49 protein-coding genes and 1 riboswitch (1 of these 50 only partly in view) are annotated in these 57671 nt (G+C 39.5%); of the genes, 32 read left to right on the forward strand and 17 right to left on the reverse strand.

The annotated features are described in order from the left end of the window. Positions 1–239 precede the first annotated feature (239 nt). Entirely contained in the window at positions 240–1118 is an 879-nt protein-coding gene (gene bla / locus BLR53_RS00360) for a subclass B3 metallo-beta-lactamase (protein WP_074586093.1), read from the forward strand. 120 nt (positions 1119–1238) lie between these two features. Here bla and BLR53_RS00365 read toward each other — a convergent pair whose 3' ends face one another. Next, a complete protein-coding gene (locus BLR53_RS00365; protein ID WP_037445023.1) occupies positions 1239–2630 on the reverse strand; it encodes an arginine decarboxylase in 1392 nt (463 codons plus the stop codon). Positions 2631–2731: 101 nt separating this feature from the next. On the opposite strand from BLR53_RS00365, the gene rocF reads away from it, so the two are divergent. From rocF to BLR53_RS19875, 4 genes are all read left to right on the forward strand, one after another. Then, positions 2732–3682 (forward strand): arginase, encoded by a 951-nt coding sequence (rocF, locus tag BLR53_RS00370; protein WP_037445017.1) that lies wholly within the window; start codon positions 2732–2734, stop codon positions 3680–3682. A 4-nt stretch (positions 3683–3686) separates the two neighbouring features. Next, positions 3687–5468 (forward strand): arginine--tRNA ligase, encoded by a 1782-nt coding sequence (argS, locus tag BLR53_RS00375; RefSeq protein WP_074586095.1) that lies wholly within the window; start codon positions 3687–3689, stop codon positions 5466–5468. A 99-nt stretch (positions 5469–5567) separates the two neighbouring features. Further along, positions 5568–5858 (forward strand): hypothetical protein, encoded by a 291-nt coding sequence (locus BLR53_RS00380; protein ID WP_074586098.1) that lies wholly within the window; start codon positions 5568–5570, stop codon positions 5856–5858. A gap of 102 nt (positions 5859–5960) precedes the next feature. Continuing rightward, positions 5961–6119, forward strand: coding sequence for a hypothetical protein (locus BLR53_RS19875; protein ID WP_176763493.1), 159 nt, complete (start codon positions 5961–5963; stop codon positions 6117–6119). Between the two features lie 148 nt (positions 6120–6267). Here the strand turns inward: BLR53_RS19875 and BLR53_RS00385 are convergent, their stop codons facing one another. Next, positions 6268–7398: an acyltransferase family protein gene (locus tag BLR53_RS00385; RefSeq protein ID WP_074586100.1), complete on the reverse strand. Its 1131-nt coding sequence runs from the start codon at positions 7396–7398 to the stop codon at positions 6268–6270. Positions 7399–7782: 384 nt separating this feature from the next. Beyond that, complete coding sequence (locus tag BLR53_RS00390; protein WP_074586103.1) at positions 7783–8559, reverse strand: response regulator transcription factor; 777 nt, start codon at positions 8557–8559, stop codon at positions 7783–7785. A 104-nt stretch (positions 8560–8663) separates the two neighbouring features. Here BLR53_RS00390 and BLR53_RS00395 point away from each other — a divergent pair, with 104 nt between their 5' ends. Beyond that, positions 8664–9437 carry a DUF1349 domain-containing protein gene (locus tag BLR53_RS00395; RefSeq protein ID WP_074586105.1) on the forward strand — a complete coding sequence of 258 codons (774 nt, stop codon included), beginning with the start codon at positions 8664–8666 and terminating at the stop codon, positions 9435–9437. Between the two features lie 160 nt (positions 9438–9597). Here BLR53_RS00395 and BLR53_RS00400 read toward each other — a convergent pair whose 3' ends face one another. Further along, entirely contained in the window at positions 9598–10722 is a 1125-nt protein-coding gene (locus BLR53_RS00400; RefSeq protein ID WP_037445001.1) for an AI-2E family transporter, read from the reverse strand. A gap of 98 nt (positions 10723–10820) precedes the next feature. On the opposite strand from BLR53_RS00400, the gene mnmE reads away from it, so the two are divergent. Then, positions 10821–12191, forward strand: coding sequence for a tRNA uridine-5-carboxymethylaminomethyl(34) synthesis GTPase MnmE (mnmE, locus tag BLR53_RS00405; protein WP_074586107.1), 1371 nt, complete (start codon positions 10821–10823; stop codon positions 12189–12191). Between the two features lie 265 nt (positions 12192–12456). On the opposite strand, the gene BLR53_RS00410 is transcribed toward mnmE, so the two are convergent. Continuing rightward, the gene (locus BLR53_RS00410; protein WP_074586110.1) at positions 12457–13218 is read right to left on the reverse strand and encodes a DJ-1/PfpI family protein; all 762 of its coding nucleotides are present in this window, start codon (positions 13216–13218) and stop codon (positions 12457–12459) included. A gap of 689 nt (positions 13219–13907) precedes the next feature. Continuing rightward, positions 13908–15380, reverse strand: a complete 1473-nt coding sequence (locus BLR53_RS00420; RefSeq protein WP_074586114.1) for an aminotransferase-like domain-containing protein — start codon at positions 15378–15380, stop codon at positions 13908–13910. Between the two features lie 259 nt (positions 15381–15639). Here BLR53_RS00420 and BLR53_RS00425 point away from each other — a divergent pair, with 259 nt between their 5' ends. Together BLR53_RS00425 and BLR53_RS00430 are read left to right on the forward strand one after the other, a co-directional pair. Then, entirely contained in the window at positions 15640–16257 is a 618-nt protein-coding gene (locus BLR53_RS00425) for an FMN-dependent NADH-azoreductase (protein ID WP_074586116.1), read from the forward strand. Between the two features lie 7 nt (positions 16258–16264). After that, entirely contained in the window at positions 16265–16723 is a 459-nt protein-coding gene (locus BLR53_RS00430) for a GNAT family N-acetyltransferase (protein WP_074586118.1), read from the forward strand. A gap of 33 nt (positions 16724–16756) precedes the next feature. Here BLR53_RS00430 and BLR53_RS00435 read toward each other — a convergent pair whose 3' ends face one another. After that, the gene (locus BLR53_RS00435) at positions 16757–17209 is read right to left on the reverse strand and encodes a DoxX family membrane protein (protein ID WP_083331952.1); all 453 of its coding nucleotides are present in this window, start codon (positions 17207–17209) and stop codon (positions 16757–16759) included. Between the two features lie 565 nt (positions 17210–17774). Beyond that, on the reverse strand, positions 17775–18377 hold the full coding sequence (locus tag BLR53_RS00440) for a Crp/Fnr family transcriptional regulator (protein ID WP_074586123.1): 603 nt from the start codon (positions 18375–18377) through the stop codon (positions 17775–17777). 144 nt (positions 18378–18521) lie between these two features. On the opposite strand from BLR53_RS00440, the gene BLR53_RS00445 reads away from it, so the two are divergent. The 10 genes from BLR53_RS00445 to BLR53_RS00490 all read left to right on the forward strand — a co-directional run bounded on the left by BLR53_RS00445 (position 18522) and on the right by BLR53_RS00490 (position 31367). Further along, a complete protein-coding gene (locus BLR53_RS00445; protein WP_074586126.1) occupies positions 18522–18971 on the forward strand; it encodes a carboxymuconolactone decarboxylase family protein in 450 nt (149 codons plus the stop codon). Positions 18972–19326: 355 nt separating this feature from the next. Beyond that, complete coding sequence (locus BLR53_RS00450; protein ID WP_074586128.1) at positions 19327–20631, forward strand: NAD(P)/FAD-dependent oxidoreductase; 1305 nt, start codon at positions 19327–19329, stop codon at positions 20629–20631. A gap of 527 nt (positions 20632–21158) precedes the next feature. After that, positions 21159–21665 (forward strand): RrF2 family transcriptional regulator, encoded by a 507-nt coding sequence (locus BLR53_RS00455; protein WP_074586130.1) that lies wholly within the window; start codon positions 21159–21161, stop codon positions 21663–21665. 536 nt (positions 21666–22201) lie between these two features. After that, positions 22202–23335, forward strand: coding sequence for an efflux RND transporter periplasmic adaptor subunit (locus BLR53_RS00460; protein WP_074586133.1), 1134 nt, complete (start codon positions 22202–22204; stop codon positions 23333–23335). Between the two features lie 21 nt (positions 23336–23356). After that, positions 23357–26548: an efflux RND transporter permease subunit gene (locus BLR53_RS00465; RefSeq protein WP_074586135.1), complete on the forward strand. Its 3192-nt coding sequence runs from the start codon at positions 23357–23359 to the stop codon at positions 26546–26548. Between the two features lie 53 nt (positions 26549–26601). Then, positions 26602–28017: an efflux transporter outer membrane subunit gene (locus tag BLR53_RS00470; protein ID WP_074586138.1), complete on the forward strand. Its 1416-nt coding sequence runs from the start codon at positions 26602–26604 to the stop codon at positions 28015–28017. A gap of 143 nt (positions 28018–28160) precedes the next feature. Then, on the forward strand, positions 28161–28727 hold the full coding sequence (locus BLR53_RS00475; protein ID WP_074586141.1) for an NADPH-dependent FMN reductase: 567 nt from the start codon (positions 28161–28163) through the stop codon (positions 28725–28727). Further along, positions 28724–29356 (forward strand): DUF2652 domain-containing protein, encoded by a 633-nt coding sequence (locus BLR53_RS00480; RefSeq protein WP_176763494.1) that lies wholly within the window; start codon positions 28724–28726, stop codon positions 29354–29356. The genes BLR53_RS00475 and BLR53_RS00480 overlap by 4 nt, the downstream gene beginning before the upstream one ends. Positions 29357–29449: 93 nt before the next feature. Further along, entirely contained in the window at positions 29450–30121 is a 672-nt protein-coding gene (locus BLR53_RS00485; protein ID WP_074586146.1) for a succinate dehydrogenase cytochrome b subunit, read from the forward strand. A gap of 241 nt (positions 30122–30362) precedes the next feature. Next, positions 30363–31367 carry a carboxymuconolactone decarboxylase family protein gene (locus BLR53_RS00490; protein ID WP_074586149.1) on the forward strand — a complete coding sequence of 335 codons (1005 nt, stop codon included), beginning with the start codon at positions 30363–30365 and terminating at the stop codon, positions 31365–31367. A 58-nt stretch (positions 31368–31425) separates the two neighbouring features. On the opposite strand, the gene BLR53_RS00495 is transcribed toward BLR53_RS00490, so the two are convergent. Continuing rightward, positions 31426–32709, reverse strand: coding sequence for a PQQ-dependent sugar dehydrogenase (locus tag BLR53_RS00495; protein WP_074586151.1), 1284 nt, complete (start codon positions 32707–32709; stop codon positions 31426–31428). Between the two features lie 346 nt (positions 32710–33055). Here BLR53_RS00495 and BLR53_RS00500 point away from each other — a divergent pair, with 346 nt between their 5' ends. Next, a complete protein-coding gene (locus BLR53_RS00500; RefSeq protein WP_074586153.1) occupies positions 33056–34162 on the forward strand; it encodes a fatty acid desaturase family protein in 1107 nt (368 codons plus the stop codon). Positions 34163–34233: 71 nt separating this feature from the next. Here the strand turns inward: BLR53_RS00500 and BLR53_RS19735 are convergent, their stop codons facing one another. Both BLR53_RS19735 and metE read right to left on the reverse strand, forming a co-directional pair. Beyond that, positions 34234–34458 (reverse strand): hypothetical protein, encoded by a 225-nt coding sequence (locus BLR53_RS19735; RefSeq protein WP_143007789.1) that lies wholly within the window; start codon positions 34456–34458, stop codon positions 34234–34236. A gap of 61 nt (positions 34459–34519) precedes the next feature. Beyond that, positions 34520–36826, reverse strand: coding sequence for a 5-methyltetrahydropteroyltriglutamate--homocysteine S-methyltransferase (gene metE, locus BLR53_RS00505; protein ID WP_074586156.1), 2307 nt, complete (start codon positions 36824–36826; stop codon positions 34520–34522). A 177-nt stretch (positions 36827–37003) separates the two neighbouring features. After that, positions 37004–37189, reverse strand: a riboswitch (cobalamin riboswitch). A gap of 173 nt (positions 37190–37362) precedes the next feature. Here metE and BLR53_RS00510 point away from each other — a divergent pair. The 5 genes from BLR53_RS00510 (at position 37363) to BLR53_RS00530 (ending at position 41214) form a co-directional block, all read left to right on the forward strand. Then, on the forward strand, positions 37363–37824 hold the full coding sequence (locus BLR53_RS00510; protein ID WP_074586158.1) for an Lrp/AsnC family transcriptional regulator: 462 nt from the start codon (positions 37363–37365) through the stop codon (positions 37822–37824). A 76-nt stretch (positions 37825–37900) separates the two neighbouring features. After that, entirely contained in the window at positions 37901–38527 is a 627-nt protein-coding gene (locus tag BLR53_RS00515) for a class I SAM-dependent methyltransferase (RefSeq protein WP_074586160.1), read from the forward strand. Positions 38528–38800: 273 nt separating this feature from the next. Next, entirely contained in the window at positions 38801–39832 is a 1032-nt protein-coding gene (locus tag BLR53_RS00520; RefSeq protein WP_074586162.1) for a helix-turn-helix domain-containing protein, read from the forward strand. Positions 39833–39936: 104 nt separating this feature from the next. Beyond that, a complete protein-coding gene (locus tag BLR53_RS00525) occupies positions 39937–40395 on the forward strand; it encodes a nuclear transport factor 2 family protein (RefSeq protein ID WP_051760303.1) in 459 nt (152 codons plus the stop codon). 48 nt (positions 40396–40443) lie between these two features. Continuing rightward, on the forward strand, positions 40444–41214 hold the full coding sequence (locus BLR53_RS00530; RefSeq protein ID WP_074586164.1) for a type 1 glutamine amidotransferase domain-containing protein: 771 nt from the start codon (positions 40444–40446) through the stop codon (positions 41212–41214). Positions 41215–41273: 59 nt separating this feature from the next. Here the strand turns inward: BLR53_RS00530 and BLR53_RS00535 are convergent, their stop codons facing one another. The 3 genes from BLR53_RS00535 to BLR53_RS00545 form a co-directional block, all read right to left on the reverse strand. Then, positions 41274–42722 (reverse strand): PAS domain-containing sensor histidine kinase, encoded by a 1449-nt coding sequence (locus BLR53_RS00535; protein ID WP_143007790.1) that lies wholly within the window; start codon positions 42720–42722, stop codon positions 41274–41276. A 160-nt stretch (positions 42723–42882) separates the two neighbouring features. Beyond that, on the reverse strand, positions 42883–43344 hold the full coding sequence (locus BLR53_RS00540; protein WP_074586169.1) for a helix-turn-helix domain-containing protein: 462 nt from the start codon (positions 43342–43344) through the stop codon (positions 42883–42885). 40 nt (positions 43345–43384) lie between these two features. Then, positions 43385–43894, reverse strand: a complete 510-nt coding sequence (locus BLR53_RS00545; protein WP_201771436.1) for a CinA family protein — start codon at positions 43892–43894, stop codon at positions 43385–43387. 393 nt (positions 43895–44287) lie between these two features. Between BLR53_RS00545 and BLR53_RS00550 the strand changes: the two genes are divergently transcribed. Both BLR53_RS00550 and gdhA read left to right on the forward strand, forming a co-directional pair. Continuing rightward, positions 44288–45832 carry an FAD-dependent oxidoreductase gene (locus BLR53_RS00550; RefSeq protein ID WP_074587232.1) on the forward strand — a complete coding sequence of 515 codons (1545 nt, stop codon included), beginning with the start codon at positions 44288–44290 and terminating at the stop codon, positions 45830–45832. A 581-nt stretch (positions 45833–46413) separates the two neighbouring features. Beyond that, the gene (gene gdhA, locus BLR53_RS00555) at positions 46414–47754 is read left to right on the forward strand and encodes an NADP-specific glutamate dehydrogenase (protein ID WP_074586171.1); all 1341 of its coding nucleotides are present in this window, start codon (positions 46414–46416) and stop codon (positions 47752–47754) included. Between the two features lie 62 nt (positions 47755–47816). On the opposite strand, the gene BLR53_RS19740 is transcribed toward gdhA, so the two are convergent. Together BLR53_RS19740 and BLR53_RS00560 are read right to left on the reverse strand one after the other, a co-directional pair. Then, positions 47817–47972 (reverse strand): hypothetical protein, encoded by a 156-nt coding sequence (locus BLR53_RS19740; RefSeq protein ID WP_176763495.1) that lies wholly within the window; start codon positions 47970–47972, stop codon positions 47817–47819. Further along, the gene (locus tag BLR53_RS00560) at positions 47969–48607 is read right to left on the reverse strand and encodes a type IV toxin-antitoxin system AbiEi family antitoxin domain-containing protein (RefSeq protein WP_074586173.1); all 639 of its coding nucleotides are present in this window, start codon (positions 48605–48607) and stop codon (positions 47969–47971) included. The genes BLR53_RS19740 and BLR53_RS00560 overlap by 4 nt, the downstream gene beginning before the upstream one ends. Positions 48608–49382: 775 nt before the next feature. Between BLR53_RS00560 and BLR53_RS00565 the strand changes: the two genes are divergently transcribed. The 3 genes from BLR53_RS00565 to BLR53_RS00575 are packed head-to-tail and all read left to right on the forward strand — an operon-like array spanning position 49383 to position 55145. After that, a complete protein-coding gene (locus tag BLR53_RS00565; RefSeq protein WP_083331954.1) occupies positions 49383–52379 on the forward strand; it encodes a SusC/RagA family TonB-linked outer membrane protein in 2997 nt (998 codons plus the stop codon). A gap of 2 nt (positions 52380–52381) precedes the next feature. Then, positions 52382–53827, forward strand: coding sequence for a RagB/SusD family nutrient uptake outer membrane protein (locus BLR53_RS00570; RefSeq protein ID WP_083331955.1), 1446 nt, complete (start codon positions 52382–52384; stop codon positions 53825–53827). 10 nt (positions 53828–53837) lie between these two features. Then, positions 53838–55145 carry a TlpA family protein disulfide reductase gene (locus tag BLR53_RS00575; RefSeq protein WP_176763496.1) on the forward strand — a complete coding sequence of 436 codons (1308 nt, stop codon included), beginning with the start codon at positions 53838–53840 and terminating at the stop codon, positions 55143–55145. 24 nt (positions 55146–55169) lie between these two features. Here BLR53_RS00575 and BLR53_RS00580 read toward each other — a convergent pair whose 3' ends face one another. Further along, positions 55170–55532 (reverse strand): hypothetical protein, encoded by a 363-nt coding sequence (locus tag BLR53_RS00580; protein WP_074586178.1) that lies wholly within the window; start codon positions 55530–55532, stop codon positions 55170–55172. Positions 55533–56142: 610 nt separating this feature from the next. On the opposite strand from BLR53_RS00580, the gene BLR53_RS00590 reads away from it, so the two are divergent. Both BLR53_RS00590 and BLR53_RS00595 read left to right on the forward strand, forming a co-directional pair. After that, positions 56143–57015 (forward strand): helix-turn-helix transcriptional regulator, encoded by an 873-nt coding sequence (locus tag BLR53_RS00590; protein ID WP_074586183.1) that lies wholly within the window; start codon positions 56143–56145, stop codon positions 57013–57015. Positions 57016–57090: 75 nt separating this feature from the next. Continuing rightward, positions 57091–57671 carry the 5' portion of an FAD-dependent monooxygenase gene (locus tag BLR53_RS00595; RefSeq protein WP_074586185.1) on the forward strand. It continues 535 nt past the right edge of the window, so the window shows 581 of its 1116 coding nt (coding positions 1–581); it begins with the start codon at positions 57091–57093; its stop codon lies beyond the right edge, outside the window.

A 57671-nucleotide genomic window follows, 5' to 3' on the forward strand; every position in this document is an offset into this window, starting at 1 on the left:
GGCGTATTGTTTTTTAGCATTTGTTGGAGAGGAGTTAGTTGTTAGCGTTCGTAAGAGCGCTTTTTTTGTTTAGGGTCTTTTTGTGGGCTACGCAATTAAAATGGGTTATGGTTTTTGCCAGTTACCTGTAACCTGTAAGAAACTTCGATTTAGTTTATAGGAATTTATATCTTCAGGTCCGGTTTGGAGATCGTTTGGATCTTCTTTTTCATGATGATGTCCGGATTCAATTTGAAATTATGTTTAAGAAAACGTTTAAGATTGCTGTAGTGGCAATTGCGGTTACGGGGTTTGGTTTGACGGCTGCGGCTCAGAAAGTGCAGGAGCCGTCAAATGTACCGGCGGAGTGGTCGAAGGCTTATCAGCCGTTTAGGATTGCAGGTAATTTGTATTATGTAGGTACTTATGATCTGGCCTGTTATCTGATTACGACTCCGAAGGGCAATATTTTGATCAATACTGGGCTGGCGAGTTCTGCTGCGCAGATTAAGGCGAGTATCGAGAAGCTGGGCTTTAAGTTCGCTGATACGAAGATATTATTGACTACTCAGGCACATTATGATCATATGGGTGCAATGGCGGCGATTAAGAAAGCGACCGGTGCAAAGGTGATGGTAGATAGTGGGGATGCACAGGTAATGGAAGATGGCGGGAAATCAGATTATGCTTTGGGCGGGCATGGAAGTACTTATCAGCCGGTTAAGGCCGATCGTTTTTTGAAGGATTTTGATCAGGTGGTGTTAGGTGGGACAACGCTGAATATGCTGCATCATCCCGGACATACAAAAGGTTCCTGCAGTTTTATCTTTGATACGAAGGACGATAAAGGTTATTACAGGGTGCTGATCGCCAATATGCCGACGATAGTTACCGAGAAAAAGTTTGCTGATGTTAAGGCTTATCCCACGATTGCTAAGGATTATGCGTATACTTTAAAGGCGATGAAAGGTTTGACATTTGATCTATGGGTATCTTCACATGCCAGTCAATTTGGTTTGCATACTAAACATAAGCCCGGCGATGCATATAATCCAGCTGCTTTTAAAGACCAGAAAGGTTATAATCAGCAAATAGATGATTTGCAGCAAGAATTTAATAAAAGAATGGCGGTCCGTTAGAGGTAAGGCCGGACTATAGTGCGATTTTAAAATTCCAATCTAAATTCCAATCTAAATTTCAGACATAAAAAAAGCGGCTTTATTTAATTAAAGCCGCTGGTTTGTGTCTCTTATATTCGCCTAGGTATAACCCAGAATCTTTAGTACCTGTTTACTGTTTTGTTCCTCTCCGAATACCTCAAAGTTGAAAGTCTCGTCGCGGTTTCTTCTGATAATTACGTGCTTAGGGCTCGGCAATAAACAATGATGGATACCACCATAACCGCTCAATACCTCTTGGTATGCTCCGGTATTGAAGAAACCAAGGTATTGCACTTTACGCGTTTTCGGCATAAATACAGAGTTCATATGCGCTTCCTGATTATAATAATCCTGTCCGTCGCAGGTGATTCCACCTAAGTTTACCCGTTCATATTCTGCATCCCAGTTATTGATCGGCAGTAAGATGTATTTCTGGTTTAAAGCCCAAACATCAGGTAAATTAGTGATGAAAGAGCCATCCAGCATCAACCATTTTTCACGGTCATTCTGTTGCTTACGGCCTAATACCTTGTACAAGATACCAGAAGCTTCAGCAACAGTGTATTTTCCGAATTCAGTAATGATATCCGGTTCTACCACATCATGCTCAGCACAGATTTCTTTAATCCTTTTTACGATTTCGTTCACCATGTATTCATAGTCGAAATCAAATACCAGTGAATCTTTGAAAGGCATACCACCACCGATATCCAAAGTGTCCAGTTCAGGATTAATTTTCTTGAATTTGCAATACAGGGTCACATATTTTTCCAGCTCATTCCAATAATATGGAGAGTCAGTGATACCAGAATTGATAAAGAAGTGCAGCAATTTAACCCTGAAATTAGGGTTTGCAGAAATCTTGTTGTTGTAGAAGTCAATCACATCTTCCATACGTACACCTAAACGGGAAGTATAGAATTGTGAATCTGGTTGCTCTTCAGCCGCGATACGGATACCCAGGTTACAAGGCGTGTCCAGTTCTACTTCATCATCAAAAAGATTAAACTCTTCTTTATTATCAAGTACAGGAATGATGTTTTTATAACCATCATGCAACATATCAATGATATACTGTTTATACTGATAGGTTTTGAAACCATTGCAGATTACGGTAATATCTTTCGTGAGGGAGCCTTTTTTCTCCAGGGCCTCAATCATCGGCATATCAAAAGCAGACGATGTTTCCAGGTGGATGCCATTCTTTAAAGCCTCTTCAACGATGTGCCTGAAGTGGGAGCTCTTAGTGCAATAGCAATATTTATAATCTCCACGGTAATTGTTCTTGATGATCGCGGTTTGAAACAACAGCTTAGCCTGTTGAATCTTCTTAGTGATCATCGGAAGATAAGTGAAACGTAGTGGCGTGCCATAAGTCTCAATCATTTCCATTAAATTCAGATCCTGAAAGTATAGTTCGTCATCAATAACGCTATATCCCTCTTGAGGGAAACCTACACTTAGATCAAGAAATTCGGAGTAACTCTGCATTTTTTATATTTTTGAACAATTATTTAAAGGGTTGGCAAATTAAAATGAGTTAATTTTGGTGCCAAAGATAATCACTTTAGAATACACTGGTAATTTTTTTTATGGCGAAGAACTTAAAAATAATAGAAGTTAAGTCTGAGTTAGGTGCAGGTACGCGCGGAGCTAGCCTTGGCGTGGATGCGATTAAAATTGCCGCACTTGATTTCGGGAGCAGATTTTTTAAAAAACATCATTCAGTTGAAATCCCGAATGAGAACCATTTGCTGCTGGAAGGTACCGGAAGTCCTTACGCAAAAAGAATCTCCGGAATCCTGACTATGGTCGAAAGAGTAGCAGATAAAGTTACCGAAACACTAGATAATCAGGAGTTTCCAATTGTACTCGCAGGCGATCATAGTACTGCTGCAGGTACGATAGCCGGTATTAAGAAAGCATTTCCGAAGTCCCGGCTTGGCGTGATTTGGATAGATGCTCATTCCGATCTGCATTCGCCATATACCACACCGTCCGGTAATATGCATGGCATGCCGCTGGCGATGGTTTTAGACGAAGATAATTTAGGCGCGAAAGTCAATGAGCTGGATCAGGAAACGTTAAATTACTGGTACCAATTAAAAAATGTTGGTAATATCGCACCTAAAATAACTTACCGGGACCTCGTGCTCATCTCAGCAAGAGATATGGAAAAGCCGGAAGAGTCGCTGCTCAAAAAGAATAAAGTTAAAATATATACTACAGCCGAACTGCGGAAAAGAGGAGTAGAACGTATAGTAATTGAGACATTACAGTATCTTGATGCCTGCGATTTGCTCTATGTCTCATTTGATGTCGACTCGCTTGATCCAACTACTTCAAGAGGTACAGGTACGCCAGTTGCGCAGGGATTGACAGAAAAAGAAGCAGGAAATCTAATGAGCAGGCTACTGGCCGCTCAAAAAGTATGTTGTTTTGAGATAGTAGAAGTGAACCCGACCCTCGACAGGGAAAATCAAATGGCTGAACACGCCTTTGAAATTTTAGTTAAAGCAACAAATGCTTTAAGAAACGAATAGAATTATGAATATCGAACAACATATCGTCACCAAGACTGTAGAAGCAGTCAAAAGTTTATATAGTCAGGATCTTCCTGAAGCACAAGTGAATTTGCAGGATACCAGAAGTGAATTTGAAGGTCAGATTACTTTAGTTGTTTTTCCGGTTGTCCGCTTTTCAAAAAAATCACCAGAAGTTACTGCTACTGAATTGGGTGAATATCTGCAGGCCAATGTCGATGAAATCACTGGTTTCAACGTCGTAAAAGGCTTCCTGAACTTGAGCGTTGCTAATGCGCATTGGGTAGATTTATTTAATACAACCATTCTGAGACCCGATTTTGGAACGATCCCGGCAAACGGTAAAAAAGTGATGGTAGAATATTCTTCTCCAAATACCAATAAACCCCTGCACTTAGGACACGTTAGAAATAACTTACTCGGCTATTCTGTTTCAGAACTTTTAAAAGCAAGCGGTTCAGAAGTATATAAAGTTAACCTGGTCAATGATAGGGGCATCCATATCTGCAAATCTATGCTGGCATGGCAGAAATGGGGTAATGGTGAAACGCCGGAAAGCGCAGGTATCAAAGGCGACCATTTAGTTGGCAAATACTATGTGATTTTCGATAAAGAGTATAAAAAAGAGATCGAAGCACTGAAACAGGAAGGTCAGACTGAGGAAGAAGCGAAAAAGAATGCCCCGCTTATCAAAGCTGCGCAAGCTATGCTTTTAGCCTGGGAAGCCGGAGATGACGAGGTAATATCCCTTTGGAAAACTATGAACACCTGGGTTTATAACGGCTTTGAAGTCACTTATAAAAACCTAGGGGTAGATTTTGATAAGTTTTATTATGAAAGCAATACCTATCTGTTAGGTAAAGATACTGTCGAGGAAGGCCTGGCGAGCGGAGTTTTCTACAAAAAAGAAGACGGTTCTGTATGGATCGACCTCACTGCAGACGGACTTGATCAGAAACTGGTTCTCCGTGCCGATGGTACTTCGGTATATATCACCCAGGATTTAGGTACAGCACAAATGAAACAAGATGATTTTGAGCTGGATGAATCTATCTATGTGGTAGGTAATGAGCAGGATTATCACTTTAAAGTGCTTTTCCTGATCCTGGAAAAACTAGGGAAGAGCTGGGCTAAAGGGCTGTACCACTTATCTTATGGAATGGTAGACTTACCTAGCGGCAAAATGAAATCCCGTGAAGGTACTGTAGTAGATGCAGATGATCTGATCGCTGAGATGGTTGCCACTGCAAAAGAAAAAACAGAAGCTTTAGGGAAGGTAGATCGTTTCTCCGAAGAAGAGAAAGAGCAACTATACTTTAATATCGGTATGGGAGCTTTAAAATACTTCCTGCTAAAAGTTGAACCTAAAAAGCGCTTATTATTTGATCCTGCTGAATCAATAGATTTTCAGGGTAATACAGGGCCGTTTATTCAATATACACATGCACGTATCAAATCCTTGCTGTTGAAAGCAGATTTCAGAGAAGATCAACGTGTAGATAATCAGATCCCTTTATCAGCTACCGAACTGGAAATGATCATTTTATTAGCTAAATATCCGGCTGAGATTGCCAGTGCAGCTAAATCATTCAGTCCGGCCAGCTTAGCGAATTATATTTATGAAGTGGCGAAGATGTTTAATAAATTCTATCATGAAGTTCCACCGATCGTGAAAGAGGAAGATCAGCAATTGAAACAATTACGTCTGAATCTGAGCTGGGTAACGGCAAATATCCTGAAATCCGGTACACGTATTTTAGGCATTGAAGTTCCGGAAAGAATGTAGTATAGTAAAATAATAAATTAGAGTTCTTGCTAAACTGAAGCCCGTATCATATCTTGATACGGGCTTTTTTGTCTACTTTCATTTAATTTATATCTATCTATGGTTAAAGATACGCTCAATTCGGTACTTGAAAATTTTAAAGAAAGAACTAAAAATCCATTTCTGGGGACGCTAGTGGTTGTATGGATCGTGCACAACTGGAGATTGGTATATAGCTTGTTTTACTTCGACAGTAAGCTTGCACTCGACAAAAGACTAAGTTATATTGAACAATATTTTAGTGAAATACCCTTCTATCTGAATCTACTTCACGTGTTCTTATTTACCATATTGATCCTGAGTGTTACCTACCTATTCCTTGGGGTGTCGAGATTTATAAGTGATTTCTAAAATAAAGTTGTCGTAGCTGAAATTGTCGGGTTCATAGATAAAAGTGCTGTAGTATTACGAAGTAAATATCTGGAACAACAAGAAATCATCAAAAATTTAGAGTTGAAATTGGAAACGGAAAGATTGGCTAAAGTTACTGCTCAAAAGGAGCGGGACACCTCGGATGAGAAGCTATCGGCATTTATAACTAAAAGACTTGATAATGATGAATCTGGTACTGTTCAAAAACAGGAAAATCTAAATATAGATACTGCCTTTTAAGGATGCCCCACAACCGAGAATTATTCCCGGGAGCAGTACACTATTTCGCGAAATTCATTGACGTCCCAATGCCGTTGAATGACAGCCCCTTTTTTAAGGATTGAGCGGCTAGTTACCGTTGTGCAGAAGGAGGTTAATACCTGTGTTATTATACTTTGATAAAGATCTTTTTTCGGTAGAGGATATACATTAATACCCAAATCAGCAATACAAACCATATTGCGAATAGTAAAGAAGCATTGTAGGGAGAAAAGTAAGGCTTGAAAACACTATCGTAAATTAGTTTCATACCTCCAATTTTAGTACCCTCGTGGTGCACACTTATCCAGTTGAGCATGCCTGGTACTATCTCTGATACTACATAAGCGCTTATCGCATTGGCCCCAAAAACTACAAATACCCAGGTATACTTTTTATAGCCTTTCACATCTATCAGCCAGTAAGCTGCAGTTAGTCCTACTGTGCATAAGCCTGCTGCGTAAAGCACGTAAGAACTTGTCCACAGCTGTTTGTTAATCGGGAAAATTAAACCGACCAGTAATCCAAGGATAATGCCGACCACGCCGGTTAAAGCTAAATTACCGCATATTTTATTCGCACTTATATCCGTCCTTTTTAAGAATTCACCGATCCTGATCCCAAAAAGTGTCGTAACTATCGCAGGTATTGTACTCAATAAGCCCTCTGGATCCCAAAGTTTAGTATGGGCATAAATATGGTCAGTGGTAAAAATGGCCCGGTCCACCCATGCCGCAAGGTTAGATTCGGGGTCTAAATTCGGAGCCTTTCCGTCTGGTACAGGTACATAGGTAAGCACCACATAATACAATACTAAAATTATCCCGGCTAACCAGTCGCGCGTTCTCTGCCTGGTCTTCAAATAAATCAGGGTGCATAAAAAATAGACTATTCCAATACGCTGCAATACTCCCGGAAAACGGAGGTGCTGAAAGTCGAAACGATAAAATAAAGCTATAAATAAACCCAATCCAATTAAGATGAGCATCCGGCGCAAGGCTCCTGAAATGATGTTTTTATGGTTATCAAAATCTGCTTTTTTGCTTTCCAGTGCGTATACAATGGATACGCCTACTATAAACAGAAAAAACGGAAATACCAGATCCGTGGGGGTACAGCCATTCCATTTTGAATGTTGTAATGGTGCGTACACATACTTACCATCACCAGCTGTATTCACTAAAATCATTGCAGCAATGGTTAATCCTCTGAAGACATCTAGCGAAAGGATCCGCTTTTTTCCGGTCGTGGTTTCTATCATTTTAAAATATCATAAATACTTCTTATCCACCATGGTTATGAGTATCTGCGATTTGGTAATTAAGGTACCGGAAAATTAGTTCTCATCAAAATAAAACGTCATTTGATCCTCGATAGAAGAGATGATTTATCTATTTCGGGGCAAAAGGCGCTGTGGCTCGGGTTTGACTAGTTTACGGTCATGTGTTTTCGATTTTATTTAACCATAGGTTAAGGTAGTCATGCTTTGGTTTCTTCAACATTTGCTGCACACTTTGTTCGGAGTTCGTTCGGACTTCCTTCGCTTTTCCTTCGTTCGAGATTGAACAAACAACGAAGGAACAGTGAAGGAAATTTGAAGGGAACCAGATCGAATGTAGAAAGAATCTTGTCGCGTGGCGATAATTTAAATCAGTCCCATAATCATCGCAGTTTTTACTGCTTCACTGGCATTCGAAACCTGCATTTTATAAATGAGATTCTGGCGGTGTCTGCGGACGGTATATTCTGTGATATGCAAATGCCCGGCAATTTGTTTACTGCTCATGCCTTTGGCGACAAGACCTAGAATTTCTATTTCACGCTTGGTGATGAGCATTTTTCCAAATTGCCTGTACTTATGAAATGAGATGTTCTCTCCGGTTTCATTGTTAATGATTTTACCATCAATTCCGGGATGCGGATCGAGATAAGTTGAGGGTGCATAAACGCAGAGGGATAGCCATACGCTGTCATTAGGAAGGCTATTGAGGTAAATAATACGGTGGTTGGTATAAATAAACCCACCCTGTGAGTTTGATATCCGGATACGGCTGGAAGTGCTGTATTTCTGACGTTGATCTGCTACCTGCTTTTTTTGATACTGGAAAAAGCTCAACTCCAGCACATGCCTTTCAATCAGGTCATCTGGATGGATCTTGCTGAAGATAGCTTCCTCAAAGGAGGAGTCGATCATGCTGTTACCAGGGTTTAAACCCAAAACTTTCCCAAAGTTACCTGCATAAATATAGCTGCGGTTTGACTGGAAATCAGACAGCACAACAACACTATGATCGATCTTAGCATAGCTTTCTGCCATCTCTTTATAGGCTGCCAGCAGACTGTCATTCTGCTCTGCGCAGGAGAAATCCTGTCCTAAAAGAGTTGCGGATAATCGGTTCTTGACCGCTGCAGTGGTGTCCATCGCCAGGTTATAAAATGGTTAATTTGAGGTATTGCCATCCCGGAGAGGCGATCCTAACTTTGTGTGGCCGAAAATAGTTTTTTCCGCTGATTGATTTTAAAAATATGAAAACATTTAACAACACAAAAATATCTTGTATCACTACGCTGCTAGGCGTAATTTTGGTTAGCAGTTGCGGTAATCATGCAGAAAAGTCTGCCCAGAACGATTCAGTAAATACAGAGGCTGTCTCAGGTAGAGATTCTGCGCGTGTAAGCGGGACGGATTGCAACGTGCAAATATCTGGTATTAACTTCACCAAATCTATTAACGGGGCCGATACGCTGGCCAGTGTAGACAGCAAAGGAAAAGTGCAATTTAGTGTAGGGGAGAAGAAAGATTACTTCTCAGATCCAAATGGAAAATTATCTAATACAAGTGCGCCTATCTTACTTTCAAAGGTCGATAATACCAAGCCTTTTACTTTAACAGCGAAAGTTACCCCGGGCTTTACTGAAAAAGGAATGTATAGTGCTGGTGTATTGTATCTATATGTAAATGATAACTTCTATCAGAAATATTGTTTTGAGCAGGACGAACGTGGAAAACACCGAATGGTAACAGTCCGTACGATCGGAACTTCCGATGATAACAATCATGATATTGTGGAAAGTCCCTGGGTATACATGAAGATCACGTCAGATACACAAACAGTAGCCAGCTATTATTCGATGGATAAGAAAAACTGGTATATGGTACGCCTCTACCAAAACAATTATCCTAAAGAACTTTGGGTCGGTTTGAGTTCACAGTCTCCGGTTGATAAGGGCATGGTCAGTGATTTTGAGGAAGTTACCTTGACTCAGGAAAGTGTCAAAGATCTCCGCATGGGAAATTAGGAATCAAGTGAATTCGTGGGTAAAAAACCTATATGCCACAGCTGATAGGATAGGCAAATGCAGAAAAGATTTGGGTTTTAAAGCAATCTTTAATCAAATGATAAGGCCTGAAGCGTTCGCTCCAGGCCTTATCATTTGATATTAATTTACTTACCATGCTTTAAATATCCTTTTGAACGCCTGGCTCGGTCGGGACAGGTTTCTTTTTTCTGAAAGAGGGTATCTTCATCGGGCTCTTCGCAGGTCGTTCATCACCAAATAATACTCCCCATTGTCTGAACATTTCGGTTCTGTCAAAGATGATTTTAAGAACCGCAATAATAGGCATAGAAAGGAACATACCGGATACGCCGGCCATACTTCCACCTACAATCACCCCCAGAATCGCCATTAAAGCATTGATCTTCACTTTGGATCCGACAATTCTAGGCATCAGGATATTGTTATCCAGGAACTGTACAGCAGCAATTACAGCTAATACCGTAATTACCGGCGTTAATGAGGTAGATGCGGTCAGGGTTAAAAGCACCCCCAGGATATTACCGATTAGGGCACCTACATAAGGAATGAGGTTTAAAAGGGCAAAGATAATTCCGATTAGCAGGGCATGTTTAATTCCAAAAAGCAGGAGTAAACCGCCTAAAAGGATTGTCATATAGGTAACCTGAATTAACAGACCGACCAGATAACTTTTAATAATAGACTCTGTTTCATAGATCGCTTCTTTAACTTTAGGATGATGGTCTGGTTTAAACCACATAAAAATAAAGCGTAGCAGGATATCTTTATAGAATAGGATCAGGTAGATATAGATCGGTAAAAGACCTACAAACACAAATACTGAACTTAAGGTTACTGCGGCACCGCTGGCCATTCCACCTGCCATATTCAGTAAATCATTGCTTTTCTTATTGATGAAATCCATCTGCTCCGAGGTGGAGTAATGCGTAATCTGCCCGAACCATTCGCTCAGTGATTTCAGGTGCATAGAGACGTTCTTTTTAATCTGCGGGAAGTCGGCTGCGAGCTGCCCCACCTGAGCGGAAAAGAACCAGACAATCAGCCCTACAAACACAGCTACCATCAGGATAGGCAGAATTATAGCTAGGATCTCCGGGCATTTATACTTCCGCAAAAAGCGGTAGATCGGAACGAGCATAATGCTAATGAAAAATGCCATGATCACTGGCATAATAATGTTACTTCCGATCACGAATATAGTACCCAGCAGGCCCAATCCCAACAACTCAATAGACCGTTTTACGGTGAGCGGTATTTCTCTCATATTTACTTATAGATGTTAAATTTCAATGGTTAAACACCAAATGGTTTAAAAATGTTTAGGTACTTTTGTCCCTTCTTTAAACTTAAGGATTTTCTCTAATGATTACAAATGACACAATCGTAGCTTTATCTACCCCGGCCGGCGCTGGAGCCATAGGCGTAATCCGCTTATCCGGGAAGGATGCTATTACCATTACTAACTCGGTATTTAGCGGTAAGGATTTGTCAGAGCAGCCTACGCATACTTTACATTTCGGTTTAATTAAAGATGGTGATATCGTCATCGATGAAGTAGTCGTGAGTTTATTCGTAGGCCCTAAATCTTATACAAAAGAGAATGTCGTGGAGATCTCGTGCCACGGTTCCAACTATATCATTCAGCAGATTATCACTTTGCTTATCAAAAAAGGAGCTACTGCCGCCAAACCGGGTGAATTCACTTTACGCGCCTTTTTAAACGGCGCCATGGACCTTTCACAAGCAGAAGCAGTAGCAGACTTAATATCTTCTGACTCACAAGCTGCACACAGCGTGGCGATGAACCAGTTAAGAGGTGGTTTCAGCACAGAACTGAATGTATTACGCGACCAGCTGATCCATTTTGCCTCCATGATCGAACTGGAGCTGGACTTCTCGGAAGAGGACGTCGAGTTTGCTAACAGAGATCAATTGCAGGAATTAATTAATAAGATTACCATCGTCCTGAATAAACTGATCCGTTCTTTCGAACTCGGAAATGTGATCAAGGAAGGTATCAATACAGTGATTGCCGGCCGTCCGAATGCTGGTAAATCTACCTTGCTAAATGCTTTGCTGAACGAAGACAGAGCGATTGTTAGTGAGATTGCCGGTACTACACGTGACACAATTGAAGAGGTATTAAATATCAACGGAATCAACTTCCGATTAATTGATACTGCCGGAATCCGCGAGGCTACAGATGCAATCGAAGCGATCGGAGTAGAGAAAACAATGCAGAAGATTAGCCAGTCTGCTGTATTGGTGTACTTGTTTGACGTGGTGAATTTAACCAGCACAGAGATTAAAGAGGATATCGCCAGTCTCTACAGACCTGGAATGGCTTTCGTCGCCGTAGCAAATAAGATTGATTTGTCTTACCAGGACAGGGTTAAGGAATTGGAATTATCTCCTGATATTCAGTTTATCGCAATCTCCGCGAAAGAGAATAACCACGTGGAAGACCTGAAGGAATTGTTGTATGAAACTGCAGTAGGAGACAAGCTTTCCGAGAACCATACGATGGTTACCAATATTAGACACGTAGAGGCCCTTAGGAAGACACAGGAAGCGCTAGCTTCTGTGTCGGAAGGATTGATTAATCCAGTTACTTCAGATTTCTTAGCGATGGATATTAAGCAGGCGCTTTATTATCTTGGGGAGATTACAGGTAAGGTTACTACTGATGATTTGTTAGATAATATATTTAGCAAGTTTTGTATTGGAAAGTAGGCTTGCTATCATGATTCGTCAGCTAATCGTTATTCCGAATTGGTTACTGGAGACCAAAGAAATGTAATGACAATTAAATTGGCGAGATGCTTACAGATGATTTTGGGTTGAATTTGATAAAAAAGGTAAAAGTGCATTAGAATGACTGTTATATTTTAGCTCGCAAAAAGATTTTGATAAAAACGTGTAAAAATATTAGGCGAGAGGTCAATTGACCAACAACTGATGAAGTTGGCCAATTAACGTCGTGAATCTACACCTGGTTTTATTTGATAAGCCCGTTCATTTTTGCAAACGGATCGCGATTCGGATCGTCGTTCCATATGTATTCAGCTCCGTTGGCTATCCTAACTGCCGTTTCTTTGCCAAACATTTTTGAAATTAGACCAAGTGCCATATCGATCCCTGCAGATATTCCTGAGGATGTAAAGAATTTTCCATCTTCTACCCATCTTGCTTCTGGCACCCAAGTGACCTTATCGCTCTGGCTAGTTGCCCAAGCATATGCACGCTTGTTAGTTGTAGCCCTATGACCATCTAAAAGGCCTGTTTTTGCGAGAACCGCCGAACCAGTGCAAATTGTTGCAACCTGAGGCGCTGACTCTGCGAGCACTTTAACGGCTTTTAGAAATACTTCATTTTTTACCTCACGGCGAGTACCGCCGCCACCTGGAATCATTAAGATGTCTATCTTCGGCGCATTTGAAAAGGTATAGTCTAGTTTTAAAACCGGTCCCGCACTGCTTTTAACCGATTCACCTTTCTCTCCAATAATAATGATAGAAATTTTATCTCGTAACGAGCCAAAGATGTCTAAAGGCCCGAAAACATCCAGCAACTGGAATCCGTCGAAAACTACCATTCCAAGGACCAATTTTTCTTGAGCTGGTAACGTAGAGTTTAAACCAGGGGAAGTATCTGCAAACGACACCATCGGATAGAGATAAGCTGCTCCTAGCAAAGTCGCAGCCTTTATAAAACCTCTTCTATTATTTGAATTATTATTTGTAATTTCTTTTGTCTTCATTGTATTTGAATTAAATGTCTATCAATATATACCCGCATATACTTGGGTATCAAAATTCCTATTCAGCTGTCTTTTCCCGATCAAGGTCACCAGACGGCTCTAAATTTTCCTTCCCTTTACGGTCAGGCGATTGGTGAACTGATAGGAATATGGATTATATAGTTTAGTGCGATAGCTTTTCGCGAGGCAATTGCCTAAGAATATAAAATATGGACCGCGAAATTAAATGAAGACAGTTGGTGGATGGAAAATCTCTTTGAGGTATGAATAAGAAAATCTAAAATCATCGAGCGGAAAATCCTGCCCCTGGTATAGGTTATAAAATAGATCTGGCGATATAGAATTAATAAGTACGGCCTCCAATTGTGGAGCTTTATACATCTCCGCTGCTTCTTTTTCTTTAGCTTCCTTAAGTTTTTTCTCTAAGACGCATTTGCCTTGGCACTGCTTCCATGGACGGTTGCGGTTTTCGCATAGATTTTCGGCAATATATTTCTCATTTAATAAGAATCCGATGTTAACCAAAATTGTTGAAAAGCTGGAACACATTATTGTGAAAATAAGGATAAAGCCTATAAACCTTCTTAGCATGATCAGTAGATACCAATTTTAATGCAAAAGTAATTTACTTATCCTTTAATAATGCGGCCCAGATATAGAAAATATACGGGTACCAGTTTTGTGGGTACTTACATAAACTTATTGATGGACCTTTTTAAGATATCTACAGCTTTTTCTAATTGTTCTTCATGCAGTGATGCAAATCCAAACCTGAAAGCATTATATTTTGCATTACTTCCTTGACTATATACGCTTCCAATGATCTTTAGCCCCATAGTAGATGCTTTTTCAATGACCTTTGTCAAAGGCAAATCTGCACGGAATCGTAACCACAGTGCCATGCCTCCGCTTGGTCTGGTGAATTCTATCGCCTCACCCAGCTCTGAAGTTATCAAATCTGCTAAAAAGTGGCAGCGTCCGCGATACAATCTATTAGACTTTTGAATCAATCTTGTCAAATCTCCGTTTTCAATTATTCCCGAAATGACTTGTTCTGTAAAAACATCGCCTCTCAAATCGATGAGCATCTTTTTCTTAGCTGCGGCATGTATGAATTTTTCCGCGGCAATAAGGTAACCCAGGCGAAAAGGCGTACCTAGTACTTTGGTTAATGATCCAATATAAATGATATTGCCTTCATGATCCCCACTGGCCAATGGTAAGTATGGATCGTATTGAAATTGAAAATCATAATCGTAGTCATCTTCAATCACTGCAATTTTATAATCTCTGATTAATCGAAGTAGATCATTTCTTCGCTCTTTGCTCAGCGTTACAGTTGTAGGATGATGGTGATGCGGGATTACATAAAGTAATTTAACAGTGTGCTTTGTAAGCAACTCTTCTATCATCTTTGTGCATATGCCGTTATCATCAACGGGAACACGAATTAATTCTGCCCCAAGATGTTCAAATACCAGATTTGCAAAAAAATAACTGGGCTCACTTACTATCACTTTGTCCCCTGGTTGAATAATAAGAGAGGCTGCAACATATATAGCCATCTGTGCACCTCTAGTAGTTAGCAAATTCTCCGTCCGAATATCAAGTCCCCGTGTCTGATTCAAAAAACTGCGTAACGCATTTCTAAAGTCCGGCGATCCTTCCACGTCCCAACTAGAACTCATTTTTTTTAAAGCCGGAAAATCCAATGCTTTTTTGTATTCACTGTATATTGCTGTGGGGAGAAGAGTAATGTCAGGAAAACCGTCATCTATCACCAGGTCCGATTTTAGTGCAGAGGATGAAGGGTAAAAGATATCGGCAAGTTTATCATATTGAAATCCTGGGTCGGTTTCATAGGCAGCGGCTCTGTTGCTATGATAGGATCGCGGCTTAACTACAGGTAATAGGGGAGATACCTTATAACCTTTGCGCGGTAAGCTGATAATCCAATCTTCTGAAACCAAAAGTTCATATGCAGCGATAGCGGTCTTTCGATGTAGTTCCAGATCAAATGCGAGAGCCCGGGTACTGGGTAGGTCAGTTCCAGGAGAAAGCTTTCCTTCCTGTATTAGCCGGATAATTTGCGTAGCTATTTGCTTGAAAATGGCGACGTGGCTGTTTTTCTCTATGAGCAGTAGGTTTTTATAAGGCAGCATTAGAAGATAAGTTACGTGGCCGAGAACAAATATAATAAAAACGACTGGACTACCTGTGTATTGTTTGTTGGTACGTCAAACGCTTATTACTGTAGGATATCTTTGCATAGTTAATTCTGCAACATTTGTGAACAGGCAATATATAACGCACAGCTAACAATTAAATAGTACAAGATAAAGTGGTTGAGAGCCCATGTCAAAACGGCTAAATAATCTCAAAAAGCACTCATAAACATAATCCTTAAACGAAAGTAATAAAATGAGAAAAGTATTAATTATTAATGCAAGTGCACGTAGTGAACGCTCGATAAGTAGATATATGACTAACGTGTTCGTTGAAATCTGGGAGCAAAGGCACCCAAATGACACTATCATTTATCGGGAGGTCGGACAGCAGAATATTCCGCACGTTACTGAGAAGTGGATTGCAGGAGCGTTTAAACCTTCAGAACTAAGGAATTTGGATGATATTGAAGCGCTAAAATTAAGCGATCAATTAGTCGCCGAACTTAAGGATGTCGATGTTATCGTTCTTGGTACTCCAATGTACAATTGGTCAGTGCCTAGTGCATTAAAAGCTTATATAGACCAGGTGATACGTGTAAATGAAACGGTTTTAATTAGCAAAGACGATATAAAAAATCCATATACAGGGCTGTTAAAAGATAAAAGCGTTTTCCTCTTGATGGTCCGAGGGAATATGGGGTATGATCCTGGCGACTTTTATGAGCACATGGACTTCCAAACGAAGTATCTTAAAACCGTATTTGGTATTATGGGAATCGACGATGTGAAACACATTTCATTAAATGGCGTGGGCCTGGGAGAAGATTCATTAACACTTGCAAAAGAGAAGGTTGAACAGATTTTGAATTAATAATCATATGAACTTTATAGTTGCCAATACAAGAGAACAAGTTGCCTTTTGTAAAGATGTACTTTTTGCATTCAGAACCAATTTGGATGAGAGTACTTATATCGACCTGGTCTTGAAAATGATTGAAGACGAACGATTCAAGCTCGTGTATATACCATCTGACGATAACACAACGGCTGCGGCATTTATCGGCTACAGAGTTATGCACACACTCAGAACAAGTTGGATGATTTACGTTGACGATCTATATACTGATCCTGGGCATAGGGGCAAGGGATTTGCCGGTGCCTTGCTTGATTATGTTGACCGCGATGCGAGAGAAAAAGGTATTCCATCGATCCATCTTGATAGCGGATACATGCTACATGACGCGCATCGCCTTTATTTAAACAAAGGTTATGTTCTAGCCTGCAACCATTTTGCAAAACCAGCGGCAACTGGTGTGGCTGGTACCGCAATATCATAATCAATTTAAATGGTTTTTTGAGATAAAGAGGCTCTATGTAATTTTATGACTATTCAAAAAATATTGATCAACACTCCATTCATGAGTTTGTATGGCTGCGAGCAAAAGGCTGCCTGCACATACCGGGAAGACTGAATAATTTATAGGGGCCTTAAAACCTAAAAAGATGGCCATGCATATTGCAAACGTTAGGGTAAGTCCAAAGCTACCAAATGCAGCCAAGCGTGTTTTGATTCCTAGAATCAAAGCAATGCCTATTATCAATTCTAAGATAGTGGCTATGCTACCCATTACATTCACTAAAGGCCGGTTCAAAAAGGGCATAAGCATACTAGTGTAGTCAATGAAGTTCTCCCAGCTTCCCCAGGATATATTTTTTTCTCCTGGGAGGCCAAGCTGGCTAAGTCTGTCAAGTATTGGGACTATAAAGCCGACACCAAGACTCAGGCGCAGAAAAAGTTGAGGTAGTTTTGTTGATATATTCATGATAGGGTTCGATTAAATCCTGTGTAGAAAGCAATTGGTTATTGACTGAACATAGAGTTTTTACTTCTGTGTTTTTATAAAGAATTCATCTGTATTTTGAATGAGAAAATTCAAGAGTTCTTCTTATCTGTCTCCTGCTACTGTAAATACATTTACTAGTGTTAAAGCTTTTTGATCTTTTGAAATGGTTGCCATGTGATTTATAAGTAATTGAAATACTAATAAGCTCTTTTCATCATTTAATAGTCCAGATGGCAGGAGTTAACTAGACCAGTAACACATAAATTGATTCCTTTTTTCGGTTACTGATAAGTAATCATCAGTCATAATAGTTTTCAATTTCGAGTCCAACATCTATAAGTGAATAATCAGCGCATTAAATGTATTCGAGGGTCGATGTTAAAGGTAAATGAAACATGGATATTTAATCCGGGCATGTATTAAATCGTTATATCGGATTGTTGAACAATAAATTCATGTTCTATTGTTCTCCTTAAGTGCACAAGGATATGAAAAAGAGGCGTATTAATGAATAGATGAATTTCAAATGTTCTATTTAAAAATACTATTTAATATTATTGGTATGGATGATATCCTTTTTTCCCCGTAACATACTTAGAAATTGGGGAGTAAAGCCCAGAAATGATGCAAGCATATATTGCGGAACCGTTTGAACGAATTCAGGGAAAGACCGCGTAAACCGTAAATATCTTTCTTCAGCTGATTCACAAAGTAACAGTTCGATTTTTTTTAGTGAGGCGGAATATGCTCTTTGCATCATCAGTCTGAAATAACTATTTAATTCTGGTACTGAATCAAATAGTTCTTCGTAATCTGACCTGTACAATATTAATATCTCGGTATCATGAACTGCCTGTATATTATATTCAGAAGGTTTCTGATTTTCAAAACTGTGAAAATCACTTAACCACCAACCTTGAATTCCAAATTGAAGAATTTGTTCAAATCCATTATTCGTGTTCCGATAGTAACGCAAGCATCCGGATAATACAAAATAGTAGGCATTGCAGATTTGAAATTCCTGGAGGAGATAATCCTTGCGACCAATTTTTTTATATTTTAGTCTTGTACTTAATAATTCTTCTTTATCAGCACTTAGGGTGGTAAATCTTCGGATATGACTAAATAGCATTTCATGTTCGTTCATGATGTCTGTAAGTTGGTAGGATGTCTGATTTAAAATGAAATTGCAATTATTCAAAGATAAATATTCCAGCTACCTGATTTCTTAAAGTACATTAACTTTTTACTGTTAAGCTTATGGCAATTTTGCATTATTAAAATTTAAATAATGAATGACAAAAGTAAAAGAGTAGTTATCAAAGAAATAGATCCTGAAGCATATGAGGCAATGTATGGGTTCGAGAAATATCTTGCCAAGGCAGATTTAGAGTACTCCTTAAAAGAGCTTATTAAAATTAGGGTTTCACAAATTAATGGTTGTGCGTTTTGCATAAATCTTCATACAAAAGACGCCAGAGCAATGGGTGAAACAGAACAAAGAATCTATGCGCTGAGCGCATGGAGAGAGACTCCTTTTTTTAATGAAATTGAACGAGCCGTTTTGGCTTTGGCTGAAGAAATCACTTGCATACACAAAGGAGTTTCAGACGAGACTTACCAGAATGTTGCCAAGCTATTGCAAACGAAAACCCTTGCTCAAACAATCATGGCAATTATTGCAATAAATGCTTGGAACAGAATTGCAATTACAACGCATATGCAACCAGCCCTAGATTAAATTGAAGTTGTCAAACATGGCAGTTTGCCAAATGATGGTGGCTTACTTATTGATTTTGAAGTATTACAATTCTGCTGATTATCTGGTAATTGTCGCATAGAATGTGCTTAGAATAAAAAAAATCAATATTAATCAGGACAATATAATCGCCCATTTTTTTAAGCTTAACACAACCATGACAAATGTAAAGTATTCAATATAGATATTTGCGACAACAGTTAGCGCAATTAAAGTATTGTGCCTTTAATTGCGCTTAATGGTGAATAATTCGCAATCTCTTATGGAATGGGAGTTAAAAATAGAAGGATTGTGATAACGGAGCCTGAGCATAACGGTTAAGATTAATTTTAAGATAATGGAAAATATTAAGGCAAAGCAAGCAAAAAAAAATATTGTGGTTGTGGGAGGGGGATTCGCCGGGTTAAAATTTGCGCAGCACATGTTCAACAATAAGTATTATAATGTAACACTTATTGATAAAAATAATTATAATTTTTTTACTCCCCTGCTTTACCAGGTAGCAACCGGATTTCTTGATGCTTCGAGCATTAGTTATCCTTTTCGAAAGTTATTTAGGGATAAAGGAATTCATTTTAGATTGGCCGAGGTTGTTAGGGTAGATACTGAAAAACAGATTGTCTATTTAGATGAGGGTGAAATACATTACGATCACTTGGTTTTCGCTGCTGGTGCAAAAGCAAATTTTTTCGGTAATGAGAGCGTCAGAGCAAATGCTATTTCACTCAAAGGAATGGAAGATGCGCTTTTTATGAGGAATGAATTGATCAAAACAGTCGAGAAGGCTTCTATTGAAAGTGATCCTGCGGAAAGAAGAAGGCTTTTGACAGTTGTAGTAGCCGGGGGAGGAGCAACAGGGGTAGAGGTGGCCGGTATGCTGGCCGAGATGAAAAATAACATCATTGAAAAAGACTACCCTGAGCTAAAAGGAGTTAATGGTCAGATATTAGTGGTAGATGGTAATTCTGTATTACTTGCACCGATGAGTGAAAAAACGCATAAAGAAACTTATAATGCGCTAATTGGGCTTGGTGTGAAAATTAAACTTAACACCCGTGTGATGAGTTTTACTAACGATCAGGTTTGCCTATCAGACGGCGAGGTTGTCGAGACAAAAACCTTGATCTGGTGTGCAGGTATAATCGCACACACTTTTGCTGGAATTCCTGAAAGTAGTCTTGGTATTGGAAATAGAATGAAAACTGACAACTTTAATAGGGTGCACAGGTTGGATAATGTGTATGCCATAGGGGATATTAGTGTCCAGCAGACTGATGATCTTTATCCAAAAGGCCACCCGCAATTAGCCCAGCCAGCTATTCAGCAAGGCCGAACCTTGGCGAGAAATTTTATTACCATTGCGAAAGGTAACATACCAACGCCTTTTAAATATTTTGACAGAGGTGACATGGCAATAGTAGGTCGCCATCATGCAGTAGCCGATTTATTCAAAAATAAATTGCATCTGAGTGGATTCCTCGGGTTGCTGGGTTGGTTGTTCATTCACTTGATCTCCCTGGTTAATTACGATAACAAAATTAAGACACTCTATGAATGGATTGTGGCCTATTTGACTAAGGATCAGGCTTTGCGAATGATGTTTAAGCACAAGGAGGTGAGTAAGCCGCTAGATACCAATTAAACTAATTTGCCGGTTTAATTGCATATGTGTCATTGTTAATGACTTAAACATCACATCTCAAAAATAGATAATATCGACAACAATTATCTGAATTAATAGCCCTTTAATCGGGGTTAATCCAATACCCCTTACTAAGAAGACTAACTGAAGAGGCTTAAATAGCCGAAACCCCAGACTGGGGTATTAGTCAGAAGCTAACATACGGTAGTATTAGTTGCTACACGGTTTTATAGTGATACCAAAAATTATAGGCACATGGTTAAGCCAACCCATGGTGAATGCAAATAGCAGGATCAAATAACAGATGTAACAGAATATTGCAAGGTCGATCCGCAAATATGTTACTACCTGTGTAGGATGTAATGAGGCCGTGGACTGTTGCAAGCCAGTATTTAACTCAGAGCACATTCAGCAGTTGACGATAATATTTGTATTTCTGATAATAGGAATACAAATTGTTAACTTTTAAAACTTAATTTTGAAATCAATCCTTTCATTAAATATTTACAGACGTTAAAATATAGGAAATGCCAACTCTAGGAAAAAATGTAGAATACGCGATACACTCTTTAGTGTATTTTGTGGGTAGTCCCAAAGAGAGTACGATTACCATCCGCGATCTATCTAAATTCCAGAATATTTCTGAAACATATCTAGCCAAAGCTTTTACTAAACTCAAGAAGTACGGAATTGTAAGATCCAATATTGGGGTCAAAGGGGGATACTCATTAGCCAAAACGCCCGATCAGATTACCTTTTTAGATATAGTACTGGCAGTCGAAGGAGAAATATCTTTTTTTCAATGTAACGGTATCAGAGAGCGGTGCATACTCGTGGATCGGGGTGATTTACCTTGGGCTAAGGGGGATTTCTGTGCCATCCATCAGGTCATGATAGAAACGGAAAACAAGATAAAGGAGTCACTAAAAGCAAAAAATCTTCAATGGCTATATGAAACTATTAAAAAAGAGTCAAACTCTAAATTAATAGAAAGATCTGAGGTTTGGTTTGAGAACAATGTTTTCAAAAGCTGACCTGAATAAAAATCTGCTCTGCTTTCCCAGTCTTAACGTTATATCATTCGTATAACTTCTTTTGAATTACCCAATGATGGGTTACTCGATTTCTACCTCCCGAACTTCATGGGAATTTAGCTCATGAAAACAAAGCCAATTAAAATTGGATCACCATCATAATTGTTTATTGCAAACAGTCCTATAATCCTAAATTTTATGGAGGTACTTTTCTACATTACTATAACTATTCGCGCGTTTTGCGTTGTTACTATTTTATATGTTAACCTTCCTGAAAAAAGGGTTAGAACTGCCAATAATGGTAGAAAATAGCTGTCATTCTCTCTAAATAATACTATTTCTCTTTAGCTGCCCAATCGGTAATACTTACAAGTGTTACAAGGAATTGCTATGTCCGGTTTAAATCCGGTTAGTGCGGACTTAATAAGCTGTAATTCAGTTAGAAGTGATGCGTCCGCGCCTCCTGATCCAAATGTGTCGTAAAAATTGAAATTTCCCAAACATGATTACACAATTTAAATCTTAAATATAATTCAATGAAACCACTCTTTTTCGCTGTTATTACAGTTGTTATTGCTGGCTGTTCATCCAAGCCAGAACAGGCAGAGACTACTCCGGCCCCGACGTTGCCTATAACGAGTCTTATTTCAGAAACACAGACCACGTATCAGGATTATCCTGCATCAATACAAGGCAAGGTCAATATTGAAATCCGTCCACAAGTTAGCGGTACACTAGATAAGATATTTGTGGATGAGGGGGCTTTCGTAAAAGCCGGGCAAGCAATCTACAAAATCAATGAACAACCATTCCGTGCCGCTTTGAATAATGCATTAGCGAGCCAGCATGCAACAGAAAGCACATTAAATAATGCACGTCTGGAGGTTGAGAAGCTAAGGCCGTTAGTTGAAAATAATGTGGTTTCTGACTACCAGTTGAAATCCGCAAATGCAGCCTATCAGGTGGCAAAAGCAAATGTCGATCAGGCAAAGGCAAATGTTAGTACAGCGCAGATAAACCTGGCATATACTCTTATAAAAGCACCGACAAGTGGGTATATAAGCCGCTTAAGGAAAAAACAAGGAAGTTTGGTCGGGCCAAATGATCAAGAACCACTTACAGAACTGTCCGATGTTCACGAAGTCCATGTCTATTTTGCTCTGGGAGAGCGGGATTTCGTGAGTTTTAAGAACCAATATCCTGGCGAAACACTTGCGGAAAAGCTGTCGAAGCTTCCCGAAGTATCCCTTTTATTACCCGATAATTCTGAATATTCAAGCAAAGGGAGAATCGATATGATTAATGGTCAGTTTGACAGCTCTACCGGTGCAATCACTTTACGTGCGATTTTTCCTAATGCAGATGGGCTGCTGCGTTCAGGTAATACCGGAAAATTAAGATTAAGTCTGCAACACCACGATGTAATGATTGTGCCACAAGAAGCTACTGTCGAAGTTCAGGACAAGGTATTCGTGTATTCTGTCGGTGACAGCAACAAAGTTTCAATAAAACCCATAACCATTATTTGCAAAAGCGGCGACAATTATTTGGTAAGAACTGGGGTGGAAAGGGGTGAGAAGATCATCCTGAGTGGTTTTGGTAATCTGCAAGAAGGGGCAATAATCAATCCACAACCGGTAGCTGTAAATATAGCAGTTGCGAAAAAATAATTATTAATTATATAAAAAATCATGTTAAAGAAATTCATAGAAAGACCTGTACTAGCCACTGTCATCTCCATTTTATTGGTGGTCTTAGGCTTGATCGGACTCTACAATTTACCGCTACAACAGTTTCCAGATATCGCCCCACCCGCAGTATTGGTAACAGCAAATTATCCGGGAGCGAATGCAGAAACGGTCTTAAGGTCAGTAGCTCCTTCATTGGAAGAATCAATAAACGGTGTGGAGGATATGACCTACATGACTTCAACTGCAAGTAATGACGGGTCACTGGCGATAACTATTTATTTCAAACTAGGAACCAGTCCTGACCTGGCCGCAGTAAATGTTCAGAATCGGGTCGCTCAAGCTACTAGCCAGTTACCGGCAGAAGTTGTGCAACAAGGTATTACCACCGTAAAACAGCAAAATAGTCTGATCATGGTGCTCGGTTTGTACACTGAAGATGAGAAGAAATACGACCCGGTGTTTATAGCCAATTATGCTAAGATCAATATACTCCCTGAAATTAAAAGAATTCCGGGTGTTGGATCTGCTATGATTTTTGGAGGAAATAAAGATTACTCTATGCGTGTTTGGCTTAATCCTTCACAGATGGAAAATTATAAGGTTACTCCTAATGAAGTTATGGCCGCGATACAGGACAAAAGTTTAGAAGCCGCACCTGGACGTTTTGGCGAGGGCAATAAAGTGGTATTTGAATATGTAATTAAGTATAAGGGGAAATTCACGAATGCTGGAGATTATGAAAATATAGCCATCCGTTCAAATACTGACGGTTCCGTATTACGTTTGAAAGATGTAGCAAGGGTTGAGTTTGGAGCGTACACGTATAATAGTTTAACGCAATTAAGTGGTAAGAAAGGAGTGGCAATTGGTGTAATCCAGCTCGCCGGATCTAACGCTAACGATATTCAAATTGCCATTGCTGAGCTTATGGAGAAAGCAGCTAAAGACTTTCCAAAAGGTGTAAAACATTCTATATTTTACAATACAAAGGATTCCCTTGATCAATCCATTGAACAGGTAATACATACGCTAATTGAGGCCTTCATTTTGGTGTTCATTGTTGTGTTTATTTTCTTGCAGGATTTTAGGTCTACCTTAATCCCTGCTATTGCGGTTCCTGTGGCGATCATTGGTACTTTCTTTTTCATGCATTTATTTGGGTTTTCAATTAATTTATTGACATTGTTCGCCATGATTCTGGCCATTGGGATTGTGGTTGATGACGCCATTGTCGTTGTCGAGGCCGTCCATGCAAAAATGGAGCATAAGAAGCTTGCTGCAAAGCAGGCAACTATAGAAGCAATGCATGAGATTACGGGCGCCATTATTTCCATAACCCTGGTTATGTCCGCAGTATTCTTACCAGTAGGTTTCCTGGAAGGATCGACTGGAGTCTTCTATCGACAGTTCGCATTTACTATGGCAACTGCGATTATTATTTCTGCTGTCAATGCATTGACATTAAGCCCCGCACTCGCCGCCTTATTCTTGAAGAGTGAGCATGTTGAGGGGGAAGAAACTAAGAAGGGCTTTACAAAGCGATTCTTTATAGGTTTCAACCACAGTTTCAACTCTATGACTCAAAGGTATGTTAAAGCATTACAATTCTTAATTCGCCACAAGTGGGTGAGTATGTTAGGTTTGTTGCTTGTCGTGTTAAGTACGGTTTGGATGGTAAACAGAACACCAACCGGATTTATTCCTGCTGAAGATCAGGGCTTCATTGCTATTGCAATAAATACCCCATCAGGTACTTCCTTGGACCGAACCATTAATTTAATGCAGGTAGCAGATAAAAAACTGCGTGAACTTCAAGCAGTGGCATTCACCGATGCCATCTCCGGGTACAGCATTTTAACTTCCTCTAATAGTCCATCTCAGGCAGTATGTTTTGTCATTTTAAAACCTACGGCAGAACGAGGAGAAGTAAAAGACCTAAACGGAGTTATGGATGTCATCCGAGGCACACTTAATGAAATAAAAGGGGGTAGCTTTTTTGTTTTTACCTTCCCGACTGTTCCTGGTTTCAGTAATGTCGATGCCTTGGACGTAGTATTACAGGATAAAACAGGGGGCAAACTGGATAAATTTAGTAGGATTTCACAAGATTTCATCGGTAAATTGATGCAGCAAAAGGAAATTGCATTCGCTTTTACATCATTTAAGGCTGACTATCCGCAATTGGAATTGGAAATTGATCATGATAAAGCATCTCAATTAGGCGTAAATGTAAAAGATATCCTGCAAACAATGCAGGCTTATTTTGGAACTGCACAGGCCTCCGATTTCAATAGATTCGGAAAATATTACCGGGTACTGGTACAGGCAGATACTGCCGATAGGGCTGACCCTTCGGCGATGAATAGAATATATGTTAAGAATAAGAGCGGTGATATGGTACCTATAAATACCCTGGCGAAACTGACAAGGGTGTATGGTTCAGAAACAGCGTCACGTTATAACTTGTTCAGTTCGATAGGTCTTAATGTGATTCCTAAGCCGGGATATAGCACCGGGGACGCAATAAAAGCGATTCAAAATTTGGCAGCTAAGGAATTGCCACAAGGTTACTCCTTTGAATTCTCGGGGCAAACCAGGGAAGAACTTTCGTCTGGGGGACAATCTGCTATTATTTTTATCATGAGTCTCGTATTCGTTTACTTTATCCTTTCTGCTCAATATGAGAGCTATATTTTACCTTTTGCAGTTTTGCTGTCTATCCCCGTTGGTGTGTTAGGGGTATTTCTTGCGCTCGGAATTACGGGAATTGAAAACAATATATATGTTCAGGTCTCCCTAATCATGTTGATCGGATTATTGGCTAAAAATGCCATCCTTATTATAGAATTTGCCGTTCAGCGTAGAAACAAAGGGCTGTCTATACTAGCAGCTGCATTGGAGGCTTCAAAGCTACGTCTTCGCCCCATAATAATGACGTCGCTAGCTTTCGTTGTTGGATTACTCCCAATGATCATCGCTACAGGGCCTTCTGCACAGGGAAACCATTCTATTAGCATTTCAGCGGTTGGTGGAATGCTCAGTGGAGTACTTCTTGGAGTATTCATTATCCCGGTTCTTTTTGTCATATTCCAGAACTTACATGAAAAAATTACGGGTACAATTATCGTTGACATAAAGGCTGAAAAGCATAAAAAACATCAGGAAGAAACTCTAGCTCCAGTAACTGAGTAGATTTTAGGAATCCTTCTAATTAGAGCTGCTTACGCAGTAAATTAAAACAGAAAATGAAAAAAAATATTATAAGATTTAGTACACTACTGCTGATTTCATTGGGCGGATGTAAGGTTTCCAAGGATATACAAAAACCACCACTTCTGGTTCCAGGTTTTTTTCGGAATGACACATTGCAAGGTGATACAACTAGCATTAGTGAACTACGGTGGAATGATTTTTATACGGATAAAATCCTTCAGAACCTGATTGACAGTGCCTTGATAAATAATTACGATATGCAAATTGCATTAAAAAAGATAGAATTATCTCAAGTTATGTTAAAACAGGTTAAATGGAACAACGTTCCTGAAATTACTTTTAATAGTGCAGCTAGTTCCAGTAGGCCTTCTGATAATAGCATCACAGGGTTAAGCATTAAACAATTTGGACTTGCATCCCCTCATGTTGAGGATTATTCTGCGAATCTTTCACTCTCTTGGGAAGCAGATATTTGGGGTAAGATTCGTAACCAAAAAAAGAGTGCATTAGCCTCTTACCTGCAAACTGAAGAGGCTAGAAAGCTAATACAGACTGATCTGATTGCCGGTATCTCTCAGGGTTATTACAATCTATTAATGCTGGATGCTCAATTGGACATTGCGCAAAGAAACGTCAAATTAAATGATAGTACGCTTAGTATAATAAAATTACAGTACCAGGCCGGTCAGGTAACCTCACTAGCAGTACAGCAAACAGAAGCGCAAAGGCAGGCTGCAGCTCAGCTGATTCCCCAGTTTGAGCAGAACATCACAATACAGGAAAATGCGTTGAAAGTCCTTACCGGTCAATTGCCCGACAAGATTGAAAGAAATGAAAAACTTCTGAAGATCAGTATAGGAAGTAATTTGCCGACAGGTATACCCTCCGTGATCGTTGGTCGTAGGCCTGATGTCAGGGCGGCTGAACTAACATTAACTATTTCAAATGCTAATGTAGGTATTAGTAAAGCTAATTTATACCCGTCTTTAAGGATTACGGCATCAGGAGGAATTAACGCTTTTAAGGCCAGTGATTGGTTTAATGTGCCGGCATCACTGTTTGGTTTAGTTTCAGGAAGTATTGCTCAGCCAATATTAAACCGAAACCGCCTGAGATCCCAGTATGAGATTGCGAAAATTGAACGAGCACAGTCTGTTCTGGTATTCAAACAATCAGTTTTGAATGCTGTGGGAGAGATTTCTGATGCTCTGGTTAGCATTGAAAAATTAAAGCTGCAGCGTACAATCGCAGCTGAACGCGTGAATACGTTAAAAAACGCGACTTCAAATGCATCACTATTATTTAAAAATGGATTGGCTAATTACCTTGAAGTCATCATTGCACAAGGCAATGTTTTGCAGGGAGAATTGGAATTGGCTTCATTGAAGAGGGCAGAACTTAACGCAGTATCAAACTTATACAGATCTCTGGGTGGAGGTTGGAAATAGATAAATATACTATAACTCGGGGAGGGAATATTCCTTTCCTGAGTTATTTTTTATTGGGTGTGTATATAAAGCATCAAACACAAGTAGCTGAACCAGATTTCAATTAGTCTAATTTATTTGTCTTATAATTTTAATATTTCACTATGATAACCATTGTAGTAGTTACTGGTAGTTTAGATTCAGGGTCTTATACTATGAAACTTGTAAAAGCCCTGAAATTCCACGCACCCAAATCTATCGAATGTAAAATTTTAGACATTAGTAAGTTGCCCTATATCAGAGAGGATTTTGAATTTACTTTATCTTCAAGTTTGAAAGAGTTTTACAGCAAAATTGAAACTGCAACTGCCTTTATCATTGCTACCGCTGAATATAAGCGATCTTATTCACCAGCCCTGAGGAATGCCCTTGATTTGGGTCTAGAACCAAATGGTAACAATAAATGGGCGGGAAAACCGGTATCCATCTTTGGTTGCACTCCTTATAATTTAAATGCTTTTGGTGGAGTTAGACAGCTTAAGGTAGCCCTTGAACAGTTTCACATGGAGGTATTTTATAAACCCGACTTCTACTTGTGCGACGTCATCGACAAATTTAACGAATCAGGCATTTTGACCGATCAAGCTACCCAAAAGGTAATAACTGATTTTTGGGATGTTTTTGTGAAATGGATAAATCAGAGAAACATGCCATTAACAAACTGCTCATGAAAAATCAGCAATTCGAAAGTTCGCCAGCCAGTATCAATCCAACATTTGATTTTGCCAATCTGAATGAGGGCAATTTGCTTATTCCTGATATCAGCGGCTTTACCAGATTTGTACATGACACGGATATGAATACTGGCAGTTATGTGATTTCCAGATTGCTGACGGTCTTACTGGACTGCAATATCCTTGGTCTGAAAGTTTCAGAAATAGAAGGTGACGCCATTCTTTTTTATAAAATGGGCAAAAGGTTTTCTCGTACAGAGGTTATCTCACAATTCAATATTATGCAGAAACGATTCGGTGCGGAGATCTTACGATTGTCAGGGGAAACCAGAATAGAAATTAATCTCGGTTTAAAATTGATTGCTCATTATGGTCCCATTTCTGAATACCGAGTTGGAAATTTCATAAAATTATATGGGACATCTGTTATTGAGGCACACCAATTACTTAAGAATTCTATCAATAGTGTCGATTACGTGATCATGACCGATAATTTGCTTAACCACGAGCTATATTTAATTGGCCGGGCCGAACTCGAAGATAAAATCTGCGAGGTCTACAACCAACTTGAAAGTATTTGCTTTATATGGCTCGCATTTGTTCCTGAAGTTTGCGAGGAAAAGTAGCGTTTGGTTACACTGTGGTTATTTCAAAGAAAATGGCCATGAAAATCCATCACTTTATTGTGGTCTGGAATAAACACTTATAAAAAACATATTATGAAATGGTTTTTCAAAACATTTAGAAGCTCTATTGGGAAAAAAATGACAATGGGATTGACAGGATTTTTCCTGATCAGTTTTTTAATTGTTCACGCTGGGATCAATGCGCTTATTTTCTATAATGATGGGGGAGCGACATTCAATAAGGCAGCTCATTTCATGGGAACTAACCCATTAGTCAGGACAATTGAGATTGGGTTGGTGGCTGGAATACTGTTACACATTATCCAGTCCCTTTTACTTTGGCGGTCTAATAGCGCAGCTCGTCCGGTACGTTATGCTATGGTGAAGTCTCTACCGAAGGTCGCATGGTATAGCAAGAGTATGACTTTATTAGGGACGTTGATTTTGATGTTCCTGATACTACATACGTCTAATTTCTGGATACCTAACCGTACGAATCAATTTCTGTATGGTGAAGAGCTGCCATTATATATAATGATGTTGCAAAAATTCAGTAATCCTCTTGAGGTTGTGATATATCTATTGGGGATAGCGTCCCTGTTCTATCACCTGTTGCATGGCTTCTCTAGTGCCTTCCAGAGTCTTGGTTTGAATCACAAGAAATATAATTATATGATTAGGAATTCCGGATGGCTATTTTCAATTATTATCTGCTTAACATTTGCCATGATGCCCCTATCGATCCTTTTTAAATGGATAAGATAGTAAGCGTAATCCCGATGAAATACTAAAGCCTTTTTATACTGTTAAGCCAAGCCGTTGAATATCAGTTTTAAAGCAATATCAGTGAAAATGGTAAATAAATCAGTAACCTGTCTACATGCTATGCAAACAATATTAGCGAAATTTGAATCATAGATAATCCGGTAGTAAATAAAAAATAGAGCTGATGAATAAGTTTATAAAGTGCTTCCTCATATTTTGTTTGATCTTAAATGCAACTGTAATGAATGCCCAAAATAAAACGGATGTACCAACTTTTTTAAATGACCAGGAAAAAAGTTTGGTCCGTATTTCTGCACTAACAGCAGTTGGAGATCTAGAACAGCTAACGGCTCAATTGAATGTGGGGATGGATTCCGGGTTAAAGGTTAACGAGATCAAAGAGCTATTGGTTCAACTATATGCGTATTGTGGTTTTCCTAGAAGCCTTAATGGAATCAATACTTTTATGAATGTTTTGTCCGACCGGAAAACGAAAGGCATCATCGATAAACAAGGAATTGCTGGTAAGGTTCCGGATAGCAATAACGACAAGTACGAAGAAGGTAGAAAAGTTCTGGAAATATTAACTAAATCTACTCAAGTCAAACCTGCACCAGGTTTCGGAGAGTTTGCTCCAAGAATAGACGCTTTTCTAAAAGAACACCTGTTTGCAGATATTTTTGAAAGTGATGTATTGAATTTCAAACAACGGGAATTGGTTACCATTGCTGCATTAACTGCAATGACTGGTGTTGAAGCACAGTTGAAATCCCATGTTGGTATGGGAATCAATACAGGGATCACCGAAGATCAATTGGCTGAAGTCGCTGATTTAATCCAGAAAACAATCAATATTACGCAGGCAAATACTTTGAGAAAAGTGTTGTCAAGGCCTGAGCATCCTATCGCTGCATCAGATATGTTGGTGCGTATTTCTGAAATAGAGATTATTCCTGAATATTTGGAAGCTTACAATACCATTTTGAAAGAAGAAGCCGCGGCATCTGTGAAAGTTGAACCTGGGGTTATTGCAATTTTTCCGATGTACGTTATTGAAAATCCGAACCAGATCAGGATTATCGAAATCTACGCCAATAAGCAGGCTTATCTATCACATCTGGAAACTGCTCACTTCAAGTTATACAAAACAGGAACTTTGAAAATGGTTAAATCATTAAAATTGGTAGATATGAATTCTATTGATCCTGAAACTATGAAATTGATATTCAGCAAAATGGGGAAATAAGCGCAATTCACATAAACTATACCTTTATCAAACTGATCATTACAAGGCTTTATTAACTTTATTTTTTATCTCCTTGATAAGTAATCTTAAAGATAGTGCCTTTCAGATCATCAGCCACATATAATGCGCCATCATGTCCTTGTGCGATGCCCATAGGACGGTGCTTATAAGGACCTTTAGGATTGGCAAAATCTACCCCTGCAAAATTATCAGCGAATATTTCCCATGGTCCGGATGGCTTTCCATTTAGAAATGGTACAAAAGCCACTAAGTAACCCTTGTTCAATGACTGTGATTGACCGTGAAAAACGATAAAGGCTCCGTTTTTATATTTCTCCGGAAACATATTGCCGGTATAAAACAACATGTCGTTAGGCGCAAGGTGTGCAGGGAAATCTGCAACAGGAGCGAGGTACTTGTTGTCAATAGATTTTTTACCATCGCCGCCATATTCAGGCGCTACAATATTTTTATGCAGAAATGGATCGTAGTAAACATAAGGCCAACCGGCATCGGAACCCTTACTAAGTTCATATAGCGTTTCTGCAGGTAGTGTTTTTTCTTGTTCCTGGGTATATAGTTTAGGGAATTTTTCCTTCAGTCCACCACGTCCATGTGGAGCTACAAAAAGTGATTTTGTAACGTTGTTCCAATCCAGTCCTACCACATTTTTTAATCCTTTTGCGTAATGAAGCGAATTAGAATAGCTTTGATTGAGTTTATTTGTACTGAATTGCCAGATGCCACCTACTGAGTCGAGCAATTTACAGTTGGTTAGGCCATTGCCTGCAGCATCAGTGCAAGTCTCATCATAAGAACCAATGGCAACGTATAGATTATTTTCATCGTCAAGCGCTATGCTTTTTGCATTGTCCCTCCCTTTGTCCACCAGGCCCTCGACCAATACTTCTGCCTTAGCAGTGTCTATCACTTGCCCCTGCGCGTTTAGTTGATACCTATAGACGCCGCTATTGGAAGATGAATACAATTTATTATCCTGTATGCGGATGCCGGTACCCGGATAGTTGGTAAATCCCATAGTTTTGTCCATTTTTCCATCCTTGTCTGTATCACTTAAAAAAAGGATTCCATTTCCATTTTTCAGTTTACTTAGCTTTACATAAATATCCCCGTTTTTGTTAACGGCGAGATGGCGTAAAGCACCTAGCGAATCTGCAACAACGCTGGCAGAAAAGCCATCTGGCAATACAAGTTCTTTTGCTGCGCTATCTGTAGCATTATTTGAAGCCGTGTCCTGAGGTGCTGTTTGGCAGCTTGTGAAGAGAAGTATACCTAGTAGGTATGTAAAACCTTTTCCACAGTAGTTTACTGTATTATTCATGTGTAATTGTTCCGGTGATTTTGGAGTTATCGGTTTATATTGGTTGATATTTTGATTCCGTCAACTGAATGGATTCAGGTCTAAAGTAGTAATAAAAAATTCTAAAAAAAGAAGAAGCAACGATTATACTGATCATACCAATTGAAAAATTTGAAAGACTTTATTCTGAATAGTATTAGTAGTGGTAAGTGCAGGCGGAGAAGCAGAATTTATAATATCTAGACCAACAATGCGTTATAACAGTGAAAAATCTGGTAAATTGCCGGAATTATAACCCTTCTTTTTATTCCAACACCCGATTCTGGCACATCTGTTTGTTCGCGTAAAGTAGATCAAACATGATCATATGTCACAAAAAGTAAAATTTTCATCGGCTTCCGGTCCGCATTTCTATGCAACTATCAGAGCCCGGGTAGAACAGTTTTTTAACCAACATGAATTGAGCCGAAATGCAAATGCTCACATGTGGGGAAAGACTGTGTTTTTCTTAACCGGTTTCGCCGGGCTTTACATCGTTATACTTTCCGGGATAACACCCACCTGGCTGCTTTTGCCACTTGCAGGGGCGCTTGGTATGTTTAGTGCTTTTGTCGGCTTTAATGTTTGTCATGATGCAATTCATGGTGCACTTTCGGGAAATAAGAACGTGAACAAGTTGTTTGGATTCATTTTCAATCTGATTGGTGCTAATCCGTATGTATGGAGCATAACGCATAATGTCGTACATCATACTTATACAAATATTCCTGGACATGATGAAGACATAGAAGTGGCTCCAGGTTTGATTCGGATCGCAGAGGAAGATGAGGTGAACGCTATACAAAGGTTTCAGCATTGGTATGCTTTTCCACTTTACAGCCTTGCATCTCTGTCATGGGTCTTTCGAAAAGATTACGTGAAATTCTTCCAAAAGACGATTGGTGCCCATCAAAACAGACACCCTAAGCTGGAGTATTTCAACTTATTTTTTTATAAAGCGTTATACTATTTCCTGTTTATTGTACTGCCGTTACTAGTACTGGATGTTAGCTGGTGGCAGTTTGTTATTGGCTTTCTGGTTTTACACATTACCGAAGGTTTAACCATGGGACTGGTATTTCAGCTTGCGCATGTCGTAGAAGGAACAAGCTTTCCTTTGCCTAATGATAGCAATTGCATGGAAGAAGCCTGGGCTGAGCACCAAATGCGGACGACTGCAAATTTCGCAACCCAGAATAAGGTTGCCGCATTTTTCCTTGGTGGATTAAACCGTCAGATTGAGCATCATTTGTTTCCTAAAGTCTGCCATATACATTACGGTGAAATTTCGCTTATTGTGAAGCAGACAGCATTAGAGTTCAATTTGCCTTATATTGAAAACAAAACTTTCTTTTCCGCATTGCGCTCACATTTTGTAACACTCAAAAAGTTTGGAAAAGAGGCAGCTAAAGTTATTCCTGAGACTGTTAATTGAAAAAAACTGCGAGATAGGAAATAATGTAGTGGGAACTGAATAACAGGCTAAAACTCAATTTCAGATTGTTATTAACGTGGTAAACAGCAGGGGCAGCAGAATCCAGAATCGTCATCATCATCTTCATAATTTGACAGGGAGAAATTTTCAGGCGATTGCAATCTATTTCCAGCCAAGTTATTATGGAAAGATTCACCTAATGACAATATCCGTGCATGGTTTGGTCGCTGTTCAGTTGTTTCCCGGGGATGCTGTTCTTCCGCGATTAGCTTAAATATAACTTCGTCTCTCTCCATTGAATTTTTAATATACGATCATATTAAAAAGCACCACGGCAAAACCATGGTGCTTTTAATTTTAAAGAATGCTTTCTACACTGATTAGCTCGCGGGCTTGTTTTGCTGCGGCGACTAAGTTTATTAAAGCGGCTTTAGTTTCCGGCCATTTACGGGTTTTCAAACCACAGTCTGGATTTACCCAGAGATTACGTGCAGGAAGGAGATTCGCTGCTTTTTCCAGTAGTGCGGTCATTTCTTCTGTACTCGGCACCCTTGGTGAGTGAATATCGTATACTCCGGGGCCGATTTCATTTGGATACTCAAAATTGGCAAAGGCCTCTAATAGTTCCATCTGTGATCTCGAAGTTTCAATCGTGATTACGTCCGCATCCATAGCCGCAATATGTTCAATAATATTGTTGAACTCGCTGTAGCACATGTGCGTATGTATCTGGGTTTCATCTTTTACTCCACTTGCCGTAATTCTAAAAGCATTAACTGCCCAATCAAGATAGTGCGGATGTTTCGCTTTTCTTAATGGTAAACCTTCACGGATAGCAGCTTCATCTATCTGTACGATGCTTATTCCAGCTTCTTCAAGTGCCAGAACTTCATCACGGATAGCAAAAGCAATCTGGTTGGTGGTAATATCGCGTCCCTGATCATCACGTACGAATGACCATTGTAAAATGGTTACCGGACCGGTTAGCATACCTTTCATAGGTTTGTTGGTTTGTGCTGCGGCAAAAGTGCTCCAGCGTACCGTCATATCCTTTGGACGGCTCACATCACCATAAATAACCGGAGGTTTTACACAACGGCTTCCATAACTCTGTACCCAACCATTTTTCGTGAATAGGAAACCATCCAACTGCTCACCGAAATATTCCACCATGTCATTACGCTCAAATTCACCGTGTACGAGTACGTCCAGGCCAATTTCTTCCTGCCAGCGGATTGCTTCGATAGTTGCCTGCTCTATTGCCTTTTCGTATTCTTCCAGGCTCAAGTCACCTTTTTTGAATTTTGCACGCAATTGACGGATGTCATCAGTCTGTGGGAATGAACCGATTGTTGTGGTCGGGAATGCTGGAAAATTGAAACGTTCATGGTGTAAACGCTGACGTATAGGGAAAGCACTTTGACGTGTCGCATCTGCCTCAGTGATTGCCGCAATACGATCCTTCACTGCTTGTTTATGTACCTTTTGTGAAGTACGTCTGCTTTGTATAGCTGCCTTGTTAGTTTCCAGTAAAGCTGTATTGCCTTCCACAATCTGACGGATTTCACTTACTTCATTCAATTTTTGTTTGGCAAATGCCATCCAGTTTTTGATCTCCGGATCAATGGCTGTTTCCAGATCCAAGTCGATCGGGCTGTGCAGCAATGAGCAGGACGGAGCGATGATTACCCTGTCAGAACCCAATTTTTCCACGGCTTTATTGATTAAAGCGAGAGATTTTTCATAGTCGTTTTTCCAGACGTTACGACCGTCTATTACACCCAGAGAAAGTTGCAGTGTATCCGGGATCAGTGAAAGTACTTCTTCCAGTTGCTCAGGAGCACGAACCAGGTCAATATGTAATGCCGCTACCGGAAGGTTTACCGCAAGCTCTGTATTGTCTAGTAAAGCTTCAAAATAAGTAGTTACCAGAATTTTAACACCACTTGCGCTACGTGAGATAAGACGATAAGCATAATCAAAAGCTTCTTTTTCTTTCTTTGACAGATCCAATGCCAGGCACGGCTCGTCTAACTGGATCCATTTGGCGCCCTGAAGTCTTAAGCGGTTAATGATTTCCACATATACCGGTACCAATTTTTTGATCAGATCAATGCGCTCAAATCCCTGTTCTTTTTCTTTGCCAAGCAACAAATAACTTACCGGCCCAAGAAGAACAGGTTTCGCCTTATCTCCAAGCTGTTGTTTTGCGTTGTTGTATTCACTAAAGATATTTTCATTAAAGATCTTGAATTCCTGGTTAGCAGTAAATTCAGGTACGATATAGTGGTAGTTGGTATCCAGCCATTTAGTCATCTCCATTGCGGTAATGTCCAGGCCATCTTTCTGATAACCACGCGCCATTGCGAAATAAAGATCAATTTCATGATTAGCTTTTACCTGCGAGAGTACAGGTGAATAACGCCCGGGAATTACTCCCAATAACAAACTGGTATCTAATACCTGATCGTAGTAGCTGAAGTCGTTGCAAGGGATCAAATCGATGCCCGCATCAAGCTGGGTTTGCCAGTTTTGTTCTTTGATGGTACGGGCTACCTTATTTAATTCTGTAAGGTCGATTTTACCTGCCCAATATTGCTCACAGGCTTTTTTCAGTTGTCTTTGGCTCCCGATTCTAGGGTAGCCGAGGTTTTGTGTTAACATTTCTTTCAACTTTTTAAATGGTTAATAATCATTGTAAAAAGTCCTTCCTGACTTCAGGATGCCTGTATAAAAGAAGGTTAAGAAAGAAAAATACAGATCTAGGCAGGCATAGCTAACCTATAAGGTTTTACCTGTTGTATATGTATCAATCTGACTTTAAGCTTCAATCGCGAAAGCATCGTCAATATAGAACAGGCAGGTATCCTGACTTGTAACAGCTTTTATCGTCCTTCCCGCTATTACGCAGTGGAGCTCTTGGATAAAAACCTTCATATGTTACTTACAGTTGCGCGACAGTACGTGATTTACACACGATTCCCTTTTAATTCACAGCTAAGTAAAACCTTTTCCAATTGTTGAAATATGTAAAGAACTCTAATTATACAAATCAGCTTTAAACTTCAACAAAGATACATTCGAAGATTATAAAACCTTACTTATATAAATATTCAGATAAAACGTCCTGTTTTTTAATATTTTCAAGTTTATAACGCTGTTAATGTATTACTTTTACTGCGTCTTAAGGAGATTATTCTATGAATGAATTAGATGAAACTGATTTGCTGTTAATGAAGATATTAGCTAACAATGCAAAACACACCAATAAAGAACTTGCAGCCCTTGTAAACCTTTCTCCGTCGCCGGTTTTTGAGCGGATGAAGAGACTGGAGGGCAACGGATACATTAAAAAATATATCGCAATTCTGGATGCGGAGAAATTCAACCAGGGTTTCATTGTTTTTTGTAATATCAAGCTTAAACAACATGATAAGAAAATAGGCCACAAGTTTGTGGCTGATATTATGGATATTGATGAGGTTGTTGAGTGCCACAACATTTCAGGAGATTATGATTTTATACTCAAAGTATACGCGAGGGATATGAAACATTATCAGGATTTTGTTTTCAATAAACTCGGTTCCGTTGAAAGTATAGGAAGCACGCATAGCACTTTTGTGATGGCAGAAATAAAAAATACTCATAACATTAGCTTTTAAGAGAATCCAGTTTTGAGTTTATAGCCGATGGTATTTAACCTGAGGTATAAGTTTAAGCGACAAAAAAAATCATATAATGGAAGAATCGTGGACTAACAGATGGAATAAAAGATACAGCGCCAAGGACTTTGCGTATGGTAAAACACCTAATTCCTATTTTAAAGAACAAATTGAGCAGCTTAATCCTGGGTCTATTCTTTTGCCAGCTGAAGGTGAAGGACGTAACGCAGTATTTGCTGCAAAACTTGGCTGGGAAGTTTCAGCCTTTGACATTAGCATTGAGGGGAAAATGAAAGCGATGGAGCTCGCAAAAAGTAATAATATATCTATTGATTACAAAGTTGGCGAGCTTCAGGAATTAAAATATGCAGACGAAGAGTTTGATGTTATTGCACTTATATATGCCCACTTTCCGGCAGCAATTAAATCAATATATCATCAAAGACTTGACCGTCATTTAAAAATGGGAGGTATGATAATTTTTGAAGCATTTAGCAAAAATCATATTGATTATGTCTCAAATAATGAAGCTGTCGGCGGTCCAAAGGATGTAGAGTCCTTATTCTCCATTGATGAAATTAGATCAGATTTTAAAAACTATGAAATAATAGAATTGATCGAAAAAGAAATTGAATTAAACGAAGGCCTTTACCACAATGGCACAGGAAGCGTTATTCGATTTGTTGGAAGGAAAATGCATTGAATAAACATTACTTTTAAAGAGTGACTTACATCCTTTAGACTTGTAGATAGTAGCTTTAATTTTGCTTTTAACTCCCAGCTAGGTTGCTATGATATTTTCCCTGTCTTGAGCAAGTTCTCGGCGTAAAGCCACATGATATCAGTACATATTTTTTATGAGACAATTCAGAATTGACCGAATAAAAAAACAATATTTGTTATTCGGACAGTTGGTTATCAAAGGTGTTTTACGATGGTAATTGATAGGTAGACGAGTGATAATTTTAATAAAATAATGGCAGAGTCAAATCAATTGCTTTTCTTTTTTAGTGTCTTAGGAGCTTTTAATGGTTTCTTACTGTCATTATACTTTGCAGTATATGCAAAAAAGAAAATCTTCACCAACTATTTTTTATCGTTACTATTGCTGGTTTTGAGCATTAGAATTATTAAATCGGTATTTTTCTATTTCAATCCTCACTTATCGAATATTTTCATTCAGGTTGGACTTTCTGCATGCGTTCTGATTGGTCCATTTCTTTTTTTATATCTGGAATCATACGCGGAAGATGAAAAGCCAAACTGGGCAAAGCATGTAATACCTTATGTGGCGGTAATAACACTTTTAGGTTTTTTTTATCCTTACGTTGAAAATCGTATAATGTGGAGTAAATGGATTATAAAAGCAATCTCTGCTCAATGGTTCATTTACATTGTTTTGTCCTTAAAATACCTGCAGCCTATTATTCAAAAATTCAAGGAGAGAGAAAGTTTGAGAAAAATAGATATCTGGTTAATGAGTATCTACCTGGGGGTTGCATTTATATGGCTGGCCTATACAACCTCAGCTTATACCTCATATATAGCCGGAGCTTTATCATTTACATTCGTTTTATACATAATTGTTTTGCTTTTAATTTTCAGGAACAGCAGTGGAGTTGATTTTTTTCTGGAAAAAGAGAAGTATAAAAACAAGGAGATTGATCAAAAAACGATAACTATAATTGAACAAAAACTATCAATAATAGTGGAGAAGGAGCTTTTTCTAAACCCAAATTTCACGCTTGAAGAAGCTGCAAAAGAACTGAAGTTAACCAAGCATATTTTGTCTCAGTATGTAAATGAGATACTAGGTAAATCTTTCTCTAATCTTATCAAAGAATACAGAGTTGAAAAAGCAAAGAAGCTATTGGAAACTGAAAAGAACTATACAATCGAAAGTTTGGGCTATGATAGTGGGTTTAACTCAAAATCGACCTTCTTCATAGCATTTAAAAAAATAACGGGTTTAACCCCCGCAGAATATCAGAAATCGTATGCTAAATGAGTTTGATATTATAGAATAAGACTTCTAGTTTATAAACCAAATCCTTTAATAGACTTCTGTAGCACACATTTGCACTCATTATTTAACAATTAAAAATTTTAAAAATGAGAAAAGTGTTTTTATTTATTGGACTTTGTCTTTTGTTTATGAATGCAAGTGCACAGGTAGATGATACTACAAGTGATTTGAACTCGATCCAAAAAACGTTAAACCTTTACATTGTCGGGCAATCTACCAGCGACTCCGTTATGGTAGGGCAATCATTTCATGACTCCTGGCAACTGAAATTTTTCAGAGACAACGAATTTACAGTAGTACCTAAATCAAAGTACCTCGTCGGTTATAAAAAACGCGACACTAAACCCAACAATTGGTCTGGCCGTATTGTGTTTATTGATATCTCACACGATATCGCCATTGCAAAAGTTGAAATTAGTACGCCGAGTTTGTTATTTACCGACTATTTCAATCTCCTGAAAATCAATGGGGGCTGGCTTATTGTAGATAAGATTTCCACTCGGATTCCTCATAAAAAAGTCGAAGTACCTGCAGCCAAATCATAGAAACAACGACGTCTTTATCTTAAAATCAGACCCTAAAGTTCCCTTTATATGATTAAAATAATAATCTTATTGCTTGTTTTAATAGGTTTAGATCCGGCAACTATTTATGCGCAGAAAAAAATCCTGTTTGTCACTTCAAATCAAAGCTTTTACGGAAATACAAAAATAAGCGCATCCAATCATTTTGAAGAAATTGTCATTCCATATGACATATTTATAAAATCCGGATACACCGTTGACTTCGTCAGTCCAAAGGGGGGCGCTGTTCCAATTGGTTATATTAATTCTTCGGACAGTATTCAAAAAAAGTATTTGTATGATGGTTCGTTTATGGACAAATTGGAGCATACGATGAAACCCGCTGAAATTATTGCAGGTAACTATTTGGCCATTTTCTATAGTGGGGGTGGTGCTGCCATGTTTGGTGTGGCTGAAGACACAACGATTCAACAGATCGCAAGGGAAATTTACAGTAGAAATGGTGTTATTTCATCAATATGTCATGGAACAGCGGGGCTGGCATTTTTAAAAGATGCCATTGGAAATTCATTGTATAAAGGAAGAAAAATCACAGGCTACCCAGACAAATTTGAAAATAGAGATATGGAATATTACAAAACATTTCCTTTTTCAATGGACGAAGCAATTAAAAATAATGATGGAAATTTTGTTTTTTCTGAGGAAGGATTGGATGGTTTCTTTGTTGTTGATGGCAGATTTGTAACTGGGCAAGATCCAACTTCTTCTTCCAAAGTAGCAAATGAAATCATCTCAATTCTAAGAATTACCGGGAGTAAAAAGAATGAAAACATGCGTTAAGCATGCTTTCATTCTTTTAGTATTTGGGCTGGGCTTACGAGCCCGGAACAACTCACAGTTTAACCAGACTTAGGTAGCGTAAACCAGAAAGTGCTTCCCTGACCTGGAACGCTATCTACACCAATTTCACCCTCGTGCCGGCGGATGATACTGGCACTGATAAAGAGGCCCAGTCCCAGACCGGAATATTGCTCCTGTTCGTGCACGGCCTGGTAGTACCGGTCAAAAAGCAAGGGAATCTTTTCTTGTGCGATCCCTGGTCCATTATCGGTAACAGAGACCTTTACAAAGGCCTGTCCATCCTGGATCTCTGTTTTCAACTCTGCAGATCCAGGCGCGTATTTGACGGCATTACCGATTAAGTTGGTGAGCACGCGACCAATACGTTCTGAATCGGCATAAATCATCAGGTCTTTATTTCCGGTCAGCGTAAAAGATTGCGTATCTGAAGAAACAAACTGTTCGCTTATTTCCTGGGCCAGATCGTACAGGTTGAAAGTCGTCTTTCTTAGCTCCAGCTGATCCTGGTAGTTCTTTCCGGCATTCAGTAGATCGTCTATGATAGATGAGATTCGGTTCACGCCTTTATTGGCCTGCATAATCAAAGTTTTTACGCGCTTTGAGATTCCATCCTGCTTTATATTCAGCAGTTGCAGCGAGGCCTTCAAACTGGTGACGGGGGTTTTCAGCTCATGGCTGGCAATACTAATGAAATCGTCTTTATGTCTTTCTATCATTTTGTCGGTGGTAATGTCATTGATCACACCGATTAGCTTCACAGGTTTATCGTTCTGGTCATATTCCGCCTTTCCTTTGACATTGAGCCATTGGAGCGCCCCGTCCGGCCTGTTAAGTTTTACCTGAACATCCATATATCCTTCTGCCTCAATATTTCGGATTGCCGATTTAAAAGCCGGCAGGTATTCTGCCGAAATATGAGGGTAGTAATTCTCCAATGTCCAGTGTTCCTGTCTTTCGCGGTACCCGAAAATCTCATCATGATCTGGTGACCGGAAGACTTCATGGTTTTTTAGGTTTAACTCCCAAATTGCTGTACCTGAGTATTTTAATGCAATATTTAAGCGTTTTTGGCTATCCTGGAAAGCTTTCATTGCAGTAACGTCATCCAGAACAGTAAAGCCATATGTATGGTCACGGTCTTCGTATAAGATGCTGGTTACGTTTACCCATACCAGCGTTCGGTCTTTACGGTAGAGACAGACTTGCAATTTAAAAAATGGTACTTGCTTTGACCACAGTTCTTCCTGAAGATGATGCCAGTGCGAAATATACTCTTCACAGGCATGATCCAATATTTTAGTGCCTTCAATTTCCTCAGGCAGGTATCCCAAAAGTTCGCATAGCGCCCGATTAACTTTGATGATGGTCAGATCAGACCGGATGATCTTAGTTGCGACACTGGTCAGATCAAATATGGTGTTGAATTTGGTGTCACACTCCAGGAATCGTTTCTCAAAATGGTTGAGCTCAATTTTTTTTTCTTGCATACCAATCTTAAATAATGTACCTGACAACAGTGATTCAACGATTCTGTTTTGCAAATTGATCACTGTGCCGGAGTAATTTCAAAAATTATATTGTATAGAATTGAAAAATTTAGGATGAACTTCAGGGTTCGTTAATTTGTAACATTCATTGTAAAATCGGCTATTTACTCAGATAATAATAAAACAAAGCTTTAACGATCTGGCTCATGGACCGCTTACCTGTAACCCATTCAGATACGCTTTCCCGATCGATGCCGGTGTCAAAAGCAATTTGCTTAATTCGTATGCCTTTTTGCTGCATCATTTTTTCAATCCATGCGGTATTGACCAAACTGGCAGGTGAAGGCTGGAAAGTTTCCGGACTGACAATTATTTGATAACCAGGCAAATGCTTTCTAAAGAGATCTTCTGTTCTTTTGATCAGCGTCGCTTCAGTCGCATACTTTCCGGAGCTAGTTTCTCCCTGGGCAGTTTCGACTTCGATAATTTTGTCGCCGACTAATCGGATATTGAAATTTGTATTAGACTGCTCCTGATGCCTGGTGGCCGCTTTGTCCAGTTTCATGATTTTATCTGTGCCCAGGCAGGGCTCGAGTAGGTTAATATTCTGGATACTGCTCATGTGTGTGTTTTATTAGTTTCTTAATAGATATGTTTTGTCTTCAGATTACGGGAGCAGGATTATGCAGACTATTAATTAGTTTAGTAGCAACATGCATTACCGTCTGTTCGACGATTTGTTCGTGACTGCCATGGAATAGCAGACGCTCACTAAACCAGTGTTCGCCTTTAAGAATAGCAGAAATGAACATTGTGCCGACAGGTTTTTCGGGAGTTTCGCTGCCACCGGGACAAGGAAGTCCAGTGATTCCGATGTGGATGTCTGCCGGGATCAGGCCGGTCAGTCCACGTGTAATTGCATCGGTGACCTCGGTCGATTCGGGACTGAATTTGTCCAGCATCTCTTGCTTAACATGTAATACGTCACTTTTCAGCTTTGCATTATAACATACAAAGCCGCCTTGAAGGAACCTGCCTGCATCGCAGGCCAGAGAAAACGCTGCGGACGCCTTTCCAGCTGTTGCACTTTCTGCAAAGGCTAGCGTTAAGTTTGACCGGATCAGTAATTTTGCTGCCGTCTCTATTAACTGTTTCATTTCAGAATTGCTCATTTGTCGATGTTTTGGCTTTGGTGATAACAAATTTGAGGCGCTCAGGTTTTAGCCGCTTTGCGAGTTCGTGATTAACATTTTTGAAAACCATCTTTTATTTAAGTTGTTCCATCACCGCGTACCTGTAGGAGCTATTCGTAGACGAGTTACGAGATATTTTAGGTGCAGAAAGCACTATGAGATTGCCAGCTATGGTTGATTGCTTGCAGCTACTTTGGCCGAAGAGAAAGATACAGACTTCTTGCTCACGGAAATCGCAATCACTGAAGCCAATACAGGTGCGGTAGTTTAAATTGAATCTGATCGTTTATAATTGGTTATCGAATGAAAGTCCCGTATTTACGGGATTTTTCAGTTCCTCTCAGGATATACTCAAGTAAATTAAAATGGATTATGAAAAATACTAAAGAAATTAATCCCCGGGACGGTCAGACAGAAAGCCCCTGGCAAAGTGTGGTGTCTTCTGTTTCCGACGCAGCGTATGCGTCAACCGGTACGGGCATATTTGACGTGATCATAGTCGGCGCAGGTATCACCGGACTTACTACGGCGTTGCTATTGCAGAAGGCGGGGAAGAAGTGCCTTATATTAGAAGCCGGAAAAGTTGGCTTTGGTACAACGGGGGGAACCAGTGCGCATCTGAACACTTTTTTCGATGCGACTTATCCGGAAATTGAAAGCGACTTTGGTAAGCAGGCAGCAAAACAGGTAGCTGATTCCGGTAAAGAAGCCATGGCGATCATTGACGCGCTGGTCAAAGAATATGGAATAGATTGTGACCTGGAATATAAGGATGGTTACCTGTTTTCTGAAAATGAAAAAGAGACTGTCCAGCTCCGGGAAATTCTGGAAGCTTCCAAAAGGGCGGGGATTGCAGTGGCAGAGGTCGAAAATAATGATGTTCCGGTGCCCTTTAAATTGGCAATAGGTTTTGCACATCAGGGTCAGTTTCACCCCTTAAAATATATAAATGGATTGTTAAAGGCATTTCAACAGCTAGGTGGAACGGTAATAGAAAATTGTTTTGTGAGTGCGCATAAGGAGCTGGATAATGGTTTGGAGCTCGTTGCCGGTGAGCATACTTTCCAGGCCGGGCATCTGATTTATGCAACGCATCTGCCGCCCGGAATAACAGCTTTTAGTTTTCGTTGTGCGCCTTACCGAAGTTATGTTTTGGGGCTGAGACTTAAAGATAAAGCCGAAAATTACCCAACCGGACTGGCTTACGACATGCAGGAACCTTACCATTATTTCAGAACGCATGTGGTAGATGGGGAGCGGTTATTGATTGTCGGCGGAGAAGACCATAAAACCGGGCATGATGATCCGGAGCAGGCCTTTGTGAATCTGGAGAAATATGCTCGTCAATATTATCAGGTTGAATCAGTCGTGTACAGGTGGTCTTCACAATATTATGTCCCTGTGGACGGCTTGCCTTATATCGGGCGTCTTGGTGCTTCAAAAGGGAATATTTACATAGCCACCGGATTTAACGGGAACGGGATGATATTTGGAACTATCTCAGGGAAGATTATCAGTGACCAGATATTGGGTGTTGAAAACCTTTATGGCGATCTCTATGCCCCCGCCCGGCTCAAGCCTGTCGCAGGGTTCTCTGAATTTGTGAAGGAAAACGCAGATGTAGCCTGGCACTTTGTAGCTGACCGGTTTGGCACTGAGGACATGGATAAGTTGTCGGAGCTTAAAAACGGTGAAGGAAAAATAGCTGAGTTTAAGGGGCAGAAACTGGCTGTTTATAAAGATCAGAAGGGTAAAGTGACGGCGTTAAGCCCTGTTTGTACCCATGCCGGGTGCTTTGTTAATTTCAATACAGCAGAACAAAGCTGGGATTGTCCATGCCATGGGGGCCGGTTCGATACCTCTGGAAAGGTTATCTGCGGACCACCCCGGACCGACCTCCTGCGCGTCGATATTTAGCCGTCGATCTTCTTAAACCGTATTGGCCAGGGTTAATATTATACTTGATTTAACCAAAAGTTAATGTAGTCATGTGTTGGTATCCCTAACATTTGCTGCACACTTTGTTCGGAGTTTGTTCGGACTTCCTTCATTGTTCCTTCATTCGAGATCGAACAAATAGCGAAGGGACATTGAAGGATATTTGAAGGAGATTAGATTGAATGCCGGGAGATACATGTCGCGTGGCGATAATTCTGGAGCATTCTCCTCTCTCCGGAAAAAGGTTATATTTTGAAAGATGGAACTGTAATCTGAACCCTTACCGGGATGGGCATAGATGACAATTTACGATTACATGATTTGTAATGTTTTTAGAGTTTTCATATAAAATTTATCAATTAACATCATTTAATTTGCGTTTTTTATAGAGAAAAACATATTTTTATAGCGGAGCAATAAAATTAGACGTAGCAATCATAACAAAGCGGTTTCGATACTCATTCCTTCCCTTTGGCAAATTAAAATTATCTCCGAAGCATGATATCGTACATCTGATGTGCAGATATTTTACCTGTCATTTTTAATATTTAAACCAATAAATGGATTTATCGATTAACGAGTTTATGAATAAAATAAAAGTCCGGAATGCCCACGAACCGGAGTTTTTACAGGCTGTATATGAAGTAGCTGAGTCAGTGGTACCTTTTAGTGAGAAAAATCCAAAATATAAGATCAATAAGATTTTAGAGAGGATGACAGAGCCCGAACGGGTAATTATTTTCAGGGTTCCCTGGTTAAACGATAAAGGTGGAGTAGAAATCAACCGTGGCTTCCGGGTACAGATGAACAGTGCAATTGGTCCTTATAAGGGGGGCTTGCGCTTCCATCCTTCGGTAACTCTGAGTGTACTTAAGTTTCTAGCTTTTGAACAGGTATTAAAAAACAGCCTTACCGGTCTTCCTATGGGTGGGGGTAAAGGTGGTTCAGATTTCGATCCTAAGGGGAAATCAGATGCGGAAGTAATGAAATTCTGCCAAAGCTTTATGACGGAGCTATACCGCCACGTAGGTGCCGACGTCGACGTACCAGCAGGTGATATTGGCGTAGGAGCCAGGGAGATTGGATTCTTATTTGGTCAGTACAAAAGAATAAAAGGTGAGTTTACAGGTGTATTAACAGGTAAGGGAAATGAATGGGGCGGGAGCTTGATTCGTCCGGAAGCAACCGGTTATGGCGTAGTCTATTTTGTGCAGGAAATGCTGAAAGCTCGCGGAGATGTTCTTAACGGTAAGACTGTTGTGGTCTCCGGCTCAGGAAATGTCGCACAATATACCGTTGAAAAATGTATTGAGGAGGGAGCGAAGGTGGTTACACTTTCGGATTCTGAAGGCTTTATCTATGATCCTGAGGGAATTGATACAGCTAAACTGCGTTTTGTTATGGAGCTTAAAAATACGCAGCGTGGAAGAATTAAGGAATATGCAGAGAAGTTTGGCTGCGAGTTTTTTCCTGGTCAAAAGCCATGGGGCATAAAATGCGATATTGCTTTCCCTAATGCTACTCAGAATGAACTGGATGATACAGATGCCAGGGTTTTGATAGATAATGGATGCATCTGCGTTGCTGAAGGTGCCAATATGCCTTCTACACCTGAAGCTATTCAGGTGTTTGAGCAAGCGAAAATACTTTATGCACCAGGCAAAGCTGCTAATGCTGGTGGCGTTGCAGTTTCAGGTCTGGAGATGTCCCAAAATTCACTCCGTTATTCATGGGGCAGGGAAAAGATTGATGACAAATTGAAATCGATTATTCAGCAAATCCATGAGTCCTGTGTGAAATATGGTACAGAAGAGGACGGTTATGTAAATTATGAAAAAGGTGCAAATATCGCAGGGTTTGTAAAAGTTGCAGATGCAATGATTGCTCAGGGTATTGTATAGAAATTATTATTAGTGTTGACGGGGCTGAAAAGCCCCGTTTTTGCTTATATAGTCCGAGCTCATCATGGCCGTGAAATCCCGCCATAGAAGGCTGCTTTTTCAAAGAAATTTGTTCTTGAAAGGCCTGCCAGTGCAACTTCCTGCATAATTTCTCTCAAAGCCGAAAGTACATCTTCTGTATTTTTAGTGTCGTATTCTCCAATCCATTCTTTAATCATAATTTCTCCAGTGTTTTAATGAGCATGCTTAAACTCCCTTTTTTTGGCGCATCTTCAATCCAGGAATGTAGTGCCTCAAGATTGAGCTTGTGAAGCCATTCTGCATCTATTCGAAGATCGTCCAGCAAGAAATTACGGGTTTGGACCGGACTTCGCAAAACCAATCCGGCCGTGGTGATGATCTTGTCGCAAATTGCTTTTTCGGGCATTGCCACAAGGGCAACTTGTCCTGGAGATAACTCTATACTCCTGATACCAAAACTGTAATAAGGAGATGGCATATACCGGTAGCTAAACCTGCCTTTTAGGTTTTTGAATTTTTTGGAGAGTTTCATGGTAATCGAACTGACTTCGTAGACTCGTTCAGGGATCAAGCCCCAGTACGACATAGCTGATTCAAGCGATACACAGCTTGGTCCCCATAAATGATTTGCAATCAGGAAAGTTTCAGGGCTGGGTAAGTTTGTTTTTATACCGGGAATGTAAAGACCCTTCTTGAGCGAGATGAGCTCACCGCTCTTAATAAGTTCACTGATCTTATCGTTAGGTCTTTTATAATCCTTAAGTATCTCCAGCATAACTTGCCGGGTTAAGGGGGCATTCGTATAGGGTCTGACTAGATATTTAAAGTCCATAATTTAACAGGATGTATGTAGGGATATGAATTGATAACCGGAAATAATCAAAATGAATTTTTTAAGGCCTGTCATCGACGGCCCATGCCGTGCAGGCATAATTGTTTAGTTTGTGTTCAATGTTCATTTTGGAATTTGGTTATGGTCTTTTTATAACATCCTTTACGACGGACTTTCCAGTGTACATGCACGAATTTTTCTCTCTATGACCCAATCAATTTTCTATAAAATTTGATTTATAACGCCCTTCCAAATGTTTGCGATGCAGTTAATACAGGCCAGGTTGAGGACCTATCTGGCTATATTAAACGCATAACTCAACTCGTTTTCCAAGCGTTCAATAAGTGTTAGACTTATATTTGAATTAGAAAAAATTGTTATAAATAAGAGTTTTGCAGATTCATATCTCACGCCGCTGATGCAAAACAGTAGATTTATTCCCACTTCTTGTGGTAGAATTGTACATAGCATATCTAGATAAGAGTTGGTTTCTACTGTAAATCCGTGTCAGCAATAAGGCGTGAGAACCAAATTGAATCTACGGTATGTGGGAACCCACTTTTGTCCTTAGGCTATATCCTGCAAAACTCGTATAAACCCATACGAGAAATGAACATAGAATTTCCATACCCATTCACTCACAAAACATCATTGCTGATCTGCCCACCTGGATAAAACTATTCAATGGCAAATCAATTTTGATATCGCCCTATAATCTTTCCTGTCTATTCCATCCAGGTTAACGTCTTCTTAAACCAAAACAACACAAGTAATCATGAAAAAAACGATAAAAATAATCGTAATGGCTGTGCTATGCCTGAATTTTCAGGTAATGTCACAGTCGGTTCCCATACAGATTACGGGGACAGTCCTCGACAAATTGGGAAAGCCAATAGCGGGAGCTAACGTCGGTATTCCATTGAGCAAAGCATTCGCTGCTACAGATAGTTATGGAAAGTTCACTATTAGAGCCGATCAGTCAACTGGAGAGTTAATGGTAAGTAGTATCGGCTACAAAACAACCAAAATAGCTTACGGTCCTAAACCTAATCTTCAAATCATTCTGGAAGAAAGTACAGGAAGCTTGGATGAAGTGGTTGTGATTGCGTATGGTAAAACAACCAGGCGTCTCAATACTGGTTCTGTCGGTCAGGTAAGTGCTGCTGAGATAGCGTTACAACCGGTCTCTAATCCGCTGAGTGCTTTACAAGGGCGTGTGGCCGGTCTAAGCATAACTCAGAATAGTGGAATTAATGGCGCCGGTGTGAAAGTACAGATCCGTGGGCAAGCATCGTTGATGCAAGGTTCAGACCCTCTATTCATCATTGATGGCGTTCCATTCGCATCGGGAAATAGCTCCATAAATTCCGTGACCAATGCGACAGGAACGGCTGGTATAAGTCCATTCAGTACAGTAAATCCCGCAGATATAGAAAGCGTGGAGGTTCTTAAGGATGCAGATGCAACTTCTATTTATGGAAGCAGGGGCGCTAATGGAGTAATCTTAATTACCACTAAAAAAGGCGTATCTGGAAAAACCAGATTTAGCCTTAATGGTTACAGTGGATTTAGTCAGGTTACCCGTACAATGGATATGCTGAATACGCAGGATTATCTTATGATGCGTAAAGAGGCATTTAAGAACGATGGCGCAGCAATGACTAATGCTAATGCACCTGACCTGTTACTCTGGGACCAAAACCGTTATACAGATTTCAAAAAACTACTTATAGGTGGGACTGCCAAAACTAATGACTGGCAAGCCTCTGTGAGTGGAGGAAATGAAAATACAAGGTTTCTCTTTTCTGGCGGCTACCATGGTGAAACATCTGTATTCCCCGGCGAGCAACGCGATGATAAGATATCAGGCAGATTGAGCCTGAACCACCGGTCAAAAGACGAAAGGTTTACGTTGGATCTAAGTACAAGCTATTCGTATAATAAGAATAAAATGAGCGCGGGCGACTTGACTGGTTTTATTAATATGCCACCTAATATGCTGCTTTATGATAAGAACGGAGACTTGAACTGGCAGGAAGGAGGTGTTTATTTCGATGGAGCGATTACTAATCCATTGGGTGCAGCGAACAGAAAATATACCGGAAAATTCGCAAATGCTAATACTAGTTTGAATATGTCTTATTTGGTGTTATCTGGATTGTCAGCAAAATTAGCTATGGGTTATAACAGCGTTAATGGGGAAGACCAGGCACTAGATCCCTCTACATCTATTAATCCTAATTCCGGAAATTTCCCGTATGCGAATTTTGGCAGGTCTTCTTTGAACAGCTGGATTATTGAGCCTCAGGCAGAATACAATAAAACGCTAGGTAAAAGCAAAATTAATGTTTTACTCGGAGGAACCCTGCAGAATACAAGTAGTAACAGTCTAAGCATAGCTGCCCAAAATTATAAAAATGATATGCTGCTTTCTTCGATTGCTGCTGCCGGAAATGTGACGACTAGAAATAGTGATTTTGCTTACCGTTATACCGCCATTTACGGAAGGGTTAATTATAATTTAAAAGACCGCTACCTCGTAAATTTAACAGGGAGAAGGGATGGTTCAAGTCGGTTCGGGCCAGGTAAGCAATTTGCTACATTTGGAGCAATCGGAGCGGCCTGGATATTTTCAAGTGAACCTTTTATCGAATCTGTAGCACCTTGGTTGAGTTTTGGAAAGTTACGCGGGAGTTACGGTAGCTCGGGCAATGATCAGATTGGAAACTATAGATTCCTGGATACTTGGGCAAGTACTAATTTGCCTTATGAAGGTGGTGCGGGGTTACAGCCATCTAATCTATACAATGGTGATTTTTCATGGGAAACTAACCGGAAGGCAGAGCTCGCTATGGAGCTTGGAGTCTTTGACAACAGGTTTCTGTTAACAGCCGCATATTTCAGAAACCGCAGCAGCAACCAGTTGATTAACTATAAATTACCAATACAAACTGGTTTTAATTCAATCTTACGCAATTTCGATGCGATGGTTCAGAACTCAGGACTTGAACTAGTACTGGAAAGCAAATTCATCAATTCTAAGGATTTTACCTGGTCCAGCACATTAAATTTTTCGATCCCAAGGAATAAATTGGTCAAGTTTGACGGGTTGGAAAAATCCAGCTATGCCAATACCTATTTTATTGGAGAACCACTTTCGACGAGAAAAATCTTCGAGTACCTTGGTGTGGATCCTATATCAGGAATATATACTTTTCGTGATGTAAATGGAGATGGGAAATATGATTCGAATGATCGTGTTCAGCTGCAAAATACTCAACCAGAATTTTATGGGGGTGTACAGAACAGCTTCGCATACAAAGGTATAAAGCTTGATGTATTTATTGAGTTTAAGAAACAATTAGGTTACAACTACTTGCGTACTCAATCTGCCTATATACCTGGCTATTATTATTTCAATCAACCCGATATCGTACTACAAAGATGGCAATCGCCGGGTCAGGAGGCGAAAATTCAGCGCTTTGTAGCAGTAGGAGGCAGCCCTGCCTTTGCAGCTGCGGGTAATTATCTTCCGGACTCGGATGCCATATTCAGTGATGCTTCTTTTATCCGGTTGAAGAATGTTTCACTTGCTTATAGTTTTCCAGATAAATGGATAAAAAAGATGAAGGTTGAAAGGTTAGGTATATACCTCCATGCACAGAATTTGTTGACGCTAACTGGGTATGAGGGTGCTGATCCAGAGACACAGAGCCTTTTGGTACTACCTCCGTTGAGAACAATAACCCTTGGTATTCAAGTAACCTTATAATCATGAAAATAAGAAAAAATAAAAAACTCCAGTTGTATTCTGCATGGCAAGAAAGCTTATCTATGATAGTATTTATAAGTTCATTTCTAGTTCTTTTCGGATGTAAAAAATTGCTAGATGTACCAAAGTCGAGTAGTTTAGTTCTTAGCAAAGATGTATTTGCTAATAATGAAACGGCAACCTCAGCAGTATTGGGCCTTTACAATAAAATGGTTACCCTTAATTTAAGCATGACTAATGGTGGTTTGAGTATTTATCCTGCTCTTTCAGCGGACGAATTATATAGTACTTCAGCTCACTCTGGTTATGATCCTTTCTCCATTAATGATGTTCCTGCAGCTAATGCGATAAACAACAGCAATTTTTGGACTACTGGCTATAAAAATATTTATCACGCAAATTCGATATTGGAAGGTTTGAACGCTTCGACTGAGATTACAGATACAGTTAAAAACCAGCTAAGAGGTGAAACACTAGTCATTCGTGCCTTATACTTTTTTTACCTGACTAACCTTTTCGGAGATGTGCCCCTCGTCTTATCTACCAATTTTGAGCAGAATGCAGTTATGTCAAGAACTCTGCAAAAGACCATAATCGGGCAACTAATTATAGACCTGAAAGAAGCAGTGAGTTTACTGACTCCAGCCTACGCCACTACAACAAGAGCCAGAGTGAATTCTTTTGCAGCAAGGGCCTTGTTATCTAGAGTGTACCTCTATAACAGAGAATGGAATGAGGCAGAAAGCGAAGCAACGGCGTTGATCTCATCTGGATTATATAGCTTGGAAAACGTGCTGGATAAAACTTTTATCAGTACATCCAATGAAACGATATGGCAATTAGCTAGAGAAACGTTAAACACAGCAGAAGCAGCGGTGTTTATTCCTGTTTCCAAAACAGCTCTGCCGAGTATTGTGATCAGAAATGAATTGTTAAATATTTTCGAAGCTGGCGACAAAAGAAAACAACATTGGATAGCTTTTAATTCTGTTAATGGTCAACGTTACTACTATCCATACAAATATAAGATACGAACTGGCAGCAATGTCGGAGAGTACCTGGTGGTATTCCGTCTGGCAGAGCAATATTTAATCCGAGCTGAAGCAAGGGCTGAGATGAATAATCTAACAGGTGCCATAGAAGATTTAAATATAGTAAGAGCACGGTCTAGATCGTTAGCCACAATTGATATACCTGATCCGTTACCTAGTCTATCTTTAGATCTCGATAAGTCCGAATTAGTTGAAGCGGTTTATAAAGAACGTGTCACTGAACTTTTTTGCGAATGGGGACATCGATGGCTGGATCTGAAAAGGAGTGGAATGGCTGATAAGGTAATTTCAAAATTTAAACCTAATTGGAAAGTGGGCGCTGAGCTTTATCCAATACCTTTTGCTGAAACTCAAATTAATATATACTTAACCCAAAATCCTGGATATGCCAATTAATTCACAAAATATGAGATTTAGTTTGTTACAATTTAGCATCTGGACGGCTATACTGTTAAACGTAGCGCCCTTCGCTTATGGGCAGGCTGCACTGAAAAAGGGAGAGCGGCTCCCTAACATGACAATTAAGAATTTATATAATGATACAAAAAAAGAAATTAACCTATCAGATCTTAACTCTAAACTAATTCTGTTTGATTTCTGGAGTCCAAGTTGCGGAGCATGTCTCGTCTCTTTCCCAAAGTTGGATTCATTGCAAAGATTATTCGGAGACGAGATTCGTATCATCTTGGTAAACAAACAAAGTCTTGACTCTACAAAAAGGTTTTTTGAGGCGCGGAAGTTCCTATATAAACCCAATCTCCCTTTTGCCACTAATGACACGTCTCTCAACCGACTTTTTCCAAATCTCGGCAATCCAGCTTTTGCATGGCTGGATGGGGATGGTATATTTTATGAAACTAGCGAAGAGTTAACTGGTGACGCTATTCGCAACTTTCTGTCCCAACGTAAAACTGGAATGGAGAACTATCGGCAAAAACGTAGAAATCTTTCATCTCTATTCGATTCTGCATTTGGTAATAACCTCTTGAGCTATTCCTATCTGGTAAAAGCAATACCAAGCGTTAGGTTGTCAGGCGCAGTTGGAGAAAGAGGTATATCTAGTTCCAATAGTACTATACTTGATTTGTATCGGAAAGCATATAACGAACAGGGGAGATTTAATTTCGATAAATCCTGGAAAATAAAATTGATAGTGCAAGATAGTAGTAGATATTTAATTCCAAATAATTCCGATCTGGCATATCGCTGGAGAAAGGAAAACCTATATACCTATTCGCTTTTGCTTCCTAAAGAAAAAGCCAAAGATCGTTTCGTGACTATGCAGAAAGACTTAGACCGTTATTTTGGAGTGGATTCAAAAGTGGAAAAACAAATGGCCAAATGTATGGTACTAGTTCGTACGAGTTTAAAAAACAAATTGAAGTCGAATAAGAATTTGAAAGCCGAAGAAACCGGCCCATTGAAATTTACAATGTCTGGTACGAATACTGTTAAAATTGAGCGAAAACGAGAACTTTCAAACCAGCCATACCAATTGTTTTCAGGTCTTTTCGGGGCTTGGGTTGAGTTAAGGTTACATAAACCGTTTATTGACGCAACAGGATATGAAGGAAATATTGATATCTCTTTAAATGGTGAGATTCTCGATCGTTTTGAATTAAACGAAATCAGAAAAGCACTACAGGTATACGATCTTGATCTTGTAGAGAAAGAATGCTTCATTGATGTTTTAGTACTGAGAGATGAAATATAGGCGGGCATTTAAGCCCGCCTATTGTTACCTTGTTTGTTTGCTGAATGCTATTCTGTGGTCGTCGCTTGCGGGTGCAGGCGCTAGACTATTGATTGTCTGTGGGTTTGGATAACCCACAATGCAATTCGTCTCAGTTTCGTCCGCACAATCTGTAATTGGGTTCGCACCACCCTGCATTGAATCGTCTTTAGTTTGTGGGCTAGTGTTCAGTTGAGCTTGCAAAGTACTACTTGAGCTAATCGAGTACCAGTATAGACTTGGTTGTACCTTTTTCTCAACCACAGATTTTGCTGGAACGAATGCAAAAGTTAAACCTAAAACTGCTACAAGAGCAAATGTGAACATAGCTCCAAGCCATGTTTTTCTATTAAATGATTTAGTATTCATAATGGTGATTTTTAAATTAATAATGCTAATAATGTTCGTCCTTCAGGTGGACATTTCCGAAAAAGGTTGTCCGCTATCGACAGCCTTTTTCATTTTGGCCTCGCGGCTTTCTTCTGAACACTGCGAACTTGCAACGATGAGGAGCGCGGCTGATATTATCGAGAAGGAGAGCGAAAGCAGGGCTAATTCGGATAGTTATACCCACAATCGGTTCATGCTGTATTGCTGTGTTTAAGATTTTCATAGCCTTATCTTAATTAATAGTTGTTTGTTTTATTGATCTAAATAGTATCTGTTTTAGGTCTCCCAAACAAATATTTCTGCTCTCGCAGGAGTTTATTTTAATGTCTCACAAAAAAATGCTTAACTAAAGCTAGCGCTAGATCCTTCATAAAAACAACACGCTTTGCGACACTTTTTGCTGAGTTGTACGTTTTTACCTATTGAACTGTTCGTTTTAAATGCGAAATGTCTTTATATGTAATTTAGAATGTGAGTTGATCAGTAGAGGGTCCAAATTGGATTAGATAGCCGGCGATATTTGCTTCTTATATTCGCATATGTTAATCAATTACCATATGCTATCTTTACATTAAGCGCCGATAGAACTGTGTCTAAGAAAACGAAATTTATTCCCGTAAACACAATTGCTGCAAGTTTCGATATAGGAATTGCTATTGAAAGAACTTATTTCGGTAATTCGGAAGCTATAAGTTCAGATTCTCCGAAGGAAACCAAACAGTCACATAGGGAAGACCGCCATTCATTTTTTATTCTTGAAAGTGGTACCATCGCCCTGGAAGTTGATTTTCAGGAGTATAAAATTGAATCCTCATCGGTTATTTATATGCATCCGGATCAGATACACCGTGTTCTTGAATTCAAGGAAATGACAGTCACCAGTTTAGGAATAAATAATGAAAATCTGAATCCAGAATATATAAAACTGTTGGAAAAACTAATTCCCGCAAGACCTTTAGTGTTAAACCAGGAAGCCTTTAATTTAATTGCTGAAACTTCAACACTCTGCATCAAGTTTTTCGAGCGTAAAAACGATAAGCTCTACCAATCTTTACTTAAAGACTGTTGTAACACCTTGGTCGCGCTGATCGTGTCGGAATACTTAGCAGCTGTCAAATCAACAGAAGTACATTCCAGGTTTAAGGTAATATCAGATGCATTTAAATCCTTATTGGAAAGTAATTTCCTAAGCATTAAGAGTCCCTCTGGCTTTGCTCAGAAATTAAATATAACCACTCCTTACCTCAATGAGTGTGTCAGAAATTCGACTGGACACCCTGTTTCATATCATATACATCAACGTGTTATTTTAGAAGCTAAACGTTTGCTTTACCACTCCAATAAATCGGTCAAAGAAATTGCAGCAGAGTTGGGTTATGATGACTATCCTTATTTTTCACGTCTGTTTACAAAAGTAACCGGAATGACCGCTTCAACCTTTAGAAAGAAAAACCTCGAATAGTCCAATAGCTACTTCGGATCGAGATTAATTATTACACCTATAGCATCTTTCTTTGCGTTAAGAAAATGGTTAAATATGGATTCGATAAAAAATAAAAAAGTACTGGTTTCTGGTGCAAGTATGGCAGGTCTTTCAACCGCACATTGCATGACTAAATTAGGTTACAAAGTAACGGTAGTTGAACTGGCAAATGAACCACGGACTGCTGGAGGGGCTATCGATATAAAGGGGGCTACTGTTGAGGTCGTTAAGCGTATGGGGATTTATGAAAATCTAAAGGCAAACGCTTTAGGAGTGGAAATGATAGAATTTAAAAATGCAGATGATATAACTGAAAATAGCTTTTCTGTAGCTGGCGAAGAAGGAAACCCTGATGAGCAAATAGAAATCGAACGGGATAAATTTGTCAATGTTATCATGGACCGGCTAAAAGATGATGTTGAGTTTATTTTCAACGATAGTATCACTGCGTTAAATGAAACAGATGACGAGATACGTGTTATTTTCAAAAGTGGCTTAGATCAATCTTTTGACTTAGTCGTTGGCTGTGATGGTATACATTCAGGTGTAAGAAAAATCTGGTTTGGTCATGAAACTGAATATTCCCATTTTCTAGGTGCTTATTCTTCTATTATTATTCTGAATAAATTGCTGAT

Source organism: Pedobacter antarcticus, assembly GCF_900103515.1.
Classification (GTDB): Bacteria; Bacteroidota; Bacteroidia; order Sphingobacteriales; family Sphingobacteriaceae; genus Pedobacter; species Pedobacter antarcticus.

What these genes read in the sequence shown, in the direction of transcription:
- BLR53_RS00550 (WP_074587232.1), top strand. Translation starts at nt 44,288, where the DNA reads ATGAAAAATACTAAAGAAATTAATCCCCGGGACGGTCAGACAGAAAGC.
- BLR53_RS19740 (WP_176763495.1), bottom strand. Translation starts at nt 47,972, where the DNA reads ATGATTAAAGAATGGATTGGAGAATACGACACTAAAAATACAGAAGAT.
- BLR53_RS00425 (WP_074586116.1), top strand. Translation starts at nt 15,640, where the DNA reads ATGAGAAAAGTATTAATTATTAATGCAAGTGCACGTAGTGAACGCTCG.
- BLR53_RS00540 (WP_074586169.1), bottom strand. Translation starts at nt 43,344, where the DNA reads ATGAGCAGTATCCAGAATATTAACCTACTCGAGCCCTGCCTGGGCACA.
- BLR53_RS00460 (WP_074586133.1), top strand. Translation starts at nt 22,202, where the DNA reads ATGAAACCACTCTTTTTCGCTGTTATTACAGTTGTTATTGCTGGCTGT.
- BLR53_RS00385 (WP_074586100.1), bottom strand. Translation starts at nt 7,398, where the DNA reads ATGATAGAAACCACGACCGGAAAAAAGCGGATCCTTTCGCTAGATGTC.
- argS (WP_074586095.1), top strand. Translation starts at nt 3,687, where the DNA reads ATGAATATCGAACAACATATCGTCACCAAGACTGTAGAAGCAGTCAAA.
- metE (WP_074586156.1), bottom strand. Translation starts at nt 36,826, where the DNA reads ATGTTAACACAAAACCTCGGCTACCCTAGAATCGGGAGCCAAAGACAA.
- BLR53_RS19735 (WP_143007789.1), bottom strand. Translation starts at nt 34,458, where the DNA reads ATGGAGAGAGACGAAGTTATATTTAAGCTAATCGCGGAAGAACAGCAT.
- BLR53_RS00530 (WP_074586164.1), top strand. Translation starts at nt 40,444, where the DNA reads ATGATTAAAATAATAATCTTATTGCTTGTTTTAATAGGTTTAGATCCG.
- BLR53_RS00400 (WP_037445001.1), bottom strand. Translation starts at nt 10,722, where the DNA reads ATGAGAGAAATACCGCTCACCGTAAAACGGTCTATTGAGTTGTTGGGA.
- gdhA (WP_074586171.1), top strand. Translation starts at nt 46,414, where the DNA reads ATGGATTTATCGATTAACGAGTTTATGAATAAAATAAAAGTCCGGAAT.
- BLR53_RS00465 (WP_074586135.1), top strand. Translation starts at nt 23,357, where the DNA reads ATGTTAAAGAAATTCATAGAAAGACCTGTACTAGCCACTGTCATCTCC.
- rocF (WP_037445017.1), top strand. Translation starts at nt 2,732, where the DNA reads ATGGCGAAGAACTTAAAAATAATAGAAGTTAAGTCTGAGTTAGGTGCA.
- BLR53_RS00440 (WP_074586123.1), bottom strand. Translation starts at nt 18,377, where the DNA reads ATGAACGAACATGAAATGCTATTTAGTCATATCCGAAGATTTACCACC.
- BLR53_RS00510 (WP_074586158.1), top strand. Translation starts at nt 37,363, where the DNA reads ATGAATGAATTAGATGAAACTGATTTGCTGTTAATGAAGATATTAGCT.
- BLR53_RS00515 (WP_074586160.1), top strand. Translation starts at nt 37,901, where the DNA reads ATGGAAGAATCGTGGACTAACAGATGGAATAAAAGATACAGCGCCAAG.
- BLR53_RS00485 (WP_074586146.1), top strand. Translation starts at nt 29,450, where the DNA reads ATGAAATGGTTTTTCAAAACATTTAGAAGCTCTATTGGGAAAAAAATG.
- BLR53_RS00560 (WP_074586173.1), bottom strand. Translation starts at nt 48,607, where the DNA reads ATGGACTTTAAATATCTAGTCAGACCCTATACGAATGCCCCCTTAACC.
- BLR53_RS00520 (WP_074586162.1), top strand. Translation starts at nt 38,801, where the DNA reads ATGGCAGAGTCAAATCAATTGCTTTTCTTTTTTAGTGTCTTAGGAGCT.
- BLR53_RS00470 (WP_074586138.1), top strand. Translation starts at nt 26,602, where the DNA reads ATGAAAAAAAATATTATAAGATTTAGTACACTACTGCTGATTTCATTG.
- BLR53_RS00490 (WP_074586149.1), top strand. Translation starts at nt 30,363, where the DNA reads ATGAATGCCCAAAATAAAACGGATGTACCAACTTTTTTAAATGACCAG.
- BLR53_RS00475 (WP_074586141.1), top strand. Translation starts at nt 28,161, where the DNA reads ATGATAACCATTGTAGTAGTTACTGGTAGTTTAGATTCAGGGTCTTAT.
- BLR53_RS00430 (WP_074586118.1), top strand. Translation starts at nt 16,265, where the DNA reads ATGAACTTTATAGTTGCCAATACAAGAGAACAAGTTGCCTTTTGTAAA.
- BLR53_RS00570 (WP_083331955.1), top strand. Translation starts at nt 52,382, where the DNA reads ATGAAAATAAGAAAAAATAAAAAACTCCAGTTGTATTCTGCATGGCAA.
- BLR53_RS00580 (WP_074586178.1), bottom strand. Translation starts at nt 55,532, where the DNA reads ATGAATACTAAATCATTTAATAGAAAAACATGGCTTGGAGCTATGTTC.
- BLR53_RS00380 (WP_074586098.1), top strand. Translation starts at nt 5,568, where the DNA reads ATGGTTAAAGATACGCTCAATTCGGTACTTGAAAATTTTAAAGAAAGA.
- BLR53_RS00365 (WP_037445023.1), bottom strand. Translation starts at nt 2,630, where the DNA reads ATGCAGAGTTACTCCGAATTTCTTGATCTAAGTGTAGGTTTCCCTCAA.
- BLR53_RS00535 (WP_143007790.1), bottom strand. Translation starts at nt 42,722, where the DNA reads ATGCAAGAAAAAAAAATTGAGCTCAACCATTTTGAGAAACGATTCCTG.
- BLR53_RS00455 (WP_074586130.1), top strand. Translation starts at nt 21,159, where the DNA reads ATGCCAACTCTAGGAAAAAATGTAGAATACGCGATACACTCTTTAGTG.
- BLR53_RS00420 (WP_074586114.1), bottom strand. Translation starts at nt 15,380, where the DNA reads ATGCTGCCTTATAAAAACCTACTGCTCATAGAGAAAAACAGCCACGTC.
- BLR53_RS00565 (WP_083331954.1), top strand. Translation starts at nt 49,383, where the DNA reads ATGAAAAAAACGATAAAAATAATCGTAATGGCTGTGCTATGCCTGAAT.
- BLR53_RS00410 (WP_074586110.1), bottom strand. Translation starts at nt 13,218, where the DNA reads ATGAAGACAAAAGAAATTACAAATAATAATTCAAATAATAGAAGAGGT.
- BLR53_RS00545 (WP_201771436.1), bottom strand. Translation starts at nt 43,894, where the DNA reads ATGAGCAATTCTGAAATGAAACAGTTAATAGAGACGGCAGCAAAATTA.
- BLR53_RS00395 (WP_074586105.1), top strand. Translation starts at nt 8,664, where the DNA reads ATGAAAACATTTAACAACACAAAAATATCTTGTATCACTACGCTGCTA.
- BLR53_RS00450 (WP_074586128.1), top strand. Translation starts at nt 19,327, where the DNA reads ATGGAAAATATTAAGGCAAAGCAAGCAAAAAAAAATATTGTGGTTGTG.
- bla (WP_074586093.1), top strand. Translation starts at nt 240, where the DNA reads ATGTTTAAGAAAACGTTTAAGATTGCTGTAGTGGCAATTGCGGTTACG.
- BLR53_RS00495 (WP_074586151.1), bottom strand. Translation starts at nt 32,709, where the DNA reads ATGAATAATACAGTAAACTACTGTGGAAAAGGTTTTACATACCTACTA.
- BLR53_RS00500 (WP_074586153.1), top strand. Translation starts at nt 33,056, where the DNA reads ATGTCACAAAAAGTAAAATTTTCATCGGCTTCCGGTCCGCATTTCTAT.
- BLR53_RS00445 (WP_074586126.1), top strand. Translation starts at nt 18,522, where the DNA reads ATGAATGACAAAAGTAAAAGAGTAGTTATCAAAGAAATAGATCCTGAA.
- BLR53_RS00575 (WP_176763496.1), top strand. Translation starts at nt 53,838, where the DNA reads ATGAGATTTAGTTTGTTACAATTTAGCATCTGGACGGCTATACTGTTA.
- BLR53_RS00525 (WP_051760303.1), top strand. Translation starts at nt 39,937, where the DNA reads ATGAGAAAAGTGTTTTTATTTATTGGACTTTGTCTTTTGTTTATGAAT.
- BLR53_RS00390 (WP_074586103.1), bottom strand. Translation starts at nt 8,559, where the DNA reads ATGGACACCACTGCAGCGGTCAAGAACCGATTATCCGCAACTCTTTTA.
- mnmE (WP_074586107.1), top strand. Translation starts at nt 10,821, where the DNA reads ATGATTACAAATGACACAATCGTAGCTTTATCTACCCCGGCCGGCGCT.
- BLR53_RS00480 (WP_176763494.1), top strand. Translation starts at nt 28,724, where the DNA reads ATGAAAAATCAGCAATTCGAAAGTTCGCCAGCCAGTATCAATCCAACA.
- BLR53_RS00435 (WP_083331952.1), bottom strand. Translation starts at nt 17,209, where the DNA reads ATGAATATATCAACAAAACTACCTCAACTTTTTCTGCGCCTGAGTCTT.